The sequence below is a fragment of the Paraburkholderia nemoris genome (genome assembly GCF_905221015.1).
GTDB classification, from domain to species: Bacteria; Pseudomonadota; Gammaproteobacteria; order Burkholderiales; family Burkholderiaceae; genus Paraburkholderia; species Paraburkholderia nemoris.
The window spans coordinates 171,100-226,538 of sequence record NZ_CAJNBO010000016.1; the positions used below are offsets into that span (position 1 = coordinate 171,100).

The window sequence follows — 55,439 nt, forward strand, 5'->3', positions numbered from 1 at the left end:
ATAACTACCGCCTGCAATCGTTCGACAGCGATCCGCTGAAAGACGAAGCACCGATCTTCAAGACGGTGCCGATGATCGTGCTGACCAACGCCTACTCGGCATCGGCTTCGGAAATCGTCGCGGGCGCGCTGCAGGATCAGCATCGTGCGCTGATCGTCGGCAAGACCACGTTCGGCAAGGGCTCGGTGCAAACCGTCCGTCCTATGACGGCCGACACGGCACTGCGTCTGACCACGGCGTACTACTACACGCCGAGCGGCCGTTCGATCCAGAATAAGGGCATCCGTCCTGACATCGCGGTTGATCAATACGCGGAAGGCGATCCGGACGATGCACTGGTGACCCGCGAAGTCGACTACTCGAACCACCTTGCGAACACGCAGGATCCGAACGAGAAGAAGGAAGCGGAACAGCGCGAACAGGAACGCATGGACCAGTTGCGCCAGCTTGAAGAGCAGAACGACAAGAAGACGCCGGAACAGCGTCAGAAGGATCGTGAGCGCAAGCCGGTCGAGTTCGGTTCGACCGACGACTTCATGCTGACGCAGGCATTGAACAAGCTGGAAGGCAAGCCGGTGCAGGAATCGAAGTCGCTGACCGAGCGGCGTCTCGCGCAGAACAAGCCGGCAGCATCGGCCTCCGCGCCGGTCGCGGTGAAGCCGACGCAACCGGTACCGGGCGCATCGGTCCCGGCCTCGGCGCCTGCTACGCAAAGCAACTAAGCAGCAAACCCAACGTGTCTTCGCAGCGGAACGTGCTGCGAAGACACGTGGCAGTACGGTTGTAATACCCGGCACCAGCAAGAACACCCGCTCCCCGGCGCGATTAAAATAACGAAACCGCGCATGGCAGGCCATCGGTCCTGCATCTCATTGCGCGACACTCCACGCGCCCCGCCATGAATGACGATCAACTCCTCCGCTATTCCCGCCACATCCTCGTCGACGAAATCGGCATCGAGGCGCAGCAGCGCTTTATCGACGCGCACGCGATCATCGTCGGTGCGGGCGGTCTGGGTTCGCCGGCAGCGATGTATCTGGCGGCGGCAGGCGTCGGCCGTCTGACGCTGGTCGATGCGGATACGGTCGACCTGACCAATCTGCAGCGGCAGATTTTGCATGTGACGGCGTCGGTCGGGCGCAAGAAGGTGGAGTCCGGGCGCGATGCGATCGCCCAGATCAATCCTGAGGTGGTGGTAAACGCGGTGGCCGAACGCGTCGACGATGCATGGCTCGAGCGCGAGGTGCCGCACGCCACGGTCGTGCTCGATTGCACGGATAACTTCGCGACGCGCCACGCGATCAATCGCGCCAGCGTGAAGCATGGCGTACCGCTGGTCTCAGGCGCGGCCTTGCGGTTCGACGGCCAGATCAGCACCTTCGATTTCCGCGACGCCGCGTCGCCCTGCTATGCGTGCGTGTTTCCTGAGGATCAGCCGTTCGAGGAAGTCGCGTGTTCAACCATGGGCGTATTCGCGCCCACGGTCGGCATCATCGGTTCGATGCAAGCGGCTGAAGCGCTAAAGGTGATCGGCGGAATCGGCACGCCGCTGGTGGGCCGTCTCACGATGCTCGATTCGCTGCGAATGGAATGGAACACGATGCGCATTGCGCGTCAGCCGGATTGCCCGGTATGTGGACAACGGCATCAGGTCTGAGCCCACGCAAGCAAGACACTAAAAGGAAAACGCCACACACATGTGCGGCGTTTTTCATTTGAACCCACCAATCCGGTTGTCAGTTTCAAGCCAACACCACGCGCTTGAGCGCCGCCTGCACCTCTTCCGGTTCGAACGAAGCCAGCACGTCGGCCACCGGCTTCTCGAGCGTCTTCAGATGCGAGCGCAGGACTTCCTGTTTGACCACCAGTAACTGGCTCGGATGCATCGAGAACTCAGTGAGGCCCATGCCGAGCAACAGACGCGTCAACGCCGGGTCGCCCGCCATCTCGCCGCACACCGACACCGGCACCCCCGCGCGCTTCGCCTCGCGCAGCGTGAAGGCGATCAGATGCAGCACCGCCGGATGCAGCGGGTCGTACAGATGCGCGACCGAGTTGTCCGCGCGATCGATCGCCAGCGTGTACTGGATCAGATCGTTGGTGCCGATCGACAGGAAATCCAGCCGCTTGAGAAACAACGGCAATGCAATCGCGGCAGCCGGAATCTCGATCATCGCGCCGACCTGCACGTTCGGATCGTAGGCAATACCGGCATCGTCCAGCTGACGCTTGGCCTCGCGAATCAGATCGAGCGTCTGATCGATCTCCTGCGCGTGCGCGAGCATCGGAATCAGAATCTTCACCTTGCCGAACGCCGACGCACGGAGAATCGCGCGCAGTTGTGTCAGGAACATCTGCGGTTCCGAGAGGCTCCAGCGAATCGCTCTGAGACCCAGGGCGGGGTTCGGCGCGGTTTCGTAGCCGTCACCCCCGGCCATCGAATCGAGCGGCTTGTCGGCGCCGACGTCGATCGTACGGATCGTCACCGGCAAGCCGTTCATCAACTCGACGGCGCGACGATAGGCCGCAAACTGCTCTTCCTCTTCCGGCAACTGGTGCTTGTGATTCATGAACAGGAACTCGGTGCGGAACAGGCCCACCCCGGTTGCGCCCGAATCGACCGCCGCGCGCGCGTCCTCCGGCAACTCGATGTTCGCGCATAGCTCGATGCGTGTGCCGCAGAGTGTTTGTGTGGGCGAAAACTTCAGCCGTTGCAGCTTGCGCTGCTCCAACTCTTTTTCGCTCTGACGGTACGAGTATTCTTCCAGCACGATCGGTGCGGGATCGACGATCACGATGCCGTGATCACCGTCGACAATGATCAGGTCGTCTTGCCGGATCAACTGGCTCGCATGCTGCACGCCGACCGCGGCCGGAATGCCGAGGCTGCGCGCGACAATCGCCGTATGCGAAGTCCGTCCGCCGAGATCGGTGACGAAGCCCTGAAACGTTTGCGTCTTGAACTGCATCATGTCGGCCGGCGCGATGTCATGCGCGACCACGATCATCTCGTCGCAGGTCCCGTGCACGCTGTCCACCAGCGCCACCGACGCGCCGGCGAGCGCCTTCAGCACGCGCTCCACCACCTGTTCGATGTCGGCTTTGCGTTCGCGCAGGTATTCGTCTTCGATATCGTCGAAATGGCGCGACAGGCGCTCGAGTTGTTCGGTCAGCGCCCACTCCACGTTGTAACGGCGCGTACGGATCAGGTCGATGGTTTCCTGCACGAGCATTGCATCGTTCAGGATCATTGAATGAACGTTGATGAACGCGCCCATTTCGCTCGGCGCGTCTGCCGCGAGATCGGCGCGCAACGTGTCGAGCTCGTAATGCACATGTTGCTGGGCCGTGCGGAAGCGCTCGATCTCGCCCTCGATCTGGGCGGGTTCGATCAAATAGTGGTCTACGTCAAGTGCAGCCGGGGCGATCAGATAGGCCCGCCCGATGGCGATACCGCGTGACACGGGAATTCCATGCAGCGTGAAGGACACGCGCACCTCCTCTAGTTGTGTGATGCCGCGGCAAACCGCTGCAATGCTCTCAGACTCTGCTGGCCATTATAAATTCCACGCCCGTTGTAGATACGTTAGGTCTGTGTGCAGCGCAGCACGAAATACCGTAACCGACCACAACAATGCGCCTTCGACGAGCTTGCGTTCCGGCAACGCGAACCCCTGCGCGCCGCGGGCAAGCGCTTCTCAAGCTGAGATTGTCTCGCGCTAAAAAAAATGCCGCGGACAGCCGCGGCATTTTGCTTCAGGCAACGGTAACGCGTGAATTCACTGACCTTCGCCGAATTTATCAGCAATCAGTTTCAACAATGCGTCCATGGCTTCCTTTTCGTCGGTGCCTTCTGTTTCGATCAGCACCGTGCTGCCTATACCCGCGGCCAGCATCATCACACCCATGATGCTCTTGGCATTGATACGGCGGCCATTGCGGCTCATCCAGATTTCCGCCTGGTAGTTGCCCGCGAGTTGCGTCAACTTGGCCGACGCGCGCGCGTGCAGCCCCAGCTTGTTCACAATAGTCGTTTCCTGTTGCAGCATGTGATGGTCCGAAGCGCGGGTAAGTGTTGTAGTGAAAGGTGAAACTGCAAACCAGCTGCGATTGGGCGCGACCCAATCGCAATCGTTTAAAGCCGTGAGATCCGCTTACAACCCGGTCGAGCCGGCTTTCTGCGTCAGGTCGGCCTCGGCCGGCAACGCTTGCAAACAGTCAGCGGCGGCGGCCTCTGGCGGCAAAGCGGGCAAACAGTCACCGGACTCCGCAGACGGCGCAACCGGCGCCGGCGTGGCGGGCCCGATTGCGTGCACGCCCTTGGTAGCCCCGGCGAGCGCTTTGTCGACCAGCGTGTCGAGCGGCGTTGCGCGATAACAGACCGCACGCACCAGCATCGGCAGATTGACGCCGCACAGCACACGAACGTTCGGCACCGAAGCGAGCCGCCCGGCGATATTCGCCGGCGTGGCGCCGAACATGTCGGTGAGCACGAGTGCGCCGTTTTCTTCCTTGAGCCGCTCGATTTCCGAATGCGCGAACGCGACCTGCTGTGCGGGATCGCAATCCGGCGATACATCGATCACGCCGATGCGAGCCGGCAAGCCACCGTAGATGTGCGAAATACAATCGCGCAACGCGGTGGCGAACGGAGCGTGCGCAATGATCAGAATGCCTGCCATGTCAGCCTTACTGCAAAAGAACGGCCCCGAACCGTGGACCGGGACGAAACCCGGTTCGTAAGCGCCCTCGACTGGCCGTGGGTCGTGAGGGCCGGAACGCATCACCCGACGAGCGGCCCGCGGTGCCTGATATCGCCAAGGCACAGGCGGGAAACAGCTCGTTCACAGTCCGCAATCCATACCAGTGGCGTCTGACAGACACCTTCCACTCGGCTTGGCGCGGAAGAGCGGGCATTGTATCAGGCTCATTTTCCCGCCAAAGCCGGTGTTTTGCTTGATGCGCATTTACTACACAGTTTGGGGGCCTTGGCAGCCATTCAAGGGCTGCGCCTCAAGCGGCCGCTCGCTCCAATGCGTCGATGAACATCGCGGCGACATCGAAGCCGGTCTGATCCATGATCTCGCGGAAACACGTCGGGCTCGTCACGTTCACCTCGGTGAGCCAGTCGCCGATCGCATCCAGCCCGACCAGCAACAGGCCGCGCGCGGCGAGCGCCGGCGCAAGCGTGTCGGCGATCTTGCGATCGTGATCGGTCAGCGGGCGCGCCACGCCCAGTCCACCCGCCGCGAGGTTGCCGCGCACTTCATTGCCCTGAGGAATCCGCGCGAGCGAAAACGGCACCGCTTCGCCGCCAATCAGGAGAATGCGCTTGTCGCCCTCCTTGATCTCGGGGATGAACTTTTGCGCCATCACCGAGCGCGCGCCGTCGTGGCTCAGCATCTCGATGATCGAGCCGAGATTCATGCCGTCGGCCTTCACGCGGAACACGCCCATGCCACCCATACCGTCGAGCGGCTTCAGGATCACATCGCCGTGTTCTTCGTGAAAGGCGCGCAAACGGGCGGCGTCGCGCGTCACCAGAGTCGGCGCGACGAACTGCGCGAACTCGCCGATCGCCAGCTTTTCCGAATGATCGCGAATCGCCTGCGGCTTGTTGAAAATGCGCGCGCCGCCGCGTTCGGCGATTTCCAGCAACCACGTCGACGTCACGTATTCCATGTCGAACGGCGGGTCTTTGCGCATCACGACCGCACTGAAACTCTTCAGCGATTTCGGCGTGGCCGCTTCAGCGGCGTACCACGTGTCGCGATGCAGGTCGGTCACGTCGCCGGTAATCGCAAAGCGCTGCACGTTCGCCTCGACGTCGCCGCCGGTCCACGCCAGATGTTTCGGCTCACACGTGTAGAGCGTGTGACCGCGGCGTGCGGCTTCCGCCATCATCGCGTAGGTGGAATCTTTGTAGATCTTGAACTGCGTGAGCGGATCGGCAATGAAAAGAATGTCCATGAGGATTCCGGTGCGCCCTTAGGGCTTGGCATTGATCGTCAATATAGTCGCTGAAAATGACGATGGCGGCACGCATGCCGCCATCGACCATCTCGCGAGGCTTAAACCTGAATTGCTTCCGGATCGGTCTTTTCCAGTTCGACCGATGCGGCCAGCAACCCGAGCCGCGCCACCACGCCGTACATATAGAAGCGGTTCGGCACCGCCGCGCCGGGCTTGGCGTGCGCATCCGGCAGGGCCGTATGCTCGAAGCCGAGCGGCACGAAGTGCATGCCGGGTGCGTTCAGGTTCTGATCGCGCTCGCGGCTGCCGTGCACGCGGTAGAAGCCGCCCACCACGTAACGGTCGATCATGTACACGACCGGCTCGGCGACTTCTTCGCCGATCCGCTCGAAGGTGTACACGCCTTCCTGCACGATCACGTCATGCACTTCGAGGCCGTCTTTGGTGGCGGCCATCTTGGCGCGTTCGCGCTTGGTGAGCGCGGCCACTTCCGAGGCGTCGTGCACGGTCATCACGCCCATGCCATAAGTGCCCGCATCCGACTTGATGACAACATACGGTTTCTCGGAAATGCCGTACTCGCGATACTTCCTCGCGATTTTCTTCAGGACACCGTCGATCGCATCCGCCAGCGCTTCCTCACCGGTGCGCTCCTGGAAATCGACGCCTTCAACGTGCGCGAAGTACGGATTGATCATCCACGGATCGATCTCGACCATCTTCGCAAACTTCTTCGCGACGTCGTCATAACAGGAGAAATGCGTCGATTTACGGCGAACCGCCCAGCCGGCATGCAGCGGCGGCAGCAGATACTGCTCGTGCAGATTTTCCAGCACGGGCGGAATGCCGCCTGACAGGTCATTGTTCAGCAGAATCGAGCACGGGTCGAAATTCTTCAGGCCGAGGCGCCGCGGCGTGCGTTCGAGCGGCTCGAGCACGAGCTTCTGGCCGTCGGACAGGGCAATCGTGACCGGCCCGACGATGCTTTCGTCGAGCGTGCCGAATCGCACGTTCAAGCCGGCCTGGCGCATGATCGCGGCCAGACGGGCGACATTCTCCAGATAAAACGCGTTGCGCGTATGACGCTCGGGGATCACCAGCAGATTCTTAGCATCCGGGCAGATCTTTTCGATCGACGCCATCGCGGCCTGCACGGCGAGCGGCAGCACTTCCTGCGGCAGATTGTTGAATGCGCCGGGAAACAGATTGGTATCGACCGGCGCGAGCTTGAACCCCGCGTTACGCAGGTCGACTGAACAGTAGAACGGCGGCGTGTGCTCCTGCCATTCGAGCCGGAACCAGCGTTCGATGGCGGGGGTAGCGTCGAGGATCTTCCGCTCGAGATCGAGCAGCGGGCCGTTTAACGCCGTAACTAGGTGCGGAACCATTGATCACTCGCAGACTGGAGAAAAAAGATTGTAGAGCAAATGCTTTGTCCATTTGGGGACGCTTTCTCCATTCGCAAGCGGATGCGAATGCATTCTCGCTATCGCCATGATAGGCGGGGAAAACTGCTGTTACCAAGATAGCCGGCAAGAAAAAAGCCCGCCATAAAGGCGGGCCAAAGTCGCTGCGCTTGATTCTGATCCGCAAGTCCTGAGACTTGCGGGGGAATCCTTATTCGACGTGTTCGCCGTGCAGGCTCACGTCCAGACCTTCGCGTTCTTCTTCTTCCGTCACGCGCAGGCCCATCACCATGTCAATCACCTTCAGCAGGATGTAGCTCACCACACCGCTGTAGACCAGCGTCGTCAGCACGCCCTTGGCTTGCAGGATGACGCTGCCGTCCGCGCCGCCGATGTCCTTGACCGCGAACACGCCGGTCAGGATTGCACCCACGATACCGCCGATGCAGTGCACGCCGAACGCGTCGAGCGAGTCGTCGTAACCGAGCTTGTGCTTGAGCCACGTTGCCGACCAGAAGCAGATCACGCCTGCCGCGATACCGATCACCAGCGAACCCGCCATACCGACGAAGCCCGAAGCCGGCGTAATCGCCACCAGACCTGCCACGGCGCCCGACACGATACCGAGTACCGACGGCTTACCCTTGGTTGCCCATTCGGCGAACATCCATGCGAGTGCTGCTGCTGCGGTTGCCACTTGCGTTGCGAACATCGCGAAACCGGCACGGCCGTCTGCTGCCACTGCCGAACCCGCGTTGAAGCCGAACCAGCCTACCCACAGCATGGCGCCACCGATCAGCGTGAGCGTCAGGTTGTGCGGGGCCATCGCTTCCTTGCCGTAGCCGACGCGCTTGCCGAGCACCAGAGCACAGACCAGCGCCGCGATACCGGCGTTGATGTGCACCACCGTGCCGCCCGCGAAGTCGAGGATGCCCGCGCTAGCCAGCCAGCCGGTCGGTTCCCAGACCATGTGTGCGATCGGCGAGTAGACGATGATCGACCACAGCGTCATGAACACGAGCATTGCCGAGAACTTCATACGGTCCGCAAACGCGCCCGTGATCAGTGCCGGGGTAATGATCGCGAACGTCATCTGATAGACGACGTAGACCGTTTCCGGGATCGTCGGCGCGAGGTGGCTGACGGTCAGCGTCGTGGCCTTGTCGCCCTTGATGTAGTTCATGCCCGCCATGAAGAAGCGCGAGAAGCCGCCAATGAACGAGTTACCCGGCGTGAACGCGAGGCTGTAGCCCACGATGACCCAGATGATCGACACCAGGCAGGTGATCGCGAAGCTTTGCATCAGGATCGCGAGCACGCTCTTCTTGCGGACCATGCCGCCGTAGAACAGCGCCAGGCCCGGGATCGTCATGAACAGGACGAGCGCGGTGGAGGTCAGCATCCAGGCGGTGTCGCCCGAATTGATCTTCGACGAATCGACCGAGAACGGCGCGGTCGGGGCGGCAGGTGCGGCGTCCGATGCTGCCGGCGCGGCTGCGGCGGCGCTGGCAGCCGGTGCGGCGGACGCATCAGCGGCCGGTGCCGAAGCCGCGGCGGCAGCGGGTGCTGCCGAGGCGTCAGGCGCCGGCGCACTCGCCGTCGTATCGGAAGCAGCAGGCGCCGAGGCGGCTGCAGGGGCGGAAGCGTCGTCCGCGAGGGCGGCGCCGATACCGCCCGCGAGCAGCGAACCGGCCATCAGCATGGACATCAATAATTTGCGCATCTTCGTTTCCTCTTGTCGCTATCTGTGTCGCTATCTTTTGGTATTACAGAGCGTCCGCGCCGGTCTCCCCGGTGCGAATCCGAATCACTTGCTCGATCGGCGTGACAAAAATCTTGCCGTCGCCGATCTTGCCTGTGCGTGCCGCGCGTTCGAGCGCCTCGATCGCCTGGTCGACGATGTCGTCCGAGACCGCGGCCTCGATCTTCACCTTCGGCAGGAAATCGACGACGTATTCAGCGCCCCGATACAGTTCCGTGTGGCCCTTCTGACGACCGAAGCCTTTGACTTCCGTCACCGTGATGCCTGAGACGCCGATGGCCGACAAGGCTTCGCGCGCCTCATCGAGCTTGAACGGCTTGATGATTGCGGTAATGAGTTTCATGAAATCCCTCGCTAAGTTGCGTAACCCGTTGCGTAACCCTGTTTGCGTACCCTGTAACCCGTTCGCGTGGTCTCGTTCCGCTGCCGGTAAAAAGCACCCGGCAGTGCGCGCGGGGCAGTAACAGCAACTCGCATGCCATGTTGTGTCAGACTTCGTCCGGGGCATGCTGCAGAAGGGGTGCAAGCGGCCCTGGCCGGATGGCCAACGTTGGCGGGGACCGGTGGCGCGGCGTATGGATCGTTGCTAGAGTGTTCGAAGGCTTTTAACGTTTGAGCGCGCACCAAACGGGCTCATACGGCAGCGGCAGGCAACAAGCCATGCACCAAGACGGCCCATTCAACGTGACAAAGCACAGGCGCAATGAAACATGCACATTTTTTGTGCATTAAGGGGAACACCATGAAACAACCGAACGATGTCTTTAACGATTTTCAGGCCCGCATGAGCGAGCTGTTCAAGAACTCGCCGGCCAAGGATGTCGAACGCAACGTGAAAGCCATGCTCTCGCAAGGCTTCTCCAAGCTCGACCTGGTTACGCGTGAGGAATTCGATACGCAGACCCAGGTGCTGGTGCGCACCCGCGCGCGCCTCGAGGAACTGGAGCGCCGCGTCGCCGAGCTCGAACAGAAGCTGCCGGTCACAACGCCGACACCCTGAAGCCTGGCTCGCAGCGCTTTAGCTGCGTAGTGCTGCACATCACTGGCAAGCGAGCCGTGACGTCATCAGCGTTTTAGGGGACTTGCGCGCGCCCAGGGCGCGCGGTCCGACGGGAGAAAACATGTCGCTTGCCGTGGTGCGCAGTCGCGCGCCGGCCTCTGGCCGCGCGCCCGAAGTAACCGTCGAGGTCCACCTCGCGAACGGATTACCCTCTTTTTCGATCGTCGGCCTTCCGGATCTGGAAGTGCGCGAAAGCCGCGAGCGCGTGCGCGCGGCGCTGCAGAACTGCAGCTTCGATTTCCCAGTGCGGCGCATTACCGTCACACTCCAAGGGTTTCATAGCACCCCATGGACACGCCAAAAACGTCCATGGGATAAAGCCTTCCGTCGAATGGCCGTCATGTCCATGGTTGGACTTAGAATGGCAACTTAACTTAGCTCATCCATGTCCATGCCCAGCCAGCGGGTCAATCCGCGTAGCGTCGTTGCGAATGAGGCACACGGTCAAAAATTTGGTAAATTGTCTTTGCATTGACAAGGGCGAGTAGCGGACATTGCGCCCTCGCGGCGTATGGAAACGTCGTGCCGGGAAACATGTTCGAAGCGCTTACATGTTTTCGACTCCTTGAGACCTACCTGCCGCACTAGCCACCTGAGCCACAGGTTTGTGCAGCGCCCACCGCAAATAGATCAGACATATCGGGGAAACAAAGCCTATGGCTCGTCTCGATTACATCGATTTCACCGTTCACGTGCCCACCGTAACGGCAGATCAAGTCTTATGGGCTCCAAGAGTCACCCCGACAACGGGGGTGCGCATTGTCAAAAATCTTCCCCACTTTTTTTGGGCTGACGGCCGTCCGTGGCTCGAGGGAAACCTGTGGGCGAGCCGACAGGTGGACCGTATTCTGAGCGGTGAGTTGAAACTCAAAACGATTCAGACCAGCGCGCTCGCCATTCACGCGTACATGCAATTTCTGGAAGCGGAAGAAATCGACTGGTGGCACTTCCCGCCAGAGCGCGAAAAAAGATGTCTGATCCGCTACCGAGGCTTTTTGATTAAGTGCCGAACCGAGGGAAAAATCACAGCCTCCACGACATCGTCCCGAATGTCGACCGTTATCAGTTTTTATCGGTGGATACGCGCTGAGCACCTGCTTACTACTGCAATACAACCATTCAGCGAACGCGTGGTAGGCATTAGGGTACAAGACACGTCCGGCTTCCGCCGCACGATAGGAGTAACAACTACGGACCTAGCGATACCGAATCGCGGCCGTAGTGCGAGCGACCTTGAAGATGGCCTCCTTCCAGTCAGTCTGGAGGAGCGTAACCGAATCTTGGCGTTCGCCGAACTGCATTGCTCAGAAGAACTGTACTTGATGCTCGCGCTGGGTTTTGGGACCGGCATGCGCCTTGGTTCGATCACGGATCTAAAAATTCGTACTCTCTTGGCCGCCCAGCCTGATAGCCATACAGACAAGCTTCACTATCTAACAATCGGCCCCGGAGTCAAATACGCACCGGTACATACGAAATTTGACGTTGACGGCCAAGTCATCATTCCGACGATCCTCCTTGAACGCTTGCAAGTCTATGTGAATTCACCCCGTCGCCTCAAAAGGGAGGCAGCGGCCAGCGGCGAGGCGAAGCACATCGTGTTCTTGAATCGGTACGGAAAACCGTTCAGCCGAGGTGAAGACGGGCGATCTCCGTCCGTCAACACCGAAATGACTCGACTCCGGTGCAAAGCACGGACCGAGGGTCTCAACCTCGACAATTTCAAGTTTCATCGGAGCCGCGCAACGTTCGCAACCAGCATTGCGGACACCGCAATTTCAATGTCAGGAGCGTCGTCTGTCGGGAACATTGTCCAGCTTATTCGCGATCTTTTGCTGCACAAAGACGAGGCAACATCTATGCGCTACATCAAATTCGTCAGAAACCAAAAGGTAAAAGCGCAGTGGGCCAACGAATTTACGCGCTTGTTTGTTGGAGCAGCGATGAGTTCTGACAATGCATGACGATCCGCCCAACGCAACGTTGACGCGCGGCCTCGACTTTCCCGCGATGGATTATGGCCCACGGCAAGTTCCGATCACCATGTGTGCCCTGCTTTTTCGGGGTGGTGCCCGCCAAGATAGGCGTAACGTCGAGAGAGTACTTCAATCTGGGGATTTGGGCCCCGAAATTCCACAACGAATACCACTAGTCATCGACATCCATCGCTACCTTACAGCCGAACTGGTCGCGGGCGGTAGCCCACATACCCTGCGCGATTCGGTGGACAAGATGCGTTGGTTCTACACCTACGCAGACGAGCTCGGAGTCGACCCCGACAAGGCAAATGTGCGCTGGTTATTCAATAAGTGGACTCGCCACTTGCAGGACCAGATTGTCGCTCGCCGGTTGAAGAAGGCTACCGCGTTCCAGCGCGGAACCGGTGTGTCACGCATGCTCGCAGCCGCCCTCGACACCGACCGCAATTCAATTACTAGAGGGAGCCACTTGCAGTCGGATTCCTCCAAAAAGAAATCGCTCGGAGTTGAGACTGACAAGCAGAACCTCCAACACACTTTCGAGTTTGGAAATGACATTATCGATATCATCCAGTGTCTTACGGCGACAACGTGTCTAGGACCGCTCCCTGTGCCGATATCACTTCGGTCCGGCGCAACAATTCCGCTTTGGTGCGGCCTTATTCCTGAGGAAAAAGTTCGGGCGCTAACGGCTCCCGAACTTTGCATGCCGCACGACGTTAAAGAGGCCAAAGCGGTTCGAGAAAGGCGTTCGAACGACAACTCCGTCTCCTTTCGCCGACCAATAATAAATTTTCGGATTCAGGCAGAGTTTCTTCTTTTTATCTCGCAGACCGGCATGAACGCCGCTCCGGCATGTGCCCTCAAGATAGGAGATTTTCGATATGAAAGTTTTCAAAACGGATATCGGGTTCGAAAATACAAAAATAGAAAGAGAGGCGGAGTGGAATTCGAAATTTTTAGTGAATATCGGCCTCTTTTTGAGCGATACCTTGAATTTCGATCAGAATTCTTTCCGACAAATCAGACGGATCTATTGTTCCCGCTAACCGGCGACGGGTCACAGCCCAATCGTCACGGTTTTCGACCCCAATCTCTGAAGAAGTTCTTCAGGAGTGTTGGGCGCATATTTGTAAATGCAAAGGATCTGCGTCAGACCCGAATCAATTGGCTGCTTCGACAAACTGACGATCCCGGGATCGTTGCCGAGTTGGGACAACATAGCGAGCAAACCATGTTTCGCTCTTACATTAGACCGAATCATCAACGCGCAATTCGTGAATGGAGCGAGTTCTTTGCCGCGTATGACTCACATCTGGAGTCGCCCGCGCCTGGTAGTTGCGAAGAAAGAGCGCCCCTTCGTTCGGATGCGTTTGTATCGACTAGCCCCCAACCGGATTGCAAAAATCCGGCCGGCTGTTTATTTTGCTTTCACTACAGGGGCATCAACAATTTTGATTACGTTTGGTCCCTTTTCAGTTTTCGAGAACTGAAAATTCTCGAGTTGGCGAATTACAAAAAAATAGCTGGTACCAGCGTCAACAATCCCGTCATGATGTCCGTCGAACGCGTCACAGATATCGTGGATGAACTCAAACAGAAAGGCACGCTGCAACACGAGTGGTGGTCAGAGGCGCAATCGCGTATGCTCGAACGCCACCATCATCCAAGATGGGCGGGGTTCATCTCACTATCGGAGATGCTCGGATGAAGACCGATTGGAACTTAAAGTTACGCGTCCAAGCGTCGTCATTAATCGATACAGATTGTTGCCTGTTGTCATTCCCACCAGATCCGGATTTCCCGATCGTCAAGGCCAAAGATGGGGAGGTCATCAGCCGATACAAAGACCCGATCTGGAATCTTTCCGCAGCTGCCAAACGAAGCTGCAATTTGAATTTCGGCGACGGAGCCAGCCTGACGCGTTCGAAAAGGACGGGGGCAGAGTTGGACGAACGGAATGCGGCATTATTAAGAATTGCGATGGCATATCTGATGTACGGTGAACGCCCTCCGGCCAAGCCCTCTACCGTGATGGCCATGTTTAAAAGTTTGAAAGCAATATTTAAGCTTTGCCATCAAAATAAAATTGCCGCATCAGATTTAAGCAAATTTCCACTGATTATTGCCATGCTGCCGGGCGTTATCAAGAGTCGAAAATCCCACACATTGGTAATCTTACACGAGCTCTACAACGTCAGAGATGTTATTGGATTTACAATTTTAAATACAACTGACATACAAAAAACTGCAGAAGCGACTCCGTCACAAGATGTAAAACAAACACCTTACATTCCAAAAAGAATCTGGCTATATCAAGTCGGGCGATTGAGGGCGATGCTGGAGGATTATGTAGCTCATCAGGATAAAATAGAAGAATTTTTTGAATATTGCTTCGACGCTTATCTGGAAAATTATGAATCAATAGAAACTTTATTCGGCTTCAATCGAAAACGGAACCTCTCGCCGTTCAGCAAGGATACGATTCCAGTTAGAGGCGCCCGTTATCATGGCACCTTTACGGAAATTGCACAAAAATTCGGCATTTCCGAACTGATTTCCCGCTGGACCCGCCCCATTGGTGAAGAATTGGGTACGCACCTCAATCAAGGCGCCAACTATTTTTCGATGTATTTGAGCGCGGCAAGTTACGTTTCGCTGCTTTACATTGGAAATTTCTCCGGAATGAGAGCTACTGAGTTAAGTCTCCTGCGGACGGATTGCCTGGAAACAGAAGACGACGCTCGGCTTGGAAAAATATTTCTGATTCGCGGCGAGACATCTAAAACTCTAGATGATGACAGGGCATTATGGATAACGTCGCCGAAGGTTCAACTGGCCGTGCGAGTTGCTTCTTCTGTCTCACGACTGCGGGCCAAAATGGCAGCGACAAATCCACGATTGGCAGTTCCTCCAGAAGATATAGCAAATCCTTATCTAGATTTGCGCGCCTACGAGCCTTGGTCCATGAAAGAGCATCAAGAAGCACTTCCAGCGATTCGTACAAATTTTTCATATAAAGACTGGCGATCGATTTGCAACCAGCTCTTCGACCCAAGAATTATCGCGATAACAGAGGAGGACCTTGCGATCGCACGTCATGTGACACCATCGCTTGATATCGAGAAATTCGCAGTTGGGACGGAATGGCCATTTGCACTGCACCAACTACGTCGAACATTGACGGTAAACGCAGCAAACTCTGGAGTCAGTGATGAAGCGATTCAATATGAACTCCATCACCAATCAAAAAGCATGAGCCTTTACTACGCACAGGGTTACTCAAGGCTACCACTGAACAATGGGATCAAGGCCGAGTTTGTCGGGGCGATATATCACGCACTTGCAGTGAAGGCCTCGTCACTGGCTGACCCCGATTTCATTTCTCCATTGGGTCAGAAGCAAAAAGAAAAGATAGTACAGTTTATTTGCGACAAAGATATTTCGGATCTGAAGAAGCTGGCGCGAAAAGGACTCCTCTCGATCAGAGAAACCCTTTTGGGAGTGTGCCTGAATCGCGACTACTGTGAATTTGGTGGAATCGATTACGTTGCGCAATGTGTCCGCTGCAGCGAAGCGCTAGGTGACAAACGTAAACGACCTGGTTTAAAAGAACTCCAGACAACCGTACAAGATCAGATTGACGCTGCTACACCTGGTACACCGCTGCACGAAGCTTTGGCGGCACAACTGCTGGGTATCGAGGAGGCTCTAAATGTCATTGCCGACTAATTTGTCTGACAGCGCACAGAACGCGGAGTCGGAGTTCAAAGCGGCATTTCTACGGCTCAAAAAAAATGACCCAACGCGAGTCCCAAAAGGAACCTCCGTAAGCCAAAACAACGTCGCGAGGGAGGCCGGGCGGGATCCGTCTGCTTTGCGAAAGTCACGATACCCAAGCCTCATACGCGAAATTCAGGACTTTGTATCTCGCGGCCCCCTTCCCCAACATCCGTCGCCACGACAATCCGCGCTCGCGAGCCGCCGCCGAAGTAAAGGTCTGAAAAAGCGAGTTGCGGAGATGAAGTCAGATCGCGATCTAGCCCTAAGCCAGTTGACCTGCGCGAATGCGCGCATTTTGGAACTGGAGAACAGGCTTCGCGTTTTGGAGAACGATAGTCCTCAGGTCGTTGACCTCGACGAGCATCGCCGCGGCAACCTGTAGTCTTCATTTGCCAAACTGCTCGCGCAGCGCACTACACTAACTTCCGAGCAGGGCTAGCCAGGACGCTAAGATCGGCCATTTTGCGACTTCAGGCTCCGAGTCCGCCACATCGACAAGCTTGACTGAAGTCGAAACGCATTTGCTCTTCTCGGTTTGATTGCTCAACGAGCCATGCGGCTTCCACTATCACTAAGCATAAGAACAACTGAAAACGGTAACTTGACGCATTCCCTCGAGGTAGCCGAACGCAGATTTGAGCATCGTGCCTCGCCCGCCGCGGTCTCGGAAACGCTTCAGTACCTCGGAAAGAAGCGAGTGCGCGACGCTCGAACGAATCCACGGAGGCATGTCGGCGCGAACAGTTGTAGCCGCACGCTCGGTCGCCTCCCTGATCGCAACCGCCGCGCCGCGCGCAGCTTTTCGTCGATGAGTGAAAGCTCCTGGAAGATGGCTCCCTCATACGCATCCATTTTGACAACGTACTGCTTCTAGCCGGACTATTCTTGGACCGCCTGCAGAAGTCGACCCGCACGCTCTATTCCCTCTGATTAGGCGAGTGGCAGTTCTCGAACCGCGAGGAAGCGACGGCCAGTTGCCCCCACCGCGTGATCTAGATGTCCGGCGCGTCGAAGAGTGGTCCGCCGCTGCGGACCACTCGAAGGGCCTCCTGGACCTGACCACGCCACGGGTCCGGAATTGAGGACAACTCGCGCTCAATGGAAGAGATGACGCGCGCGCCATCGTTTTGCTTTGCGATGCGCCGTAGAATTCGGACAGGATCGCCCGCGCGAGCGGCGGCGAGAGCAATGTCCGTCGCCCGCCAGTTCGAATGCATGAAAGCGTCGACGAGTTCGCGTCGCACGATCTTGCACTTATCCCAGTCGACGAAGAGAAAGAATTTGAAGAGATCCGGAGGCTCGTCCGCTTTCTTTAACTCCTGGTAGACCGACGGAAAAGCTGCGGCGATTAGTGACGATGCGGGTTCCCGCTGTGACCGCAGCAGGAAAGGCAAGAGCGCAGCTGAGGACCGCACAAAAGCCTGTTGGTCGAGGGCAGCCGAATCCCAGAGCAAACTCGCCGCGTCAGCTACTGCCTGCTCCGGGTAGTCGATCCGACCTCGGGCGACAATTGCCTTGCCGAGTTCCTCGATCGCCGACATGATGCACCGGCGGACAGCGGGCGACGCACGGTTGAACGCTGACAGGTTCGCGGCAACAATCTCCCCCGGCACCCCCCGCTGTAGCCCGAGGATGACAGCTCGCGATCCGTTGAGAACCGTCCCCATGGTTTCAAGGAGTTTGTCGAGCACCGCGTTGCGGCCTGCTCCCATGCCTCGGGGCAAGACTATGTCCAGAGCGCGCGATGCGAGACGGTGGGCGTGATCGTGATTGGCATGCGGCAGCAGGCGCATAGTCGTCTGCACTGCAATTGACGCATCCATCCCTTTGTCCTCCAGCATACGCTCCACGATCTCCAGGCTGCCAGCGGGGTCTCGCATCAGTAACTGAAGCGCTGAATCCCGCTGACGACCGACAACCATCGACTTGAGCTGCTCGGCCGAGGCCAAGCGCATCACGCGGCGAAGCAAGTCGAGACGGCGTTCGTCGGCGAGCGAAGGAGTTTCCAGCAGCCACTGGAGGTCGTCCCCGACGGGAGAGACAAAGCGAAGCAGGAGAGCATCCGTACCACGACTGTCGGGGAGCCCGGCAATCGTGTCGCGTAGCTCCGCCAAGGCTCCGATCTCCTGCGCCCGATCGGCAAGCGGCGCGTGCAGGCTCCCGGCCGCAAGACCGTTTGCAGCACTTAGATGCTTTGCCTCTGCGAGCAGCTCGCTGCAATTGAGATCCGCGATGAGTATCCGCGCCGCATCGGCCTGCCGATCATCAACGAGCAGGCGCAACAGCCGTCGCTTCGCGTCGTCACGAGTCTCTGGCGACGCCTCAGCGAGCGCGATTGCGAGCCTATTGGATAGAACGGCGTAGCGGGTAAGCGACACCTCTGCAAGAACGGGACTCAGCAGCAAAAGTTGCAGAAAGTTGGCGGGATTGACCTCCGCGACAGCGGCGGCTCGTCGGTCATCGAACCCCGGCGCGATGCCGTCCCCGACAGCGCCAAGCAACAGCTCGTGGCCACGTGCTGTCGCGAGCATTTGCACGTTCGCGAGCGCATCGATCGGTTCCCTGCCCGCAAGATGAATCGCGGCGCCGCGGATTGCCTTGGCCACGGACAGTTGCAGTCGCACGTCCCTCAGTTTGTCTGTGAGGGCGAGCAGGAACCGCCAGGCCTCGAATGGCGGGAGCGTAGAGGCCGCGCGTTGCGCGGCACGTCCAAGCTCAGGTTCGAGGCGCCTGATTGCATCGAGGTTTCGGATCGAACGGCTGTTGGCAATGTCCAGCAGGCCAAGCGCAGCGTTCGGCGAAGTCTCGAGCTTCTCGTGGAGCTCGTTCCACAGCAGCGATATCCTGAGCTCAGCCTCGGCCCCCCCATTCCCCGACGACAACTCCCCGAGCATGTCGTCGCGTAGCAGCGAGGGCTTGTCGCTACCGAACACGCGTTCGACGATCTCGTGTGACCACCGGTGCCGCGCTGCTACCTGCTTTCTAGCGTCGATCCGGCGGCCGGGCCAGTCATTGAAGCGCGGCCTGGCGTCCGTCGGCGCAAAGACCAGGTCGAAATTCCGTCCGCCAAGCGTTCTCGGGGACAGGGCGAAGGTGGAGACTGCGAACGTCCGCCGAAAGGACGGCCAGAAGGCAGTCAGCAGTCGGAGCGTGACGCTTTCCGGACAGGATGAGTCGAACACGACAATGGGTTTGCGGTCCTCGAGGAACAGAGCCTCGACCAACTCGATACCTTCTAAGGCAGCGACGTGCGGGAGGGGGCGCGACAGTCGATCTTCTTCAACGCGCTCTGCCGGCGCAGAGGGCCCGTCCGTGGATAACCTTTCCGCAAGGCCCACGACGTCGATTCCAGTCATCCATTCGGACATCGGCACGATCAGACTGCGTGTCCGCACGCAGCCGGCCCGGGGTGCATCGAGATCTTGCCATGTGCGCGCCACTACATAGCATGCCGCCGACGGCAGCGGATAGCAGGTGAGATAGGGATCAAAACGTTCGCCGGGACGCAGCGGACCTGCGACGTCTGACATGCGGTCGACGAGATCCTGATCCAGCTTCGGCAGCTTTACGGAGGCCGACAATAGCTGGTGCCCGTGCCGATAGCCGTGCAGTTGCTGGTCGAAGAACTTCATGGTTCTCTCAGCCCCCGATGGCCCAGGCGACCGGTATCGTAATGTCGGGGTCCGTGTGCCAGCCCCCTTCGCGCTCGAGCGTGACCAAGCCACTGTTTGCCATGATCATGTGCTCGTACCTTTTTCGAAACTCGGCATCGCGCTGCAGGTCACCACCAACGATTGTCACTCCGTAAATCCTCAGGTCGACCCGCTCCGCGTCCCCCAATGCTCCAGCGAACATCGGAAACTGCTTGCGAAGGAAGGCCAGCGGGCCGGCCGCTTTGGCTTCGGCGTCGAGGTTATCCCACGCCGTCACGACGACTGCCACACGCGGCTTACCTCCATCGAACCTGTCTGAAAGGCGCTGCTGGAGTAGGCGTAGGAGCTCGCACAGAATCACCTGGGTGGGAAGCTCCACTTCCTCGTTGCCCTCTCCCATGGGGTGGCGAAGGGCTTCCCGTGCATTAACCCAGTCGAGCGGCTGAACATTGAGTGGCGAATGCACGCGCACGAAGAGGAGCGCCCCATCGGCGTTTTCCAGCGCGTTCAACCACTCGCGCGGGATCTCAGAGTTTTTCACGGCATCGCGCCAGAGTTCGCCCGTAAAGTCAGGCACGATCAACTCGGTAGGCTCTGTGCCGTTGTCGGTTTTCAGGGGCACACAGAAATCCTGGCGCGCCAGGTTGGTGTCAGTGCGTGCGGCAAACTCGCCTTGTAGCAGGTGTTCGCAGATGCTCTCGACATATTCGATGTTCCGCGGCATCCCGGCCCGCTTGAGCACCCCGTTGCCCGCCTTCAGCGAGGCCCAGAGCCTCCCGACGTAGTTGCTCTTGCCTGAGTCAGGACCACCAACCAGGATGATCGATTTTTGATTCATGGGCTGCGTCCAAAATTGAGGAACGAGCGATGAGAGTACGGCAACTGGTCCACTGGCCAGGGAACGGGCCGGGATTCGGAAACGGAGAGGGTCATCTCGACAAGTTCGGCTAAACCAAAGCCCGGCGGCACGGCGGTGTCGGAGAACGACGCGATCGGGGCAAACTCTATCGCGAAGCCAAACTGCTTGCCATATTCCTGCACGCGCTCTAGCGCTTCCTTGGGAAACTCGCCTCTGTCTCGCCAGCTGGGGACGAGAATCGTCCTGGGTCTTGGTGTCGGAAGGATAGATGTGAGCCGTTCGATCAGGTTGGTTAAGCGATGGATCGCCAGTTCGCGTTTCTGGCCCTCCAGGAAGTCGCGGCCGTCCGCCATCAACCAAACGGTCTCGGCCGCCCTCAGGAACTCGAATTTGTCTGCGTCGCCGTTGATAATCAGGCCACGCGACCATTCGCCTGGCAGGTCGGGCATCAACAGGTCGAATTTGCGACCATCGACATCGCGCCGCAGCCTGAGATGCAGGAAGCCTGCCTGCCGATCATCAGCGAGCTCGGTATGGACCGTCATTTCAGCAGGCGCGCTACCGTCGTTCCACCGCCGCGTCCCGCGGGCGATCTCCTCGAGCGCCATCAGCGTTCTGCTGTCAGCGTAGCTGAAGCCACGGAGCGAACCGTGCGCAAGCAGCAGGTACAGGCTGGCAAGGCTGGCGGTCTTGCCAGCGTTGGGCAGGCCCACGATACCGATCAGATTGACGTACCGGTCGCTCATCAGCGCGTCGCTCTCGCGCAACCCGAGTGTGCCGCTTCGCGGAAGCGAAGGCTTTTCATCGGGGGCGACGAGGACCGCCTCGCCCGCTACACTGACCACCTGATCGTCAGTGGCAAGCGTGCCTGCGCCGTCGCTCAGGTACTTATCCGGTTGAACGTCCAAGCCACGCAGCCGGGCAAGGGCCGCCTTGTGGGACGGGCAGTCCTCCGGCTTGAAGCTGTTCATGCAAACGCCAGTCTGCGGGAAGGTACATTCCGCGACGTCACACACCTGTTCGGTCATAATCCGCCTGCCGTACCTGCGTTCAGGTGATATATCGCACCCTCGAGCAGCGCACGGGCGCCCCATTCGGACGCGGTGAGCTTCTCGTTCGCGAACGGTATTCCGGTGTCCCCGGAGGCTATCGCCGTGATGAGCGGAAACACAGCAGAGGCGTTGGTCATCCGCGCCCCCAAGCTGGCCGCCAACCTGGTCCGGCGATCGCCGAGCATGCCCATGAGCTCCGAGAGCGACAGCGGATCACCGTCCGTCACGTTGCGAAGAACGATGTTCCGGTGCGCGTCCGTAGGCAACCGCCGAAGCTTGGCTGCTGCGTCCAGTCCTGCCACGACCGCCCGTACGGCACCGGGCATATCCCCAACCGACTCTTTGAGGGTCTCGCTGCGGTCTGACAGCAACCACCACATGAAGTCAAGTTCCTCCCTGTCGAGAGCAGCGTTGTCTCGCATCGCGGAAATCGTCGGTTCGACAGCGCGCATGAATGCCTGGTTGACCTTCGTGCCGGGTGCAGAGTCCTGGTCGATGTTGACATTACCGATCTGCGGGATGGGGCGACGCCTGCGAGCAGAATCGGCGACGCGAAGGACGCGACTACGGCTGGCGACCAGCACGTCCTGACGCAGCTTCTCGACCTTTGCCTGCTCAAGCGGACGCTGGAACCACAGGGCGGACCAGAACGCCGCAGCGAGCGCATCGGCGTTGGTCCATCCATGAGTCTCAGGCGCATCGTTCATGAAGTCGATGGCGGCGGCCAACATGACAACCTTGATCTGCAGTTCGCCCTGATCGGCGGAACGCACGAACGACGAAGCGTGGTTTTGGATCCTGAGTTCGGCCCCGTTCGCAATGTCTTCGGGAAGAGCCGATCCATCGGCGATCGACGCCGCGATGATGGATGCAGTTGCGATGGCGCCTTGAGGCTCAAGTCGATCGTAAACGCCTTTGATTTCGGTTGCGGCGCTCTTTCGCTTCTCGACCCACTCATCGCTGGTGCCCGTGTCGAATATCCGAGCGTATTCGGCCATATTGCTCATTATTGGTCCCTCGATTGTTGTTCGCGCCTGGCGAGCGCGGTCTCGATCTTCTCGCGGAGTGCATTAAAGCGGTTACCTCGAACCACATTCCTGAATAGTCTACCTTCTGTCTCGTGGTTGAAGCCGCCGGCAATCTCGCCGGGCACAGCGTCGAGCTCAACAAGGATGCGGAGGCGATCGCCTTCGGCCAGGTCGCGGAAGAAGCGCAGGTACAAATTCTGATACTCGGTCTCGTCCGCTTGCCCATTGACGGTCACGTCTTGCTCCTGCGGCAAAATGATTTCGACGTGTGCTGGCTCGATGCCGGCAAGACCCCCGGTAACTTCGGGCTTAGGTGGCTTCGAGCCCTTGCGGAAGTACGGGGCGCCAAGGACGGTGCGCCGGTCGCGCCCATTCAGCCTCAGATCATCCGCCTCGAACCGCTTCATCTCGTCGTTCCATGCCCGTGGATGGAGCGTAACCGCCAGAGCGTCCTCAGCCTCATCCCAGTCGAACTCGATGACGTTGTAGGCGTAGGTGTAGGCACCGTCGATCTTGTCGGGCGTGGTCGCACCAGCCGCGAGCATCATGAGATCGCACCCTCCCTCCACTTTCTGAACGTCAACGGCGGCGCGATGCTCGTGCCCAGAGATAAAGACGCGGGCGCGACCTCGCAGGAACCTCGTCGCATCGGCAGAATCGGCATACCAGTTGAGCGGGTGGTGGGCCAGCACAACGAGTTCTTCGCCATCGGCTGCCGTCATGACGCGCTGACGCGCACCTAGCAGAAGCTTGCCGTATTCGTCGCGACCCTGCGTACAGATCAGAGCTGAGTTGAGACGCACGAAGCGAATCGCCCTCCCTTCGGCGAGCTCCACTCGGCGTTCGGCGCTGCTTTGGCCGGCGCAATCCAGAGGGCATTGATAGGCATCGGCAAACCGACGGTACTCCGCGAATCGAAGGTAGAGCACGTCACGCGCGGTCTCCTCCTCGAGGAAGCTGTCCAGCCTCGCCTCGCCTTGCTCGTAGATCCCGTCGAGCATCATTGCCGTCAGGCCTTTGATCCTGTCGCGGTCGATGTCGTGGTTCCCAGGCACCATCTGAATGTCCGCGGCCCCACAGCCTACACGGAGCGCGAGTTCGTCAAGCCATTTGCCGGCGGCCTCATACTCATAACGCTTGCCTGCAAATGCGATGTCGCCGGTAACGATGATGCCGGCCACCCTTCTGTTTGGAAGGCCGAAAACGACAGTGGCAGCGTCTTCAATCAGTTGCTTTCGGGCATCCTCGTTGACCACGCGCTGGCCAACCACCTTCTCTTGCCCGAAGTGGATATCAGAAAGATGCACGAATACGGCAGTCACGCGGCCCCCTTGTTTTCGTAGTACCAGTGTCAGCGAGCAGTATAGGCGCTAGCACATCGGCCAGTTCTCAATGCCGTCTTCGGCACCAAGTCTCTTCGAATCGTGCAATGCCAAGCGTGATCGCGGCCAGTTTCGCGCTGCCGTGTTGCCTGATCGACGCATTCAGATGATCGGTAAGCACGGTCGAGCCGTTCAGAATCGCCAGTCGCACAGGCCCGTCGCGAAACCGGTAAGCGTATAGGCACGCATGTGTGAAATGGTCAAGGACTGAGGCTGATTCGCCATCGCAGACGCCGACTATTCACTGAGCCATTAATCGATGCCGATATGGTAGGTCTCGGCCGTAGTGCCCTGCCCCGCCTGCAGCTGTACCGGTTGCAGAATATAGCCACGGGTTTTGAGTAGCGCAATCAGGCCGTGTTTGCCTGGAAGATGCCCGGCACCGACCAGTACGAAGGCACCACCCATGTCAAACAAAGGCGGCAGTGTCTGCATCCAGTTCTCGTTGCGCTGGCGAACCATGAGGTCGTAAACCGGACCGTACTCGAGGCCGATCGCGGCAAATGCTTTTTCGGAAACCGCATCGACCTTCGCGTAATCGCCGTTGTTCAGCGCATCGACGGTGTCGGCCTTAAGGATCGCCGCGTCATTAGACAGCGCGAAGTGAACGCCCCGGCCGCTGATGTCGGACGGCATGCGCTTCTCCAGCCCAACGACTGCCTCATCCGTCTCAAGATAGCTGAGCGGGATCCGGTACCGCACCTGCGCCTGCTGGATGATCACATCACGAGGCTCATAGCCCACAGAGTCGCACCCGTCGTAAGCGAGTTGCGTGGCTGCGACCGGGGTTGACTGCGCAAGGAGCGTCTCTACTACATTGTTGACAAGAGTCTGTGCTGGAAACGGCAGTTTGCAGCTGAGGTGCAGGCGCAGAGCGTCGATATCGGCGGGCGAGACGGCCTTGCGCCATGGGGTGGAGGCAACCGTGCCGGTTCCAAGACCTGGATGTTCGAGCACGACCACCCTTGCGTCCCTGATAAGCTGGGGGGCGGGTTGCCGCAGGTGGCGATCGGCGACATGCATGCTGCCCATCAGCGTGCTGTGCGCCCCGTTGGGGGCGGTCACCGAAAACGCCCATACGCCGGCCGCAACGGGTCCTGTTGGAGGAGCGTGAGCGGTAGTGGCGGCTGGGGCGTGACCGCCAGCCAGGAGCAAACTCAGGGCGAGCGAATGCATCAGCGTGTGAGGCTGGCGCCGGCGGGGGCTTTGACGTTGTGTCAAAGAGGTCTCCTGCAGAGTAGGTAAACCGGCCACCAGCAATGTCGTGAAGCGTAGCCATATGGTCATTTTTTCGTTTCCAGGTTAAGTCTGGAACCGCGTGCCCGCGTGGCAGCCGCCGAACGCAGCACCGTTGGTCGCCGGTGCACCGCAACCGAACAGGCCGCAGCCGCCAAGCAGGGACGAGGCACCAACGAGCAGGCGGGTCTCACGAATTTTCGGAGATCCATCGTCGCCATCAGTGGTGGATTGGACGGGATGCGAATATGAGCGTGAGCGCGACATGGAGGAATCCCCACGCGAACAGCATCGCCGCGATGAGGCCTGCCATTGCCGCGCGTGGCGTCCATCGAAACGCGCGTCTGTCTGGCGCGTGCGCGTCTTGTCCGGCCGGTTGCTTCCGAACCACGTCCTTCAGATCGCAGATACCGCCTGTAGAGTCGTATTGGCGTGTCATTGCTCCACTCATATTCGCGTACTTTTCTGCGCCGCTGGATCTGACTTTAGCCGCGTCACGCGGAAAGCACGTCATGCCGGGGAGCTGGAGTCGCCACCATGGGCACGCCGGTCGCTGCGTCCTCCCGGGCACCTTCAAGCGCCGCCACATAGCGGCTCAGGTTCTGCTCAAGCGTCGGAAACTCGAAGACTGAAAGCACCGCGATGGCCGGGTCGCTCTCAAAGCTGTGCCGTCGCCAGTCTTCCGTGCCGGCCTTCACCTTCACAACGTACTCGTAACGAACGTTGCGTCGCGGCCGGAGCCACCGCAAGGACCCGCTACCGCTCGGTGTTGCTTCCCGCCAATGTCCACAGAGCGGAATCTCAAGCACGTGGCTGGATTCGAAAGTGTGTCGGCCTTCATCGACGATGAACAATCGCAGCCGCTCGGCCGGGATATCTGTGGATCCCGAAGCGAGAAACCGGTCGACGATTGCCTGGATTGCGGCTGGATCGTTATAGATGCGAATGCAGCTCTCTTGAGGATGCGCCAGCAGCAACGCGACGTCAGTGTCCCCTGATCGTTGGCGCAGTAGCCGTGATGTCCAGTAGACCACGGCGGGCTGCGCGCCATGCGTCATGAAATAATGCGGCTCGAAACCCCGCCGCGTGTAACGCGCGTGCGAACTGGCCATGAGCGTCGATTCAGGCATGGTGCGCCATTGTCCGTCAAGGTCCAGTATTTCGATATCGCTTTTGGGAATACCATCCCGTGACCAGTCCTGCTGAGGCTCCCGCGGCGATGCCTGCCAGAAGAGCCAGGCAGTTTCAATCAGGAAGTCGTCGTCCGCCCGTTCGAAGGCGTTGAAGAACGGATGATCCTCGCGCACGCGCTGCAGCACATGCAGCTGGCTCCATAGTCGGCAGCCCATCCGGCTCTTCGCGGCTTCAAGACTTTTCCAGAACGAAATGCGAAAGATCGACTCACCCTCGGCGAGGGTGTGCTCGGCAGCGACAAGCGGTTCGTGTTGCCATGGTCCGGCTTCGCCGCTGCTCCATCGGCGCGCGCGCAACATGTCGCCGTGCATTCGAAGATGTGTCAGCCAGGGATCGTAACGATAGATGTAGCTCATGCGGTTCGGTTTGCGAAAAATTGGAACATGCGCGTAGGACGCGAGCCGCGTTCCGGCAATGCACATGCAATCGTATGACATGTCGCAGTTGCAGGAAAGGGACTGGATCTTGCGACTCTCGATCGCGGCGACGGCCGTCCGGGCACATGCCGGTAGGCAACCGATTTCGGAAGGGACCGAACTTGTCGTCAGCCTGACAGCGGCTCAGGGCGGCCATATACCCAAGGTCGGTCGGTCTTGGCGCGGCGAACTAGCTCTTCTCTGCGATTTCCCTGATGCGAAGAGAATTGCCAGATAGCCGGTCAGCCGCAGCTGCAACCGGAATGCGCCATATTTTGGCAAGCGTGTGCGATACATCCGCAGCTTCCCAAGGGAGCAGTGCGTGACCCCGCATCTGCGCGAAAGGTCCATCGGTTTCCGGCAATACTCTTTCAGGCGGCATTTCATTCGCCAGCGCCTGCCCACTCGCTGCTGATAGCATTTTGGGCCCGACGCTAAACCAGCAACCCAGTGCGACCGCGTCGCGTAACTCCCCCAGACTGCCAGAGAACCAGTGCAGGATAGGTGTCCCGGAAGTCGGATGGGCCTCCAGGATGCGCAGTACCTCCCGCGCCGCACCTCTCGAATGTATGCTGATTGGTCGTCCCCCGGCTGCGGCGCATGCGCCAATCGCCCGCTCAAAAATGTCTATCTGCAATGCCAACGTCGATCGAAACCGTGGCGAGCCGTCAATCCCGATCTCTCCAATCCAGGTAGCCCGGGCCACATTCGCGAGCAGTGTATCGATCTCGTTTGCTTTTTGTAGCGCGACCTCTGGATGCAAACCCAGACCCACCGCGACGCGCTCGAATTTTGAAAAAACCCGCGACGTGGCCATCCAGGCGCGTGGACTCGTGGTGACCGCGAGCGTGAACTCATTGCGGCGGTTCGCTTCCGCCGCAACTGCGAGTGCATCAGGATAGAGATCAAGGTGGCAGTGAAAGTCGGTCACAATACTTTATGCAGGTGAAGCAGTGCCTCGAGTTCGTTGAAGCCACGCTCGACAACGTCGGCAAGCCTGTCGCGCTCATCCTGTGTCGCGAATGCAAGAGAGGCGCCGATGAGTTTTTTCACGCCCTGTTGGCGCAGGCGGACGATCGCATGAGACAGTGCCCCGATGTCGTTTGGGCCCTTGTCTCTTCCCGCGTCGCGCAAATTCGCGTTCCCATACTTTGTTTCATCCTTGATGCCGGCGTGCAGGAATGACGCCCGGCGGACGAGGCACGGGATACACCTACCGCATTGTACGTACTTGTTTCGCAGATACTTTCCACAGCTGACCGATTGTGTAGCCATCGACCTCAGCAATTGTCTGTCAGCGCACGCTTTGAGCATCTCTCCCTTGGTTGCATGCCGGTACGGGAAGCGCAGCGCAACACCGATCCCTGCCGAGTCGAGTATGCGCTGGACTGCATCGAGAAATAGTGGATGTGTCGTACGCGTACTGAGACTACCGTGGCGACTTGGGGTCAGCGGGACATTCAGACTGATAAACCCGTTTTCCGGTACGACCACGTCCGCCGTACCCTCATGGTGGAACGAGCGCAACGCTGCAGCAGCCAGCGCAGCGTAGCCGAGAAAGATAAGTGAGCGTCCCCGTTGGGACGTTTCTTTGGCCCTGGCCGGATTGATGTTCGAGTTCCACTGGAAATGCGCGATGCCTGGAGCCAGCCGCCAGGCAAACCTCTTCTGGTTTGCGCCGTCGCCGCGCGCGAGATGTGAGACAAACAGCGGCGCCCGGCCAGCTGCGACCTCGTCAATTCCGCCAACCAGGGAGTCCAGCCCGCCGGACAAAAGCGACACGCAACTACGCTCGACAAGCACAGGCTTTTTTGCCACTGGCGCAGGTTCGCCGCCCGCGCGGAATGACACGCTCCAGATATCGCCGGTCAGGAAGCTGAAGCAGGCGGCTATCTGGTCCGAGAGCGCATTCCAGTGACCCGGGTCACTCACGGCCACATCGAGCTCAATTTCACGTGTCCATCCATCGGGGCTGCCAATCCGACTCACACCGAAGTCGGCGCAGGCGGCGGCGAGGCAGAGCGTCGAAAAGTCCCAGACGTTTTGCGGTACGACAATGCCTGCCTTACGGATTGAATCAGGCCATCCGCGTGCAGCCCATCCGACGTGCGCGAGACCCGGATTGGAAAAAAGAGAAAAGAGCCGCACATTCGCGCGTGCTCGGTCGGGGAGCGTACTGGCCGGACCGCATATGACTTTCATTCTTCCGCCTCGCTGAAAACTTCGAATGCTTCACGGGTAACCTGTCTCGCCAGCCGCTGGACTGACACGTTCGTTATCGGCGTCGCCTGCTTCCGGGCATCTCCGAGCCGGGACGAAACGACCGTAATGATGTATTCGCGCATGTCGTCAACACGAGCAACCGCCGTCGTGGGATCCAGGTCATCGCCGTCGAAACGTTCGCCCATATCGTGCATGACCTGCATGAAGATCGAGTTTCCGATGAAGCGGTCCGTTAGCGTCCAGATGTCATCGTCGCTCATCGACATGGGGTCAACATCTTCCTTCAACTCCATCAGGTCAATGAACGCGTATTGCGCAGCATCTTTGCATGCCTCGGAGTCCAGGATTCCAGCCAGTGGGCCCACGCGCTCGATCACCGCGGCGATCACGGCTTCCGCGCTCGCGCCAGCGAGGTTGGCGGAAACCATCCAGGCGTTGATAGCCGCGTCGGTCCCGTCGCGCATCGACCGCAATGTCCCGGCGAGAAGCCCGGCAACGTTGCTGCTGACCCGCAGTCGCGAGGCAGCGCGAGACGCCCCACCTAATCCGCGTCGGGTGTAGTGTCCTAGCGACTGTCGAAGGTATGATCGGTCACCAGATCGCGCGTAGTTGCCGAGGCTCGTTCGCGCTGCCCCGAAACGGCCGGCGGGCGCAATCCCTGGTGAACCGGCCTCCGTGTCTCGCTGGTCGTTTTCGTTCCCGCCATCTATGTTCTCTCCGCCGTCAACCGGCGGACCGGGTGCCGTGTCTGTATCGTCGGCCGCAGGCCTGGCACCGTCGTCGAACGGCAGGATGTCGTCAAGCCATGGCGGATCGAACGGCACGCCGCCCGACGGGCCCTTCCCGGAGGTGGATGTCCCCATTATTTTTTCACCCGTGCGTCGAAGAGTCTTTTGAGTCTCGGCGGACAGTCCGGCGAGTCCGCCCACGCGCGCAGCACTTCCTGATATGCCGCATCTTCCGCGAGCTTTGCTGCGAGACCGACGCCAGCGGTCGCTGCAGGAATTGCGCGATACATGTCCACAAACAGCGGTTTCAGTTCAGGATATACATCGGCCACCATGAAACACCCCGCCACGCGGTCAACCTTGTCCCATTCGTTCTGCTGGCGCTTGACGCGGATAAGCTGGCGCGCAATCTCCTCAGCTACGGAAGGACCTGTTGCCTTCAGCCGGGTATCGAGCGCCGAGGTCGAGGTCTTCGCCTCGATGAGCGCCTTGAGAAGGTGGCGTTCTTCTGCCGAAAGCTTCCCGGAACGCGTCACCGAGATTGACCGGTCGCGACTGAGGTAAAGTGCGTCTCGCAAATCCAGGCGACCAAGCGCCGGCTCAAGCTTTAGCCATGCCCGCACGAATGGCGTGTCCCAGCCTGCAGGGAGCAAGAGGTCCGGGTCTCCTGCGCGGACAGCGTCTTCACGCTGGGCCAGTTGCGCGAACTTTCCGTCGGCCGCACCGATGACGCCTGCCGCGAGTTCGTCCATGGCGGAGTTGGCGGCACAGCGCTCAAACAGTAGCAATTTCGCCAGTACCTCCGTGCTCACGCTGATCGAGTGGGCGCGCCCCACCGCTTCGCGAAGGGCAATTGCATTCATGAACCGTTTGACAAGTCTCGGGTTGCCCGAGATTTCACGTGCCGTCGTCATCACGTCGGCGAGCTCATCCGCGATACCGACCCTGCGTCGCAACTCGACGGCTGCAACAGGCACGAGGTCCTCGAGAAACTTCCCATCGATTCCGTTTCCCGCGAAGCCTTTCTGGAGTTCAAGACGCAACTGCTCCGACGCATTCGCGAGCACTTCAGGCGTAACCTCCTTTTTCCGGACGGCCTGTTCGATGAACAGTTGTGCCATGTATGCCCTGACCTCGTTCGGCCCCAGTCGCGGCACCCGGATTGGAATCTGGATCAGCTTGTCAAAGTAGCTGGTCACCAGATCATCATCTGGCTCGGCGTCCCTGAAATGCACGCGCACCGCATGCCGTATCATTTCATCGTCTGCCGCGATAATGAACGCAGTCCTGTCAAGGAACAGCAGGAGCCGAATGGCTTCCAGTGTCGAGATTGCCGTATCCGGAAGGCATCGATCCAGATCATCGACGAGCACCACAAGCGTGACGCCAAGGTCGCTCAAAAGCGTTGCCAGCTCGCGACGAAATGCGTCGATCTCCCTCGGCATCGACCGTTCTTCGTCTGGGCGGATAAATTCTTTCCCCTTCTCCAGTCCGTCCGCAATCTGCGATGCTGTGTCGGCTACGTCTTTGGCGGAAGGTACAACGCCGCTTGCCAGTGACATCGCTGCTCCCATTAGCGCGCCCGGAACGCCACCGACTGCTGCCCCGGTCATCCCGGATAGCACGACCGGAGCGGCTGCTTTCGCCAACCGGAACCAGCGCACTCGGGAGATCAGCCGGCCAACACGTTCGCGCCACGTCTGGTTGTCGCCGGAGTAATCGGATATCGCATCCGTGACCGCCTGTAGCAGCGCAAGCTTGGCGTCGTCAAAGCCCTGGTAGAGCCATGCGTTAAAATCGACAAACATATACCTGGTGTCAGTATCGGCACGCAAAGCGTTGCCAACCATTTTCACCAGCGAAGATTTGCCTGCGCCCCATCCCCCCGAGATACCGATAGACACCGGCTGACCTGCGGATTCGCGAATCACCTCGGCTGCGATATTCGCGATGGTCTTGAAATTTATAAGATCCGTTGCTGTTTCACTGTCCTGCCACATCACGTAGTCCCTTTTTGTGTCCTTCTAGCCGAAGAAGCTGGTCAGGCCGGACTGGTCGCGACCTCCGGATCCGTTCAATACGGCGAAGCACTGTGTGAATAGAACTCGAAGAGGATGGTGGCATTCGAATTGCATTCAAACCATCCATATACAGCCCGCATAAACATACGGGGACACGACGCGCCAGCACAGTCACCGAAGGGTGCGCTGAGATGCGACATTGCCTCACGCATATACTGCAAAAAACCCGGTACAGGCGGGACTCCGTAAATATAAGGCTGATTCGCTATCGCCGATACACGAGAGGGCGCTGAAGCGCGCAAAACGGCCTATGCTGCGATTACCTCTGATAGCAGGATTGCGGTTGTGCTACTCGCCGGACACGGCACCCATCGCCCTCAACGTCTAGAACCCTGCCGGGGAGATCCAGGCCTCCTCGGCGAGAGCGACGATGCTGGTTGTTTGCCTTTGCGTCGCGCATCTGAATTGATGGACACACATATTGGCCGCAAGGCTGAACAAACAATAGGAATGTTCGGTGTAAGACCCGTTCGGAAAGCTATCCACGCCCGTCAACTGGCCGGTCCTGCAGTAGAACAGCGCCGATCTTACGGTCCACCAGACCCCGATGGGTATTCGACGTGAGGGGCACAAAATCGCGGCGCCAGCTTCGCCGACGCTACCGAATCGGGTTCAGCCCAATGATTCGCGCTGGTGCCGCGCAGTGGCCTCCCACAGTGCGGCCTCGCTCTGGCACCGCCGGTCATCGATGTCGTCACGGATGCGCACGCTGCCGCCATAGATCTGGATCACCGCATCCTCGCCCCACGCATCGCGCAGGCGGCGCAGGCGGCGCAGCCGCGCACGCTGCCGGCTGTCGAACCAGAATGGCCAGTCGCCGGTACGCCGCGCGGGCGGCGGCACCGGAAAACGGAACATCCCCAATCCGCGCATGGAGTGTCGGAACGTCTCAGGGTTGGTCACACCCGGGCCGTGCGAGAGCGTTCGCCCGGAACGTGCGCTTACATGCCGGGCACCGGTATTGCCGGATGCGCTGCGCCGGCGGCAGGTGGCGCGTCTCGCTGCCGAAACCGTACAGCTGCATGGAGCCTACCCAGTCGCACTTCGGGCACGTCATCGGCGGCGCCTGCGGCTTCGCGCCAAGTTGGACCAGCCGCTCCATGTTCCCGGTCGGATCGAGTTCGAGCAGCCAGCGCCGGAATTTCGGCACCCAGTGGCGGCTCACGAGCAGCATCGAGACGCCGAGCTCCTGCGCGGCCCGTGCGTAAGACAGAGGCTGCGAGAGCAGCTGCACGAAGCGCGCAAGCCTGTCGCGATGGCGCATACCGGAGAGGGGTGTGCCGGTGAGCCGCGAAAACACTTTGCCGCACTGCGGGCAGCCGTATTGCGGCACGCCTCGGCTGTTGTGTGCAGGGTGCGCCTGCAATCCGTCGCACCATGGACAAGCCGGGCGCGGCTCGATGTCGGGCGCGTAAGCACGCGCGATAGCCTCCATCAGGAAGCCCGTGAGCGACCTGTCTTCACCATCCGGTAACGCGCCGGGCGCGGCATGCGAGCGCTTCGCCCACACCGGCAGCTCGGCCCGCGCCGCTGATGTGCGCGCCGGCAGGTCGCCGGTGTCCATGCGGAACTTGCGCGGCTGCCGGCGCTTTGGCGCGGGCGCAGCCAGCGGTGCCACGTCCGTGCCCAGCGGCAAGGCGAACGCCGTTGCGCGGCCATGGCGCATCCGCTCGCGCAACACGGTTTCGGCGACGTCGCGGGTGATGGTCACGTCCACCGCAATACCGAGCGCCTCGAGCTTCGCGAGTTGCAGCGTCGCCCCGCATGCCGGGCACAGGAACTTGCGTGTGCGATCGGTATTGAATCCTCCGTGCAGCACCGGACCATGGAAATCACATTGGTAGCACGCCGTACGCGCCGCAAACCGCACGCCCAGGCGCACGCGCGCCTCCCACCGACCGTCCGGGTCAAGCTGGAGCAGCCACTGGCGCACCGCCGTCACCCAGCGGTTCACCGCGCTGCGGCCTACACCGAGCTGATCCGCGACGAACCCGATCGACGTCTGCTGACCGAGCCACGGGATCAGGTGCTGCAACTTCCCGGGGCGACGCAGCCCGGCGAGCGGCGTGCCGGTACGCCGGTTGAAATCCTGCTCGCAGGTCTGGCACGTGAAGCGGGGGCTCGCCCGGCCCCGGCTGGAACGGCGCGACAGCAGCACCGTGTGGCGGCTCCCGCAACGCGGGCACGCGAACGGCGTTTCCGACAGCGAAAACGCCTCCTCCCACGCGCGCCCGACATATCCGGTGAGCGCCGCGTCCTCATGATCGGGCACCACTGAGCGCGCACGGGAGAGTGGCACGCTCTCCTCAAAGACCCGCACCGGCGGTTTCACGCTATCGTCGCGCATGTCCGCTGTCGGTGTCCCCACCGCTGCTCCGGCGTCATTGCTGGATCGTCGCATTCTTCATCAGTGTGCTGGTGAACTGCGCGGCCGCTTTCTCCAGTGCGAGCGCCTGCAACTGCTGGCGGATCGTGTCCTTCGCCTGGTCGAACGACGGGACCTGCGTCGGCCGCTTCGCGTCGAGCTTCAGGATCACACGCGGTGCATTGCCCGCCGGGCCAGTCACAATCGGCTGCGGCGTGACGCCGCCGGCCGGCAACTGCGTGATCGCCTGCGCCACCGCCAGCGGTAGACCCTGCGTATTGCCCTCACTGAGCGGCGTCTTGAAACTGACCCACGGCAGTTCACCGCCCGATGTCTTGCCTGGCGCCACGCTGTACTGACGGGCGAGCGCATCAAACGATGCGCCGGATCTCAGCTTCTGCAGCACCGCCGTCGCAGTTGCGTCGTCGGTCACGGCAATGACGCGGGGCTTGTACTCTTCCTTGCCAAGCGACGCGACGATCTGGTCATAGCGCGCTTTTACCTGCGCATCGGTCACAGGCTCCGGATGGATGCTGTCCTTGAGGTACAACTGCGTTTCCGTATTGACCTTCGCCGCGTTGATCGCCTGCTGCACTTCGGGCTTCGTATCGTAATGCGCTTTTTCGGCGTTCTGGCGAAACAGTTCGCGGGCGATCAGCTGGTCCTTGAGCGCCTGCCGCAGTTGCGGCGTGTCCGGTTGCCGCGAAGCCTGCAGCGCGTTATCGAGCTGCCCAACGGAAATATCGACTCCGTTGACGCGGGCGACGACACCCTGCGGCAAGCCGCCGGTTCCCGCGGCCTGCATGCCGAAGGGAGGTATGATCGCGGCGCCGGTCTGACTGGCGGCGCTGTTCGTATCGTCTGCACGGGCCAGCCCCGTCATCGCGACGCTCAGCGAGACGGAAGCGAAGGCCGCCACGCATAGCGCGTTGACGGTGGTACCCAGGTGGGAGGTGGTTTTTTTCATGATGATTTTCTCAATAATTCCAGTTTGCCGTAGCCAGCACGAGAGTCGCCTTCGGACCCAGGCTGGCCGGTTGAGTGAGCGCCCGACCAACCGTCACCTCGCCGGACAGGATCTGCTGGTGCCATTGCCATTGCGCGCGCAGACCTCCGCCGACACCCGCGAGCGTCGGAAAGCCTGATGCCGCGACAAGACTCGCCTTGCCTGCGTCAAGAAATACATAGGGCTCAATGTGTCCGTCTTTCCACGCCGGCGCGTTCACCCACGCAATCTCGTTACGCGAATACAGCCCCCTGTCACCGACGATCTCGCCAGAACGGAAGCCGCGGATCGTATCCATGCCGCCGAGATACAACTGCTCGGAGCCGTACAGCGCTACGTTCGTGTACTGGCCACCGATCACGCCGCGATACGCGAAGGCCGCATCGCGGATTTTCGGAAGCGGCACCGTGAAGCTCGCGGTCGCATCGAATTTGGTGAACTGGCTGTGCGCATCACCGCGTGCTGCTCCTTGGGCGTCGTGATCCGCCTCGAGCCACGGCAGGCCTTGCGAAATGCCCGCATCGAGCGTGACATTGCCTAGCGCGTCGTTCAGCACGAACTTGTGCAGCCAGTTGCCGCCGACTCTCAACACCGCCAGATGCTGCGGATTGAAATCGATATCGTTGACCTCACGATCGGTGCGCCGCCACGACAATGTCGCATCGACGTTCGTGACGTCAGCCTGCGTGCGGCCGACCGTGTAGTTCCAGCCGAAGATGTGGCTTAGCGTGCGGCCATACACGAGCGCCGATGTGCCGACCACCTGCTGGTATTCGGAGTCCGACAGCGTGTAGCTGAATGTATGACGGCCGAACGGCACCGCGACCGAACCAACGAGCGCATTGCTGTCGAGGCTGTCGATGAAATTCAGACTCACTGACTCCTGAAGACCGATCAGGTTGTCGGCCTCCATTCCCGCCCGGTACCGCGTTACCCCGGTGGCCGTGCTGCCGTAGTTATCGACGCCGAGTGTCGAGTAGACGCGATCGCCGGGCTGGTTACGGATCGCCACGATCGAATCGCCCGCGCTCTGCCCTGGGAGGATCTGCACTTCCGCCTGATTGCGCCGCAGCCGGTTAATCTGCGCGACACCCTGATCGAGATCCCCGAGCCGCAGCGGATCGCCCGGCGCGGTCGGAAAGGCGTTTTCGTAGCCGGCATCGGTGAGCCAGCCGCCGCCCGCGGCGCGCTCGTCCTTCTTGAGCCGGTGAACAGGTTGCCCATTGATCGTGTACTGCTGCACGTGACCGACCTGCACGGTGATTTTCAGCGTACCCGACGCAAAATTCTGCGGCCCGAGGAAGGCGCGCGTGGTCACGTAACCGGCAGACACGAATGCATCGGTGAGCCTTTTCAGGAGCACCCCCAGACGGTGGGAGCCCAGTTTCTGGCCCACGAACGGCATCGTGATCACATCGAGCTTCGATTGTGGCAGCACGGTGTTGCCGCTTACCTCGATCCGATCGACGCGGAAAGTCGGCCCGCTCTCGCCGATCTGATCGACCGGTGTGCCGGGGGCAACGTCAAGCGTCTGCTCTGTCGTCGGTACCGCGATCGACGGGGGCGGCTGATTCAGCTCCTGCTGTCGCGCCCGCTCCTTCTGCTGGTCGATCAGCTGTTGCGCCGGATCCTGCACCGGTCGCGCGGCCGGAAAAGGCACAGGACCCGGCGCGGCAGTCTGTGCCTGCGACGGGGTAACCTGAAAGCCATAGAGCGCGCCGGGTAGCAACGCGAGGCGGATCGCTCGCCGCACGATTCTGGAAGACTTCCGCATCAGCGCCACCACCATGTGGTGAGCCCGAGATGCTGGCCGATCTGCACGGGGGTACGTCCCGGCGCGCGTACGGTCGTGATACCACCCGTCGCGGAGACGCCCTTGCTACCGGTGATATAGCCACCATCGATCACGCCATCGCCGGTGAGCGTAACGAGTCCGTTCGCCGTGAAGCCGCCGCCCACGTCAGCCGCGATGATCTGCGCCCAGCTACTGCCAAAGAAAGCCTTGAAGCCCCGGTCCTGATTAAGCGCCGAATAGCCGGTCACGCCCTGTGCGTAGGTGACGGGTGCACTGACGTCGATGTTGCCCAGTGCGAAGACGTTGCCGCCAACATTGCGTGCGACGGTACCGGCGGAAATCGAGATATCGGTTCCCGACTGGATTGTGCCGCCATAGGGCGTCACGTTGCTCGATGCGCTCGCGTGACAGACAATCCAGCAGCTACGCGAATAGCTGGCCTGACCGGAAAAGACGGCAGCATTGGTGAACGCCTGCTGCGCCGAGATCTTCACGGCAGCGTCATTCGACTGGATGATGCCGCCGTCGTTTGTGACGTTGCGCCCCGAGATCATGACCGAACCACTGGTTGCGGCAATGTACGCGAGCTGGTCTGGCTGGCTTACCGTGCCATAGTCGACGCCGAAACCGCTGGTCGTGTGGGTGAAGAAAAGGAAGCTGCCGCCGCGGCTTGAATACGCAACCGGCTGGCCACCGTTGGTGCCGCCTGTGTGATCGATCGTGTTGAGCACGTCGCCCTGCGCAGTGAGGCTCACGGACTGGTTTGCAAGAATACGCGCGTTGTCGTTGGTGATGTCGCCCTGCGCGCTTAGCACCGTCGAGCCGTTGGCTGCGAAGATGATCCCGAGGTTCGCCGGGCTCGATGCATTCCTGATGCTGCCGCCGGCCGAGAGCGTCACGTCACCGCCTGTCGCGGCAGCAGCAGCCGTTCCGCTCGATGGCACATTCCCGGCCTGAATCAGGCTGCCGGTACTGCTGATATCGCCTGTACTCGTCAGATTCACTGCGTTGCCTGCCGTGAGCGCGGTCGGCACTGCAGTTGCACCCGTCGCGCCGTCGGCCAGCGTAATACTGCTCGCGTGGACCGTCACGTTGTTTGCGGCGCTCATCTGTGCGCCAGTCAGCGACAGCGCGCCCGTTGTCGCGATATCGACGTCGTGCTCGGCCTTGATTGAGCCGCCGGACGCGCTGATATCGCCGCTGGCCGATACGACGATATCGCCCGCGCTCGCGTAGATCTGCCCGAGGTTGCGCACGCCCGCGCCCTGGTCTGTCACGATCAGTTGCACACGACCCGCTGTCAGACCGCCCAGCGCCGTGATGTCCACTGCGAAGCCGGTGCTGCTGGCATTGGGTGACGTGGAACTGACAAGCCAGTCGTGACCGTTATCGCTCGGGGAAAAGCTGGTGTCGTAGGTGTTCGTACTGTCGCCAACGATCGCGCGGATGCCTCCCGTCGAACTGGTAAAGCTGTTTGTCACCGGACCATTCACGGCCAGTTGCTTTGCGATCAGATCGAGGTTCACGAGCGTGCCGGACAGACCGCCGGCGCCGATCGTGATCGTCCCGCCGTTCGTCGTCAGCACGACATTGCGCTGTGTAACGCCGGGCGCAAGCGTGAGGTCGTTGAAGCTCACCTGCCCCGTGGACAGCACCACGTGCCCGGCGTTCACGAAGCTGCCGCCATCGACCGTGATGCCGTTCGGATTGGCCAGAATGACGTTCGCGCGCGGACCCAGCACACTAACCGCACCCTGGATCAGCGACGGATTTGTACTTGTTACCTGATTGACGATCGTACGCGCGTTGATGCCTGTGTTGTTCAGGTCCGCGCCTGCCGAACCGACATTGAACGACGAATAGGTGTTGTTCGATACGCCACCGGTTACTGGTGCGATGTTCACGATCTGGTGACCGTTCGCTCCAGTTGAAACGGATGTCGCGGTACCACCGTCGGCGACGATGCCGGCCGCCGAAGCGGTGCCCCCCATCGCCGCAAAGGTCCCACTCGCGGCGACAGCCAGTGCCGTCCAGCGCCATATGGGCGAAGTGCCCTTCCGAGCTTTTATTGTTTTCAAGATTTCCCCGATTTCAGTTTCTTCTGGCATCCGTTGCGATGCGTTCGGCGATCGCGTTCACCCCGGTCACCAGTGCTTCGCGGGCTTCGTCTGCGTTCGCGACGAGCGCGTCGATGTTGTCGAACCGGTATTTCGCGTCGGCATCGAGATGAACGGCCCGATCAGATTCGCCTACCGTGTAGCCGTAGGCATAGGTGTTCTGGTAAATCACGGCGCCACTGGCCTGCCGCCTGGCAATCACGTTGACACGTACGCTAGGCACATAGGGCATGCCCGGCCCGGCGGAAACATACCCGGACGTCATCGTGGTGCTCAGCACAGCATCGCCATTCAGGTTCTTCGGCAGATCGTCTGCAGGCGGCTTCGCACCCGCCGGTGCATCCTTGGGAGAGTCAAGCGCGACCGTGTCGACGGCATAGCCGTCCCGCGCCAATCCTTCCGCTAGCTGCGTGGCCAACCTCTCCTGAAGCCGAGTTCGGGCCGGGTCCAGTGCTTGCGTAAGTCGAGTTGATTTGGCGTTCATGTCGGCTGCGGCCACCATGCCACCAATCAGGCCAAAGGCCATCGCGGGGTTGAAGACAATCAGCGTGCGATATTCCTCCATGCCACGGTGCTGGATCACAGTGATGGAATGGATGCTCGCCGCGTTCTCATGCGTGAGGGGCTGCGTCCTGACGGTCGAGCAGCCAGTGGTCGCTGTCGCGAAAAGCAGCGCAACGGACAGGAATAGGGGGCTTTTCATTACGTTATTTTGCTTAGTATAACTATTTTATATTCTCAATAACACTCGAATCTCCGCCGAGCCAGCCAGATTACTTCAGAGTGTCAGGAGATTTCGAGATCTTAACGCTCGTTCCGGTGGGGACGCCGCTGAGCTGAGCGATCATCTGGGATGATAGCGTCCAGTAGACGTCGAGGTCTGTGAGTTCAAGATTATGAAGCTCGTCCGCCCCCCCAAGAAAAAGCGGTCGCTTATATCCGACACATTGACTTACCATCGGAGAGGCTCCCCCGGAGGCAAGCCATTTTCTGAAAAATCCGTCCGCGAGAGCTGCGTCCGCGCATTCACATATCTCTTCATCGTGGAATGAAGTCACATGGCAAGGCATCTCAAGAGCTTGACCTGAGCCTGGTTCAAGCATTACTACGGCAGATTTGCCATCGATCCTGCGCCCCGAATCAGCAGAAAAAACACGGCCGAGCCAGTCGACACCAAAACATTCGATGCGCGCGGCGAGCGCCGGAAATGCGTGTCCGACTGTTCGTTGAATCGTTCCTGCTACAGAGTTTTCTAGCACACGATACAAACCGCGATTAAACGACATGCCTGCAAATAGCGCACGCAAGGCAACAATATCCGGGTCACGTGCAACGCTGTCAGTCGGCATGGTTGCGACAGCGCCGTCTCCGTCGACTTTGAACACTGACGAAAAAAGGTCAAACATATCTCAACGATCACTTGAAGAAATCCGGGTCAATCCACGCCCGCTTGACCTGTCCCGGCTTGAGCTTGACATCGTCCGAGCGGGAAGGGCGCAGCAATTGAAGGAACTCACTGATTGAAGAAGCCAGTTTCGTGAGAGCCGCGAGTCCGGGTATCTCATGATCAAGGAAATAAACACTGCCTATTTCCATCCCCGATGCCGAGATGCAGACATAGTTCCCACCTTCGGCATACGCAATCGGCAAGAATGCGCTGACTCCATGCAGCTCGACTAGGTGAGCTTCGTATGGCACGCGATCAAGAAGAATGAATTGATTCACCCCTGAGTTATTCCCGCCCGGAATATCAAACATATTGCTCTCCGGAACTGCGCCATTGATCTCTTTAAGAGAGTGTAGGTAGTCCATGGGCAGCTTCAGGTTAAGTGCCGCCTCCACGTTCGCGACGAGTTCGTCAGAAGGCGCAGCGCTCGCAGAATTCAGCTTGATTTGCATATCAATTTCCTCCTTTGATTACAGCAGCACCACCAGTATGCCTTACCGCATTGTGTAGGTCCTGCGGTATCAACTGCATCGTATTGCCGTCTTCCACGTGGTGCCAAACGTAGCCCTGCGGGGTTGATGGCAAACCGACAGCTTGGTTAGCCATCGCCGCGTCTGTGCCGTAGTTGCCGGTTAAGCCGTCAACCTCGACCTCCGCCTTCGCATATGGCGAGAAGTTGGGAAATCCTTGCGGCGTAAATTGAACCCCGTTTGGATATTTTGCCTGGAGCTCGGGCGAAAGGCCGTCGGAAGGATACAACTGCCCCGCGTACTTGCTGTTAATCGGCACTCGCCCATTTACCAAAACGATCCCGTCAGCAGCGGACGTATCCTGCTTCAGCAAGCTACCGGCCAGACCTAACCCTGCGGCTGCCTCGCCCGGTCCCTGGAAGTTCGACGAATCAGCACCGTATTTGCCGATGTACGTCGACATCAGCTGACCCAGATTGTCGTTCGTTACATCGGCGTACGACGGGCCATAGTTGTACTTCGCGTTATCAACAATGCTACGGGCCGTATCCTCGGCACCTGCCGGCACGGCCCATTGTTCGACGTACTGGCCTGCGGCGTCCTGGTAGAACGTCGTGCCGCGAGCTGCCGTGCCAGCCTGCGCATCGGCGAGACTGTTCCAGACGCGCATGCCGTTAGGACCGCCGTTACCGCCATACACGTTCTGCGCGGCCTTCAGCAGCTGATCCGGCGTGTACTGGGAAGCAAGCGTGTGGTTGCTCGCCAGCGCCTTGTTGATCAGCTGGACGACCTTGTCGCTGTGCTGGAGGTCGTTATTCAGCGCGTTGTTCTGCGCGGCGGTCTCCCCCGCCTGTAGATTCTGACCGCTGAGCGCCGCCGCAATCCCGCCCACCGCCGTGGAAAACGACCCTACGAAAGCCTGCTGGACGGGGAGGTCTGCGCCACTGGTTGCGGCAGCATAGACAAGCAGCGGCGAAATGACCGCGCTGGCCGCTGCACCCACCGCGCCTCCCGCGCATCCTGTTCCTACAGCGGCCGATGCCGCACAACCGAGTGCCGCGTGCTCAAGGATGTTTTGTGCGGTGTAGGAATCCGTGCTGTCGCCGATCCCATACGCGATGGCGGCGGCCATATCGCTCACCGTGCTGTTGCGGAAGTTTGTCAGGAAGCTGCCGCCGCCAATCGCAGTCTGAACGCCCGCCTGAATGCCCGCTTCACCTGCAATCGCAACGCCCTGCGTCAGCAGGCTGCCCGCCGTCACGGTCCCCGCCTGCGGAACGAGCGCGCCACCGACACTTTTTACGCCGGCGAGAGCAGACACGCTGTTGTCGCTGACTTGACTTCCCAGTCCCGACCATCCAAGGCCGCTATCAGACGTGTAGGTGATGCCGTTCGTCAGCCCAGCGGTGATTGCGCCGGTCAGACCGCCTTCGAGGGCGGTGTTAAAACTGAACTGCCCGGTGCTCGCCTGCGAAACGGCACTACCCATGAAGCCAGCCGCGCCCGCCGAGATCATCGACCCACCAACGGTGCCGGCGAGCGCGCCTCCGGCCATCATGGCTGTCGCAGCACCGGCCGTGATGAACGACGTCACCGCGACCACGAACGCCATCCCGATCTGCTGGAACGCACCCCCGGTATCGGCCAGCGACGTGAAGCTCGTGTGCAGGTCATTCGATACCGTGCCCTGCGTGAAACTGTTGCCCAGTTGGGCCTTCAGGTTCGCCAGTTCCTGCTGCGTGCCGGCTGCGTCCACCGTGCCGTCCGCGTTCAGCTTCTGCAGCGCCCCGCCGATCTGGTTCACCGCGTCGACGTTCATCTGGTAGTTGCCCGCCGACATGAAGCCACCCTGCTGCACCTCCGTGCCCGTCGTTGTCAGCAAGCCCGCGACGCTATCGATGAAGCTGTACTGCGTGCCGATGTCAGTCGAGCGCTGCTGGTTCGTGAGCGTCCCGCCGTTGACGGCGAGTGTGCCCGTCGCCGTGATCGAGCCGGTGTTCAGGATCGACCCACCGCTGGTCGCAGTGAGTGACACATCCTTTCCGGTGATCGTGCCGTCGTGCTGGACGACCGCGTAGTTCGCTGGCAGGTAGACCTGCGGCATCAGTGCGGTAACGGTCGGGCAACTTGCGTTGCCTGTCGCTGTACACCCAGGCTGCGGCACGGTCTCCTCGACGTACCAGAGCATCGGCGCATCGAGCGCCGCAATCTGCGCCTGGCTCAGCGCCGTGCCCAGGGCGATGTTGTTCGCCTCCGCATACTGGATCGCGTTGCCGTACAGGACCTGTTTTTCCTGGTTGGCCACCGACGTCTGGTTCTTGTTGTCGAACGAGAGGCCGCTGATAAAGCTCGCCTGGCCGGTCTGCGCGAGCGCGGCCTGCTGCAGGACCTGATCCTCGGTGAACGGGTCGTAATAGACCTGCGTCGTATTCGGCTGAAGGCTTGCGGGCAGGCTCGCGATCAGCTGGGCTGCGCCGATGTCACCCATCACCTGCGATGCCGGGCTGCTAACCAGATACGTCGCGCTGTGCGTGGCGCCCGCGACCGTCTGCACTGACGGGCTGCCAGGCACGGAGACGGTGCCACCACCAGAACCGGCACTGGCGACGGAGCCAAGCGCGCCGCTCGAACCATTGGTGATCGCGACGCCGATGCCCGATGCGCCAGCCAGGCCGGTGGCGACCTGCCCAAGGCCGCTGGCCTGGTTTGCCGCACTCGTCGCTGCGACCGGTGTGCCCACCGGCCCCAGCGAGATGACCTGCTGGGAGCCGGTCGCCTGCGGCGTATAGACGGCGGGCGACGTAATGCCGTTGACGATCGTCGCTCCAGTGAGCGCGATCTGCTGGCCCATCACGTTGCCCGAGTTCTGCAGCTGGCCACCTGCGGTGACCGACAACGAAGGCGCCTGGATCGTACCGGGCAGGCTTGCGTAAGGTGTGGGCGGCTGGATGCCATCGCCCGTGTGATAGGCGCTGCCAAACAGCGTGGAGCAGTTGGCCGAGGTGCCGCAACCGAAGTTACCCGGCGGCGCCGACGTGCCGATTACGCCACCCCAGCGGACATCGTGCCAGTAAGCGTTGAGCGTCTGGTCCTGGTTCGTTATCGTCGATGCCGCTGCGACCGTCGCCTGGCTGCCTGCGGTGATCAGACTACCGGTGTTGACCACCGTCCCTGCGCTGACCGACAGGTTGCGGTTTGCCGTGATGGTCGACGCATCGCCCGACTGCTCATCCACGAAGGCATCGCAGTAGTGCACGAATGCGCCGCTGCAGCCGAACTGCGCAGTCTCACCGTAGTTCTTGTAAACCTGCACCGGCGCGGACAGCGTATTGGTGAGCGCCGCCGTGCTGATCGCGATGTCGCGTCCGGCCTGGATGTTGCCCGACGTGTTCGTGACTGCGGATGACTGCGTGAGGTTCGTCAGCGGATTCGTCGGGTTGGTGTTATCACGTGTGGTGCCAGCCCCGCCAATGACGACGTCACGGCCCGCCAGCAGATTGCCGTACGTGTTGTTCACCACCGGCGCGGCGATCACCAGGTCCCGCCCCGCGAAGACGGTGTTGTTCGTCTGCGTGTAGCTGTAGGTCTGGGTGCTGGTCTGGTCGCCGAAAATGTTCGCCGTGTCGTTGGTCGGCCCGAAGGTCGGCGTGTAGTAGCTCACCATGTACGCGGCGACGGCGGTATTCGTCATCGCGTTCGTGAAATCCTGGCCCGGGCGCTCGTACATGAGCTCGTTGGGCCCCAGCGTGGTCCCGAAGTAACCGCACTGGGGCGCTGAAACGCCAGCGGCGCAGCCCGCGGACGAGGTCAGGGTGCTGGCGTGATACCCCTGATTCGTGAAGTTGTTTGCGGTAATGTGCAGATCCTGTCCGGCATACAGGTTCCCCGCGTTCGTCAGGCTCGCGCCCGTGCCGGTCAGCGACAGGTTGTTGCCCGCGACGATCTGCCCGGCGTTCTGGCTGGTGTAGGTCGTCAGCGTCGAGGTCTGCAGGGTGGGCGCAGCGGTCGACGTGATGATGTTCGCCTGTCCGAGAAACGGAGCGCCATAGCTGTTGTCCAGTGCATCGACGACATCAAGACCCGCCACCAGTGTGCCTGCCGTGTACGCTGCCTTCAGCTGTGTGAGGAAACCCGCATACGACGCAGGATCGATGCTGTCGGTGATGGTCGTGACGGCGGCCGCGCCACCGTTATCGAGTGACGCGACGTTCAGCGTGGCGTTATGGCCCGCCGAGATCGTGCTGCCATGGTTGTTCAGTGCGCCCGTCGTGATCGACAGGTCCTGGCCGGCCGCGATCACGCCGGCGGCGCCCGACGCCCGGGTTGTGGTGATAGTCTGCGTGACGGTGGGCAGGGCGATGCCATTGAACGTGCCACCGCTCAGATCCGCCGCAGGCGTGTCCGCTGTATCCGTACTCGCGACCAGCAGATCACCGACGCGCGCCGTGATGGTCGCGGTGTAATCGGTGGTCGTGCCGTCGGGCGTCGTAATCGGAACATCAAGGTTGAGCGATCCTATCGGCGCGGATAGCAGCGCGGAATCGAGACCAGCGCCGTGAATCGTCGTGGTGGAGGTGGACGTGGTGGTGGCGTTCGCGCCAGCCTGACTGTTGTTGACATTGGCCGCGACGATCGCGATATTGTTCTGTGCGGTGATCGTGCCGCCAACGTTGGTGAGGTCCCCCGCGAGGTTCGCGTTCAGGTTCCGGCCCGCAGCAGTCTTCGCGCCACTATTGTCGTAACTCGTGCCGTTCAGGTTGATGTCGCGCACGGCGCTGACCGTACCGCCATTGGTCGTCGCACCGGTGAGGTTCACGTCCTCGTTCGCGAGAATCGATCCGCCCGCCTGGTTGACGATCGTGCCGGACAGGTTGACGTCGTTGCCGGCCGTGATCGTGCCGCTATTGGTCAACGTGCCGCTGGTCGACAGCGTGATGTCGCCCGCCTTGCTGATCGTCCCGCTATTGCTGAAACCCTGCGTCGCGTTGATCGATACGCTGTTGCCAGGCATCGCCCAAGTGCCGGAGTTATTCAGTTGCTGGGTGTTGATCGTCAGCGCGTTGCCGAGATTGATCGTGCCGCTTGAGGCAGCCGACGGATCGAACGCCTGATTCTGCAGGTTCAGCGTGAGGTCATGCTGCGCGAGGATCTGGCCTCCGGCGTTGTTGAACGTGCCGTTGCCCCCCGTCACAGTGACGGTCGCATCTCCCGGTGCGCCCGGGCTCGCCGCGTTCGTACTGCCTGCGAACAGCACACCGTTCTGGTTACCGGCCAGGTTGCCCGTCGTGACATTCAGCGAATTCGTTCCGATGATCGCGCCGTTGTTGTTCGTCAGCGCTCCATTGGCCGTGACCGCCGTCGTCAGCCCCGCGATGGAGCCGGCGTTATTCACGTTGGTCGCGTTGACGGTCGTCGCGGCCGTTGAGATCAGGTTCGCGCCGGAACCGTTCGTGACGTTCGCACCCGTGACCGTCAGCGGCCCACCCGCCAGCACGCTGCTGGTATTCGTCACGCCGTTGGTGCCGGTCAGATTCGCCGCACCCTGAACCGACGTATTGCTGCCGCCTGTCGTCAGCTCGTTGCTCGCCATCGCCGTCAGGTTGCCGCCAATCAGCGCCCCGCCCGTGGATACGTTCGCGCCCGTCAGGTTGGCGTCCTTCACCACATTGAGCTGTCCGGCGGAAAGGTCCAGCGTATTCTGCGCGGTGGCGTTCAGCGTGCCCGATACGGTCGTCGTGCCACCGGTGGTGATGTTTGCGCCAGACAGGGTGGCATTGCCGCCCACCTGGGTGGTACCGGTCACGGCCAGGTTTTGCCCGGCCGACAGCGAAGCATCGCCTGCTGACTGCAGATTGCCCTGCGCGCCAAGGTTGCCCGACTGGGCTGTCAGCGTCGTTGTACCGAGGCTGGTTGTGCTACCCGCGACCGTGAGACTGCCGGTCGCCTGCGCCGCCAGATTGCCGCCGCTAAGCACCGCGCCATTGATCGAGGCATCCCCGCCGTTTGCCTTGAGCGTGGCGTTGCCGACGGCAGTCGCTGCGCCCACCGTCAGGCTGCTGCCCGCCGTCGCGTTCAGGTTGCCGCCGGTCTGGAGCGCGCCGGTCAGATCGATCGCCTGGCCCGCATTGAGCGTCGCATCCTGTCCGAAGCTCGCGCTGCCGGCACCCGAGAGGTTACCGCCCGCGTTGAGCGAACCGGTACCGTTGCCCGCCACGTTGCCGGAGACGGTCAGATCCGTGCCGGCCGTCAGGGTGGTATTGCCGCTCGTGCTGACGTTGCCGCCCAATGTCATGGCCTGCCCCGCCGTCGCGGCGAGGTCGCCATTGGCAAGCACGTTTCCGGAGGTGCTGACATTGCCCGTTGTGCCCGTCAGCGAAAGCGAGCCGCCAGACTGCGCCTGACCATTGATCGATGCGTTGCGCCGGGCGGCGATCTGCACCGCCGAGCCGCCCGTGACCGCGCCATTGACTGTCACATCACGTGCGGCGTTCAGCGCAAGCGCACCAGGGGCCGATACCGCACCGCCTACGGTCAGGTCGCCGTTACCGGTCTTCCCGGTGGTGGTCAGCGTGACGTTGTTGCCGGTGGCGATCGAGCCGACGGACATGTCGCCGCCGGACGTCAGGTTCACGCTGCCATTCGACTGAGCGGTGCCGACCGACAGGCCACCGCCCGCCGTCATGTTCAGGTCCTGCACCGACTGCACGGTTGCGCCCGCAGCGGAAATGTCGCCCGCTGCGTTCACCGTGTACTGGTTCGCCAGACCGTTGCCGCTCATCGATACATTACCTGCGCTCGTGAGCGTGGCGCCCTGTTGCGCATAGGTCGAGCCGGCGACGATATCCCCGTTCGACGTGACGACCAGATTGCCCGCGGTGGCCGCGAGAGGTCCGAGCGCACGCGCCCCCACCCCAGCAGCGTTCGACACGATGAAAATCTGTCCGGCCGTGACCGAGCCGTACTGGCTCGCGTCGATCGCGTAGCCACTCGAAGTTGGGGCGACCGGCACGCCATTGGCGGCCATCGCGTAGCCGGTTCCGGTCGCCCCTGCGCTCACCGGTGTGACGGTCTGGTTGCCAGCAATGACGTTTATGCGCTGGTCGGCATAAAGAGGCGCAGCGATGGAGACAGATTGCCCGATCAGATCGAGATTGCCGACTGTGCCTTCGATCCCGGCACCCGGCGTACCGTTGGCCCCTGCTGGCCCGCTGATGCTGATGTCACCGGAGGTGACGGAATAGCCCAGCGCTGCCGCATGGGCAAAGTCGGTTGACGTGCCACCCACGCCAGTGAGAAACTGCGCGGCACCGGTAGTGAGGGTGAGGTTCGAAGCATTCGTGACGCTCAGACCGTTAACGCTTATGCCATTCGGATTGCTTACGATTAGCGCAGCAGGCGCCCCGAAAATTTCGAGCGGGCCCGCCAGGACGCTTCTGTACTGTGCCCCGGTCGACGTCACCTGCGCGAGAATCGTACTCGCGGTCCGTCCCGCCAGGTTGGGGTTTGCGCCAAGCGTGCCGCCCAGCAATGGAGTGCCTGAGCTCAGGCTGTTATTGAGTACGAGGCCTGATCCGTCTACGTTCAGCGTCTGGAAACTGTTGACGCTTATGCCATTTGCATTAGGCGACGCGATGTTCACCGCGGCCACGCCCGAACTTGTCTGTGTGACGGTTGGCTGGAAAGCAATCGGCGCGCGCGGATCGACGATTGGCGAGGCATGGGCCACTTCGTCGAACAGGAAAGAGATCGGCGCCACGTACATCACAAACGCCATGGCCGATGCGGTCGCGCGCATCCACAGCGGGCGACGCGACTCTGCGCTCAACGTGCTGTTCGCCAAGCGGCTGGTCTCCCGCACAGCGTTACGTTGTACTAATCTGTTGAAGAACTGCTGAACCGGACGACGCATGAGAAGCCACGTTATTTCGTATTATTGGGGACCGCTTTGGCGCGACTATAAAGGACAATTCCGCTGAAGAATATCAGGGATGGTCAGCTTCACAAAATTTCACAATAATCTGTTGCTTTGTAGGAGTCATCTGATTGCGCGACGCGCATTGATTGCGTTAGATCTGAATCTGTTCAGGTCATCGAGCTTTGTTCAGCTATCCGATACAACAAACAGTAAAAGTGATGGATACAAACACCTCCGTTGAATCAAAAACCACCGAAGTGCATTAGGCCATCTGAGGTCGATTCTTGAACGTTCCATGTTCGCCGAGGCCAGCCGACGCGGACTGACCGAGCCCGAGCGTCAGCTAACAAGCTGTTGGTCAAAAGAAGCCGAGCTTAGCAGGCCAGCACGTCGAATGGCTGCTTTGCGCAATCGCGAGCGTCCCCTCCGGGTCGACAAGGGAAATTCGCGGCGAAACCGAGCTGGTGACTGGCGGGCACTGGCCGAACTTCCGGGTTCGTTAAGGGTTATTCGATGCCTGCCATCGACCACAGGAATGTGACGGTGCCTCTGCGCGTGTTGGCAGGCGTCGAATAAGCCTCGATGGAGGAAACCGCGGAGTGCCCCGATGCGGTTGGAGCTTCGCGGCTATGGCGATTGATCGGTCCGGATGCCCAGCGGTGCCAGATGCGACGCGGCCAGGCGGGATGCTTGATGGGCGCTGACGCAGTGATGAAGCGGTGCTGTGGCGCAATTGTGGTGGCGAAGCGGACGTGCGAGGGACTGCGCGAAGCGACACGCGCAAACGTCCGCTCGTGGGCCGCGTTGCCGCAAAGCCGACGTTCGACAGGCAGATCGAGCAAGTGTTGCGTTCATGTCTGACTCCGGCGCATTGGCGGTGCGCGGATCGGGGCGCTGCGCGCGAGGATGTCGATGACGATCATCGGTGCTCCGCAGTGCCGGCAGATGAAGACGGGGCGGGTTTCGATGATGGTGTCATCCGGTGGCGGGCTGACCTCGGGTGCGACGTGCAGCAGGTCCCGCACCTTCGCGAGACTGGCGCGGCGCACCGGGTTGGCGAGCAGCCCGTAGTGACGGATCCGATGGAAGCCACCAGGCAGCACATGGAGCAGGAAGCGGCGCATGAATTCGCCAGTTTCGAGGGTCATGGTCTTGTAGCGGGTGCGTCCCTGTGCACGGTAGTCCTTCCAGCGGAACGTCACGCCGCGCTCATCGAAGGCGACCAGGCGCTGGTTGGAGATGGCGACGCGGTGCGTGTAGCGTGAGAGGTACTCGAGCACCGCTGCCGGTCCGGCGAACGGGCGCTTCGCGTAGACCACCCATTCGCAGGTACGCAGCGGCGCAAGCCACCGGGCAAAGGTGGCGGGATCAGCGAGCCCGGTGTACTCGCCGAAGAACTGCAACTGGCCGCGCCGGTGTGCGTCTGCGAGTGCCTCGAGGAAGCGGCGCCGGAACAGGCGCGAGAGCACGCGCACCGGCAGGAAGAAGCCGGGGCGGCACGCAATCCATCGCTCGCCATCGGGCGACAGCCCGCCACCAGGGACGATGCCGTGCACGTGCGGGTGATGTGTGAGCGCCGAGCCCCAGGTGTGCAGTACGAGCGTGGTACCGATCTGGGCGCCAAGGTGTTTGCGATCTGCGGCGATCGTGCGCAGCGTGTCGGCGGCGATGTCGAACAGCAGTCCGTAGACAAGCCGCTTGTTGTACCAGGCGATTGCGCTGATTGGCGCGGGCAGCGTGAAGACGACGTGGAAGTACTCGACGGGTATCGTAATGAATCAACCACCTGATGACGACGTGCACCTTCGCCAGGAAACAACCACAGCATCGAGCAAATTTCGCCGACATCAAAAAAAATTGCAAACCCTTACTGCATAAGGATCGCACACACATGCCATTCACTTAATTCCCAGTGTACTGGGAAGACAAATTATAGCGTCAACTGGACAGTTCTCCCATTTCACTGGGAGAGAATTTTGGAATTGGCCGTAGTCTTTGGCGCGGTCTTGCGCGAGCATCGTCTTCGTGCGGAGCTTACCCAGGAACAGCTCGCCTTCGAGGCTGATATCCGGCGTAACTACGTCAGCATGCTCGAGCTGGGTGAGAATCAACCCACGCTGACAATGTTGTTTGCGCTTGCGGCCGCCTTGAGGTGTGCGCCAAGCGATCTGCTCGCTGAAGTCGAACGAAAGGTGCAGAGGATGCGGAGGTCGAAGAAAGCCGCGTTGAAAAAGCCAACACCCAAGCGCGCCCCAGTGGCCGCCAAGAAAGTGCAGGCAGATTCACCGACAGGAAAGCATAGCCGGCGCGCCCGTACCGACACGTGAGCCAACCACGCACTGCCCTAACCCTCGCCTCTTGGCATACTAGTCTCTGACTAAAGAAAGAGAGCAAGCGGTAACACGGCGTTGATCTGGTCGGCGAGTTTCTATGGAAACCGCCGATTACGACCGACGTTTTCGCTGGGACTTTGTGGTATTTGCCTCCTCTCGACCCGATCGTTTCTCCAGCTTCAGTCGCAGAAAGTTGATCTCGGCCTGCTGCTCCAGGCAAACGGTCAGCAGCGCACGATATCTATCTTCGCAGCCCGATGCACACCGATTCACTCCACTAAGAGCCTCGTCGTCTCCTCTTGAGTCCCCCGCATTTGTTGACTCCTGCAGCGACTGCTTCGGACCGACGATTTGCTTAACAATTTCCGGATGGCTGCTATACAAATTTGCACGGCTAACCCCCGCAGCCCTGCAAACTGCGGACACTGACAGTTTCCTCCCCCCGGTATCGCTAGCCAGGAAGGCGATCGCGGCTTCGACCCGTTCAAGAACGCTCAGTCCGCCATCGGAGCCCGCATGCTCATTGTTCATTTTCGTTAGTCTCAATGTCGGCTGACCCGGTCAAGAAGCCAGCGAGTACCGTGTTCGCGCCGTCGAGGCGACGTTCTACGAGCAAACGCGTTTGCGTGCATAAATCTCGGCTCAAAAAAACCTCTTGGTCGCGAGCCCTACGCTCCCACCATGCACGGTGCTTCGACGTAACACTCAAATTGCTACATCCCGAGCAGACATCTGGTGATCGCCTTATTTCGTTTGGCCCTTTCGCGTCTCCCTCACATCGCGAGTGTGCACGCGAATACACACAATATCCCCAATCGCAAGGTGCAATTACTACGTTCTCTTTAATGAGCCGGTCTACAAGTGCCTTCAAGCTCTTCCGGCCGCGGAAGCGGCTAACCTGTTGCCGCACATGCTTGAACGCCGTCGCTGCTCGCCCCCCAAGCTCAGAACTGGTTAATAAATCAGTGAGGGCAAGCGCGAGTTCCTCACGGTCCGCCTCTTCCAGCATCTTAGCGAGGTGATGGTCTCTACCAACGTAGTGCTTGTCCGTGAACGCTTGATATACATGTCCCAGTTGAGCACTTACCGGCTCAAGATTGCTCTTGTCACGTCGTACAGCCAGTTGCGCGAAGGTTTTCCTTGCCATATGACAATGAAACTTCTTTGCTTTGATCATACCTCCGACTAAACCACTGCGGACAAACAACCTGATACGTCGTTCCAAACCAGTTTTTGCTAACCGCCTCATCCGCACATTGGGTCTAAATAGCGGGGCACCTGGCGACCGCCCCAAAAATAGTGCGTTGTTCCTTCCCGTTATCGATTTCCGGAATGAAGTTAGAACTTCTAAGTACTGCACAATTCTTGGGACCGGGTCACCCGCCACCCATGTTCTGCGCCGTGCGCCTCTCTTTGCTGCAATTCCATTTATGTACGCCAGAGAAGATCCGTCTTTCGCGCGCTCCGTCGTCAGGCAATTGATGTCCAAAGCAAGTAGCTCACTTACTCGGAATCCGACAAGCATCAGCAACAGGAAGGCACAGGCCCCTTCCGTCACAGAGAGGGCTGTTGACACGAATTTGTGGAGTTGACCAACGTACCCTAGTTTCTCGCACAATCTCTTGAACTCATCGCGCTCCGAGATTTCGGAATAAAATTTCTTCGACATTGCCTTGCGAACTGACTTCGATTTCCCAAGTTCCTTTTTTCCTTCTTTCCAAGATGCTTGCACAATCTCGGCGATGAACTCTCCAAATTCATCTATCCAGCCAAGAGCCCCAATAATAAGAGATATCGCCACATCGTCATCCAATGCCTTCCAGGGTCGTCCCTCACGCGTCTTAACCAATGCAAGTATGTCGTCCGTCAACTCGTCTACGTCAATTTTCAACGATTGGGAATATTTCTGTCTGATCTCCCACATGCGTCTGAAGATAAGAATCCACTTCTCAACAGTTGCACGAGAAGGGTGATCATTTTTCATGGTGGAGCGAGATCGTATGCGGGAGAAGAATTCCAAGATTTCACCTGGACCTATATCTGAGAATCGCCAGATTGACTTGGAAACCATCCAATGCAAAAGAACTTTCAAATCATTAAACGCTGCTCGAAGAGTCCGTGGACTGTATGTCTCACGCCAGACATTGTCTTGCCCATATCTGGCAGAAAATAATTGCTTTGCAGAGCTAAGCAATGTGGCACGTTCATGCTTCGTACCATGCCCTTTTGGCAAGATGGAATTCCACTGAAGTAGAATAACTTCACCGGGAGACAAGTCGTCTCCCTCGACCTCCCAAACTTCTCGCCCCATCTTTACAATTCCGCCAGACATTGTCACTCCAGATCAGGAATTTTCATCAATTTCGCCAGCTCAGCCGCCTGCTTCATAACTGGCGGAGATATGGCGGGAATTATTTCGTTATTAATAATTTCGAGCGTATCCGCATATAAAGCGTTGAATCTCGGCATCCAGCCGCGGCGCAAAGCGCGCTCCTTTGCCTCCTCGAGGGCTGTCTTCGCCGCTAAGATGCGTGCGATGATTTTTGGATCGTCCAACGGCACAATCGCTCCTTGACACGTGCTGCATCGGGTGAAGTTCTCACATCGAACTCCAACTGGCGTCACTCCGTCCGCCCCCTCGAATGGATTGGAGCAATCAAATCCAAACACTGTTCCAGCCACTTTTTCTGCTCCCGCTGCGCTATGCCTTTTACTTCCTCTCGACCGCAGCACGACCTCTCCTGTCGCAAGTTGACCTTGAAACCGTGTGATAGCTCGGTGTAACGTCTCGGGAAACTTATCGATGCTCGTATATAGCGACGTTGTTCGGGTGCCCCTGTGGTTCAATCTTTTCTTGGGAACCTCGATAGAGCCGGATGCCTCATGGTGTAACCTAGCGGAGGTAGGGCGCCAATCGTCAAAATCAAAGTCTGGCAGACCATTATCCTTAATGAATTCGAAAAGGTAGTTATGAAGCGACTGGACGCTGGGGACTGTCGGCCGATCAGTTCGCAAACCTAATGACAGAAATACGCAGTTACTATCGGCTGAGCGTGCATATGGACGTAGGCCGGTATTCATAGTCAATAGCCTTCGAACAATGTTCGGAGCAGCCCATTTTTTACCGACGGGGAAGTCAACTCTCTGCACGCGACCGGCCCGCGGCTTTTCCCAGTTGAGATATTCGATATCGCTTCGTAAAGGATGGGTTGTTATACAATCCACCTCCAATCTACGGATCGGCATTGGATTGCCTCCAGTCTGAACTATGACGGAAAGGTAAAAGGGCAATATGTCAGACGTTGTCACGCAAATAAGTGACTTCAATGCTCCAAGGCCGCCGCAATCGGCAACGCGACGAGCAAGGCTTTGCTTCGCACGCGCCACAGCTCTTTGTCCCGGGATTCGCCCATTTCCGAGAAGCAACAGGTCTCTTAGTGTTTTTGCAGTTTCGGCATCCTCCGGACTGTGCTCGCCTTCCTCAGAAAGCAACGCTTGTCCCTTGAGAATTCGTGCCTCGATGATTTCGATCTTCGAGTAGCAGATGTCGAGCACAGTCATTGCGGTGTTCATTGACAGCGCTTCTCGTGCTCGCGGCTCGTCTCGAGCGAAGGGTGGAACGGCAAAGGAGGTTTCTTTCTGGACTACGTCGAACGCATTCCTGCTGCACCAACGCAACACGGAAAGCACCGTATTCTGGGTACTCTGCATCGTCGATCCGTTTAAGCCCGTTCCCTTAAGCCAAATGTGAAAGTCACTTGCAACTGACGCGGGAAGCGGCACGCGACTTTTCAGGTTCGAACACTGCAAACATAGAACAAACTTGCGGATCCATCGCCAATTTTGCCTTTGCGTAGCGATAGCCGTGTGACCGTATAGCGCAGCATGTGCTCGTAGCAACGCCTTTGCGATCGCCGGAGCCACGTCCATCTTAGAGCAGTCGAACTTCGCTGCGACATGCCCGTGTTCGTCAATCAACGAGTAGCACAATTCGCCGAATTCGCGCCTAAGTGTCATTGGTGGCCCCATACAGGTACGCTAGTGCATCCACGACGGCTGGCCTGGTGTTACGTCCCGGCCTAAATTAGGGTTGTCGTCGCGAGCTATGTGGCGTGAGATTGCGTGGGGCGTCGCGCACTAAATGAGGAATGGAATGGGCCTCGTTTAGTGCGCGAC

The 55,439-nt window shown here is 59.9% G+C and carries 36 protein-coding genes and 2 pseudogenes (1 of these 38 running past the window's edge); 8 read left to right on the top strand and 30 right to left on the bottom strand.

Annotation, left to right across the window (positions count from 1 at the left end; genetic code table 11):
* Positions 1 to 722, top strand: partial view of a S41 family peptidase gene (locus KHO33_RS24705; protein ID WP_200563980.1) — the 3' end only. The gene continues 859 nt to the left of window position 1, outside the view; 722 of the gene's 1,581 nt are visible here — the last part of the coding sequence; the start codon falls outside the window, past its left edge; the stop codon is at positions 720 to 722.
* A gap of 176 nt (positions 723 to 898) precedes the next feature.
* Complete coding sequence (locus KHO33_RS24710; RefSeq protein WP_200563982.1) at positions 899 to 1,657, top strand: HesA/MoeB/ThiF family protein; 759 nt, start codon at positions 899 to 901, stop codon at positions 1,655 to 1,657.
* Positions 1,658 to 1,742: 85 nt separating this feature from the next.
* Here KHO33_RS24710 and ptsP read toward each other — a convergent pair whose 3' ends face one another.
* The 7 genes from ptsP to KHO33_RS24745 all read right to left on the bottom strand — a co-directional run bounded on the left by ptsP (position 1,743) and on the right by KHO33_RS24745 (position 9,484).
* Positions 1,743 to 3,491, bottom strand: a complete 1,749-nt coding sequence (gene ptsP / locus KHO33_RS24715) for a phosphoenolpyruvate--protein phosphotransferase (protein WP_200563985.1) — start codon at positions 3,489 to 3,491, stop codon at positions 1,743 to 1,745.
* Positions 3,492 to 3,779: 288 nt separating this feature from the next.
* A complete protein-coding gene (locus KHO33_RS24720; RefSeq protein ID WP_054035732.1) occupies positions 3,780 to 4,049 on the bottom strand; it encodes an HPr family phosphocarrier protein in 270 nt (89 codons plus the stop codon).
* A gap of 105 nt (positions 4,050 to 4,154) precedes the next feature.
* Entirely contained in the window at positions 4,155 to 4,682 is a 528-nt protein-coding gene (locus KHO33_RS24725) for a PTS sugar transporter subunit IIA (RefSeq protein WP_054035731.1), read from the bottom strand.
* A gap of 331 nt (positions 4,683 to 5,013) precedes the next feature.
* Positions 5,014 to 5,970: a glutathione synthase gene (gshB, locus tag KHO33_RS24730; protein WP_054035728.1), complete on the bottom strand. Its 957-nt coding sequence runs from the start codon at positions 5,968 to 5,970 to the stop codon at positions 5,014 to 5,016.
* A gap of 101 nt (positions 5,971 to 6,071) precedes the next feature.
* Entirely contained in the window at positions 6,072 to 7,361 is a 1,290-nt protein-coding gene (gene gshA, locus KHO33_RS24735) for a glutamate--cysteine ligase (RefSeq protein ID WP_054035726.1), read from the bottom strand.
* Positions 7,362 to 7,590: 229 nt separating this feature from the next.
* Positions 7,591 to 9,102, bottom strand: a complete 1,512-nt coding sequence (locus KHO33_RS24740; RefSeq protein WP_200563987.1) for an ammonium transporter — start codon at positions 9,100 to 9,102, stop codon at positions 7,591 to 7,593.
* A gap of 43 nt (positions 9,103 to 9,145) precedes the next feature.
* Positions 9,146 to 9,484, bottom strand: coding sequence for a P-II family nitrogen regulator (locus KHO33_RS24745; RefSeq protein WP_006048089.1), 339 nt, complete (start codon positions 9,482 to 9,484; stop codon positions 9,146 to 9,148).
* A gap of 399 nt (positions 9,485 to 9,883) precedes the next feature.
* Between KHO33_RS24745 and KHO33_RS24750 the strand changes: the two genes are divergently transcribed.
* The 5 genes and pseudogenes from KHO33_RS24750 to KHO33_RS24770 all read left to right on the top strand — a co-directional run bounded on the left by KHO33_RS24750 (position 9,884) and on the right by KHO33_RS24770 (position 15,912).
* On the top strand, positions 9,884 to 10,141 hold the full coding sequence (locus KHO33_RS24750) for an accessory factor UbiK family protein (RefSeq protein ID WP_175051982.1): 258 nt from the start codon (positions 9,884 to 9,886) through the stop codon (positions 10,139 to 10,141).
* A 121-nt stretch (positions 10,142 to 10,262) separates the two neighbouring features.
* Positions 10,263 to 10,469 (top strand): annotated as a pseudogene (locus KHO33_RS24755) (magnesium chelatase domain-containing protein); the annotation flags it as partial.
* A 388-nt stretch (positions 10,470 to 10,857) separates the two neighbouring features.
* Positions 10,858 to 12,165, top strand: a complete 1,308-nt coding sequence (locus tag KHO33_RS24760; protein ID WP_200563991.1) for a site-specific integrase — start codon at positions 10,858 to 10,860, stop codon at positions 12,163 to 12,165.
* Positions 12,158 to 13,891 carry a site-specific integrase gene (locus KHO33_RS24765; RefSeq protein ID WP_200563993.1) on the top strand — a complete coding sequence of 578 codons (1,734 nt, stop codon included), beginning with the start codon at positions 12,158 to 12,160 and terminating at the stop codon, positions 13,889 to 13,891. Before KHO33_RS24760 ends, KHO33_RS24765 begins: the two co-directional genes overlap by 8 nt.
* Positions 13,888 to 15,912 carry a site-specific integrase gene (locus tag KHO33_RS24770; protein ID WP_200563996.1) on the top strand — a complete coding sequence of 675 codons (2,025 nt, stop codon included), beginning with the start codon at positions 13,888 to 13,890 and terminating at the stop codon, positions 15,910 to 15,912. The genes KHO33_RS24765 and KHO33_RS24770 overlap by 4 nt, the downstream gene beginning before the upstream one ends.
* A gap of 1,043 nt (positions 15,913 to 16,955) precedes the next feature.
* Here KHO33_RS24770 and KHO33_RS24775 read toward each other — a convergent pair.
* The 21 genes and pseudogenes from KHO33_RS24775 to KHO33_RS24875 form a co-directional block, all read right to left on the bottom strand.
* A complete protein-coding gene (locus KHO33_RS24775) occupies positions 16,956 to 19,595 on the bottom strand; it encodes a GAP1-N1 domain-containing protein (RefSeq protein ID WP_200563999.1) in 2,640 nt (879 codons plus the stop codon).
* A 7-nt stretch (positions 19,596 to 19,602) separates the two neighbouring features.
* The gene (locus KHO33_RS24780) at positions 19,603 to 20,454 is read right to left on the bottom strand and encodes a TRAFAC clade GTPase domain-containing protein (RefSeq protein WP_200564002.1); all 852 of its coding nucleotides are present in this window, start codon (positions 20,452 to 20,454) and stop codon (positions 19,603 to 19,605) included.
* Entirely contained in the window at positions 20,451 to 21,446 is a 996-nt protein-coding gene (locus tag KHO33_RS24785) for a TRAFAC clade GTPase domain-containing protein (RefSeq protein WP_200564005.1), read from the bottom strand. Before KHO33_RS24785 ends, KHO33_RS24780 begins: the two co-directional genes overlap by 4 nt.
* A gap of 53 nt (positions 21,447 to 21,499) precedes the next feature.
* Positions 21,500 to 22,534 (bottom strand): GTPase-associated system all-helical protein GASH, encoded by a 1,035-nt coding sequence (locus tag KHO33_RS24790; protein WP_200564008.1) that lies wholly within the window; start codon positions 22,532 to 22,534, stop codon positions 21,500 to 21,502.
* A complete protein-coding gene (locus KHO33_RS24795; RefSeq protein ID WP_200564010.1) occupies positions 22,534 to 23,877 on the bottom strand; it encodes a metallophosphoesterase in 1,344 nt (447 codons plus the stop codon). The genes KHO33_RS24790 and KHO33_RS24795 overlap by 1 nt, the downstream gene beginning before the upstream one ends.
* A gap of 312 nt (positions 23,878 to 24,189) precedes the next feature.
* Positions 24,190 to 25,002 carry a TraB/GumN family protein gene (locus KHO33_RS24800; RefSeq protein WP_200564012.1) on the bottom strand — a complete coding sequence of 271 codons (813 nt, stop codon included), beginning with the start codon at positions 25,000 to 25,002 and terminating at the stop codon, positions 24,190 to 24,192.
* Positions 25,003 to 25,667: 665 nt separating this feature from the next.
* Positions 25,668 to 26,723: a hypothetical protein gene (locus KHO33_RS24805; protein WP_200564014.1), complete on the bottom strand. Its 1,056-nt coding sequence runs from the start codon at positions 26,721 to 26,723 to the stop codon at positions 25,668 to 25,670.
* Positions 26,724 to 26,973: 250 nt separating this feature from the next.
* Positions 26,974 to 27,714: a Qat anti-phage system TatD family nuclease QatD gene (gene qatD, locus KHO33_RS24810; protein ID WP_200564016.1), complete on the bottom strand. Its 741-nt coding sequence runs from the start codon at positions 27,712 to 27,714 to the stop codon at positions 26,974 to 26,976.
* Positions 27,711 to 28,931, bottom strand: coding sequence for a Qat anti-phage system QueC-like protein QatC (gene qatC, locus KHO33_RS24815; RefSeq protein WP_200564018.1), 1,221 nt, complete (start codon positions 28,929 to 28,931; stop codon positions 27,711 to 27,713). Before qatC ends, qatD begins: the two co-directional genes overlap by 4 nt.
* Positions 28,932 to 28,981: 50 nt before the next feature.
* Entirely contained in the window at positions 28,982 to 29,869 is an 888-nt protein-coding gene (gene qatB / locus KHO33_RS42820) for a Qat anti-phage system associated protein QatB (RefSeq protein ID WP_328822807.1), read from the bottom strand.
* On the bottom strand, positions 29,869 to 31,734 hold the full coding sequence (locus KHO33_RS24825; RefSeq protein WP_200564021.1) for a KAP family P-loop NTPase fold protein: 1,866 nt from the start codon (positions 31,732 to 31,734) through the stop codon (positions 29,869 to 29,871). Before KHO33_RS24825 ends, qatB begins: the two co-directional genes overlap by 1 nt.
* Before the next feature lie 693 nt (positions 31,735 to 32,427).
* Positions 32,428 to 32,673, bottom strand: coding sequence for a hypothetical protein (locus tag KHO33_RS24830; protein ID WP_200564023.1), 246 nt, complete (start codon positions 32,671 to 32,673; stop codon positions 32,428 to 32,430).
* A gap of 31 nt (positions 32,674 to 32,704) precedes the next feature.
* Positions 32,705 to 34,183, bottom strand: coding sequence for a DUF746 domain-containing protein (locus KHO33_RS24835; protein WP_200564025.1), 1,479 nt, complete (start codon positions 34,181 to 34,183; stop codon positions 32,705 to 32,707).
* 13 nt (positions 34,184 to 34,196) lie between these two features.
* Complete coding sequence (locus KHO33_RS24840) at positions 34,197 to 35,147, bottom strand: peptidyl-prolyl cis-trans isomerase (RefSeq protein ID WP_234480472.1); 951 nt, start codon at positions 35,145 to 35,147, stop codon at positions 34,197 to 34,199.
* Between the two features lie 10 nt (positions 35,148 to 35,157).
* Positions 35,158 to 36,960, bottom strand: coding sequence for a ShlB/FhaC/HecB family hemolysin secretion/activation protein (locus KHO33_RS24845; protein WP_234480473.1), 1,803 nt, complete (start codon positions 36,958 to 36,960; stop codon positions 35,158 to 35,160).
* Positions 36,960 to 38,972, bottom strand: coding sequence for a two-partner secretion domain-containing protein (locus tag KHO33_RS24850; RefSeq protein WP_200564029.1), 2,013 nt, complete (start codon positions 38,970 to 38,972; stop codon positions 36,960 to 36,962). Before KHO33_RS24850 ends, KHO33_RS24845 begins: the two co-directional genes overlap by 1 nt.
* 100 nt (positions 38,973 to 39,072) lie before the next feature.
* On the bottom strand, positions 39,073 to 39,801 hold the full coding sequence (locus KHO33_RS24855; protein ID WP_200564031.1) for a hypothetical protein: 729 nt from the start codon (positions 39,799 to 39,801) through the stop codon (positions 39,073 to 39,075).
* Between the two features lie 70 nt (positions 39,802 to 39,871).
* Positions 39,872 to 40,504 carry a T6SS immunity protein Tdi1 domain-containing protein gene (locus KHO33_RS24860; RefSeq protein WP_200564032.1) on the bottom strand — a complete coding sequence of 211 codons (633 nt, stop codon included), beginning with the start codon at positions 40,502 to 40,504 and terminating at the stop codon, positions 39,872 to 39,874.
* Between the two features lie 10 nt (positions 40,505 to 40,514).
* A complete protein-coding gene (locus KHO33_RS24865) occupies positions 40,515 to 40,997 on the bottom strand; it encodes an SMI1/KNR4 family protein (protein ID WP_200564034.1) in 483 nt (160 codons plus the stop codon).
* 1 nt (position 40,998) lies between these two features.
* Positions 40,999 to 48,924: a two-partner secretion domain-containing protein gene (locus tag KHO33_RS24870; protein WP_200564036.1), complete on the bottom strand. Its 7,926-nt coding sequence runs from the start codon at positions 48,922 to 48,924 to the stop codon at positions 40,999 to 41,001.
* A gap of 857 nt (positions 48,925 to 49,781) precedes the next feature.
* Positions 49,782 to 50,699, bottom strand: a pseudogene (locus tag KHO33_RS24875) (IS91 family transposase); the annotation flags it as partial.
* Between the two features lie 207 nt (positions 50,700 to 50,906).
* Between KHO33_RS24875 and KHO33_RS24880 the strand changes: the two are divergent.
* Positions 50,907 to 51,257 carry a helix-turn-helix domain-containing protein gene (locus KHO33_RS24880; RefSeq protein ID WP_234480474.1) on the top strand — a complete coding sequence of 117 codons (351 nt, stop codon included), beginning with the start codon at positions 50,907 to 50,909 and terminating at the stop codon, positions 51,255 to 51,257.
* A 526-nt stretch (positions 51,258 to 51,783) separates the two neighbouring features.
* On the opposite strand, the gene KHO33_RS24885 is transcribed toward KHO33_RS24880, so the two are convergent.
* The gene (locus KHO33_RS24885) at positions 51,784 to 53,595 is read right to left on the bottom strand and encodes a site-specific integrase (RefSeq protein WP_200564038.1); all 1,812 of its coding nucleotides are present in this window, start codon (positions 53,593 to 53,595) and stop codon (positions 51,784 to 51,786) included.
* A gap of 2 nt (positions 53,596 to 53,597) precedes the next feature.
* A complete protein-coding gene (locus KHO33_RS24890; RefSeq protein ID WP_200564040.1) occupies positions 53,598 to 54,836 on the bottom strand; it encodes a hypothetical protein in 1,239 nt (412 codons plus the stop codon).
* Positions 54,837 to 55,439: the final 603 nt, after the last annotated feature.

Bases quoted from the DNA above. Each gene is read 5' to 3' on its own strand.
- KHO33_RS24710 (WP_200563982.1), top strand. From the start codon at position 899: ATGAATGACGATCAACTCCTCCGCTATTCCCGCCACATCCTCGTCGAC.
- KHO33_RS24720 (WP_054035732.1), bottom strand. From the start codon at position 4,049: ATGCTGCAACAGGAAACGACTATTGTGAACAAGCTGGGGCTGCACGCG.
- KHO33_RS24725 (WP_054035731.1), bottom strand. From the start codon at position 4,682: ATGGCAGGCATTCTGATCATTGCGCACGCTCCGTTCGCCACCGCGTTG.
- gshB (WP_054035728.1), bottom strand. From the start codon at position 5,970: ATGGACATTCTTTTCATTGCCGATCCGCTCACGCAGTTCAAGATCTAC.
- gshA (WP_054035726.1), bottom strand. From the start codon at position 7,361: ATGGTTCCGCACCTAGTTACGGCGTTAAACGGCCCGCTGCTCGATCTC.
- KHO33_RS24740 (WP_200563987.1), bottom strand. From the start codon at position 9,102: ATGCGCAAATTATTGATGTCCATGCTGATGGCCGGTTCGCTGCTCGCG.
- KHO33_RS24745 (WP_006048089.1), bottom strand. From the start codon at position 9,484: ATGAAACTCATTACCGCAATCATCAAGCCGTTCAAGCTCGATGAGGCG.
- KHO33_RS24750 (WP_175051982.1), top strand. From the start codon at position 9,884: ATGAAACAACCGAACGATGTCTTTAACGATTTTCAGGCCCGCATGAGC.
- KHO33_RS24760 (WP_200563991.1), top strand. From the start codon at position 10,858: ATGGCTCGTCTCGATTACATCGATTTCACCGTTCACGTGCCCACCGTA.
- KHO33_RS24765 (WP_200563993.1), top strand. From the start codon at position 12,158: ATGCATGACGATCCGCCCAACGCAACGTTGACGCGCGGCCTCGACTTT.
- KHO33_RS24770 (WP_200563996.1), top strand. From the start codon at position 13,888: ATGAAGACCGATTGGAACTTAAAGTTACGCGTCCAAGCGTCGTCATTA.
- KHO33_RS24775 (WP_200563999.1), bottom strand. From the start codon at position 19,595: ATGAAGTTCTTCGACCAGCAACTGCACGGCTATCGGCACGGGCACCAG.
- KHO33_RS24780 (WP_200564002.1), bottom strand. From the start codon at position 20,454: ATGAATCAAAAATCGATCATCCTGGTTGGTGGTCCTGACTCAGGCAAG.
- KHO33_RS24785 (WP_200564005.1), bottom strand. From the start codon at position 21,446: ATGAACAGCTTCAAGCCGGAGGACTGCCCGTCCCACAAGGCGGCCCTT.
- KHO33_RS24790 (WP_200564008.1), bottom strand. From the start codon at position 22,534: ATGAGCAATATGGCCGAATACGCTCGGATATTCGACACGGGCACCAGC.
- KHO33_RS24805 (WP_200564014.1), bottom strand. From the start codon at position 26,723: ATGAGCTACATCTATCGTTACGATCCCTGGCTGACACATCTTCGAATG.
- qatB (WP_328822807.1), bottom strand. From the start codon at position 29,869: ATGGGGACATCCACCTCCGGGAAGGGCCCGTCGGGCGGCGTGCCGTTC.
- KHO33_RS24825 (WP_200564021.1), bottom strand. From the start codon at position 31,734: ATGTGGCAGGACAGTGAAACAGCAACGGATCTTATAAATTTCAAGACC.
- KHO33_RS24830 (WP_200564023.1), bottom strand. From the start codon at position 32,673: ATGTTCCGTTTTCCGGTGCCGCCGCCCGCGCGGCGTACCGGCGACTGG.
- KHO33_RS24840 (WP_234480472.1), bottom strand. From the start codon at position 35,147: ATGAAAAAAACCACCTCCCACCTGGGTACCACCGTCAACGCGCTATGC.
- KHO33_RS24845 (WP_234480473.1), bottom strand. From the start codon at position 36,960: ATGCGGAAGTCTTCCAGAATCGTGCGGCGAGCGATCCGCCTCGCGTTG.
- KHO33_RS24850 (WP_200564029.1), bottom strand. From the start codon at position 38,972: ATGGGGGGCACCGCTTCGGCGGCCGGCATCGTCGCCGACGGTGGTACC.
- KHO33_RS24855 (WP_200564031.1), bottom strand. From the start codon at position 39,801: ATGAAAAGCCCCCTATTCCTGTCCGTTGCGCTGCTTTTCGCGACAGCG.
- KHO33_RS24860 (WP_200564032.1), bottom strand. From the start codon at position 40,504: ATGTTTGACCTTTTTTCGTCAGTGTTCAAAGTCGACGGAGACGGCGCT.
- KHO33_RS24865 (WP_200564034.1), bottom strand. From the start codon at position 40,997: ATGCAAATCAAGCTGAATTCTGCGAGCGCTGCGCCTTCTGACGAACTC.
- KHO33_RS24870 (WP_200564036.1), bottom strand. From the start codon at position 48,924: ATGCGTCGTCCGGTTCAGCAGTTCTTCAACAGATTAGTACAACGTAAC.
- KHO33_RS24885 (WP_200564038.1), bottom strand. From the start codon at position 53,595: ATGTCTGGCGGAATTGTAAAGATGGGGCGAGAAGTTTGGGAGGTCGAG.
- KHO33_RS24890 (WP_200564040.1), bottom strand. From the start codon at position 54,836: ATGAACACCGCAATGACTGTGCTCGACATCTGCTACTCGAAGATCGAA.